The following is a 45,110-nucleotide window of genomic DNA, read 5'->3' as shown; positions in this document are numbered from 1 at the left end:
GGACCGGGTTGGCCGGGGAGGGGCCGTCCAGGTCGGCCACCGAGGTGTTCGGGCCGCTGAAGGTGAGCAGGACGGCGGCCACGGCGAAGCTCGCGATCCCGCCGCCCCGGATGCGGCGGGGTGGGGCCGGCGGGAAGACCGGGCCGAGCGTCGGCGACGAGCGGCGCTGCGCCGGGACGACGATCCACTGCTTGGGTGCTCCGGACCAGCTCGCGTAGGGGTCGGCCATCCCGCTGCTCTTTCCTCCGTGCGGACGGGCGGCGGCCACCACCCGATCCGTACTCGCGCCGAGCGACCCTGACGTAACGGACAGGTACCGAGCATCCCCCAAATGGAGCAGTGGTCAGGGCCGGCGGGCCCGGGCGTCGCACTCGACGCGCGGCTGGGCGCCCGTGGAGGGGGCCCGCAGCGCCACGGCGGGGCGGCCGCGCCAGCGGGCCGCCTCCCGCCCGGGGGCGCCGGCCCGGGACAGGGCGAACAGGGCCAGGTCCCGGTGGGCGGGATCCTCGACCCGCTGCAGGTAGCGCATGATCTCCTGGGCCGCCGCGCGTCCGCTGCGGGCCCGTACCCAGGCGGTCAGCTCGGCCTCGACGATCTCGGGGCGCAGGCCGCTGCAACGCACGCAGACGTACTCGATGTCCTCGTCGGCGAGCTCTCCGACCAGCGGCGCGTGGACACCCTGGTCGGTGAGCATCTCCTGCACGGCCCAGACCCCGAGCGGCGTGAGCGAGACCAGGGTGGGGTCGGGGTCGTCGCGGCCGGCGAGGGCGATCAGCTCTTCCTGGTTGTCGCCGTCGAGGCTCTCCGACAGGTGGACGGCGCCGAGCAGCTCCAGCGCGTCCAGCAGCGCGGTGACGTCGCGGCGCCACAGCCGGTGCTCGACGTCGCCGGCGAGGTCGTCGACGACGCAGCCCATCCGCTCGTTCACGGTGTCGCGCACGGCGCGGTGGAACAGCTCCACCGGGATCGGTTCGCCGCCTGCGGAGTAGAGCTGGAACAGCAGGATCGGGAAGGCCTCGCCGAGGCTCATCCCGAACAGCGACGGCGCGCCGAAGACGTTGCTGCCCCCGAAGTGCTCGCCGATGCCTCCGACCGCCTCGAACGCGCGCTTCCACAGCTCGATCGGCCGGCTCAGCAGCGGGGCCGCGCTCTTGACCTGCACCAGCCGCCCGTGGACGACACGCACGAGCCGGGCCTGCCGTGCCCAGTGCAGCAGCAGGGTGATCTCCGGGAGGTCGTCGCTGGTGCGCGCGCGGTCGCGGCTGAAGTGATCCAGGTCCAGAGCGTCCGCCACCGCGCGGGCGTCGGCGAGCAGCAGCCTGCCCTCGCGGGTGACCGCGCGCCCCGCCCGCACCCAGCGGGTGAAGGCGCGCAGGCGGGCGAGCGCGACGCTGGAGTCGGCGGCCGCGAGCATCTGGGCGGCTCCGGGCAGGAGCACGGGCGGCAGCTCGGGACGGGGCGGTTCGGTGGTCTCGTTCTCCTGGCGGCGCCGGATCTCGTCCAGCGCGGCCCGGTCGATCGCCAGCTCGCCCGCGTGCACCTGCGACAGGAAACGGGCGACGGCGGCGGGGTCGGCCGTCGCGACACCGTGGCGCAGCATCTGCACGGCCCAGAACGTGCCGAGGTCGTGGTTGCGCTCGTCGTCGAGGGCGTCGTACAGGGCCGGCGTGGAGTCGGTGACCTGTGCGTGCAGCTCGTCGGCGGGGGCGGAGCGGGAGTCGAGCCAGTCGTGGTCGGCGAGGAATCCGATCAGGGCGTGCAGGGCGGTGGGGACGGCGTCCCGGTCGTCCTCCAGGAGCGCGACCGTGCGGGGGAACCACACGGCCAGCGCGTCGGCCACGTGCTCGCGGGTCCAGTGGCCGAGGCGGCCGTCGACGCTGTGCTTGTGGTCGAGTGCCGCGGCGACGAGTGACGGTTCCGCCTCGATGCCGCGCCGTCGAGCCCAGGCGACGATGTGCAGTCGCAGGCGATCGCGGACGGCGGAGTACTCCTCATGATCGTCGGAGCGGAAGACGAGACGCACTCGGGTCACATTGGCAGCCCCACCTGAACGGCCTACAGGCGGGGCGGCACAAACACCGTCCGCAGTGGTCACAGCGTTGGCCTTGCCGCTGCCTCAACGTCCGGCCTATTCTCGGAAAGCGCTTACTCCTCGTTCCGACCACGCCGGACGGTTCGCAGCCGAACCCGGAGAGAGCAGGTAGACCCATGTCAGGACCCACCGTTCGCATCGTGATGAACGGCGTGACGGGGCGGATGGGGTACCGCCAGCACCTCCTACGCTCCGTGCTCGCGATCCGCGACGACGGCGGGGTCCTGCGACCCGACGGCACCCGGCTGCAGATCGAGCCGGTGTTGGTGGGACGCAGCCGCGACAAGCTGGCCGACATCGCCCGCCGCCACGACATCGAGCTGTTCCACACCGACCTCGACGCCGCGCTGGCCGAGGACGGGGCGTCGGTCTACTTCGACTCCCAGGTCACCAGCGAGCGCAAGAAGGCGATCCTGCGGGCGATCGCCGCCGGCAAGCACGTCTACACGGAGAAGCCCCTCGCCGAGTCGGTCGAGGAGGGGATGGAGCTCGTCGAGGCGGCCCGGGCCGCGGGGATCGTCGACGGGGTGGTGCACGACAAGATCTACCTGCCCGGCCTGATCAAGCTGAAGCGGCTGATCGACTCGGGGTTCTTCGGCCGGATCCTGTCGGTGCGTGGTGAGTTCGGCTACTGGGTCTTCGAGGGTGACCTGCTGCCCGCGCAGCGGCCGAGCTGGAACTACCGCGCCGAGGACGGCGGCGGGATCACGCTCGACATGTACTGCCACTGGAACTACGTGCTGGAGCACCTCTTCGGCGGCGTCGAGGCGGTGATGACCAGGTCCGTCACGCACATCCCCCAGCGCTGGGACGAGCAGGGCAACACCTACGAGGCCACCGCCGACGACGCGGCGTACGGGATCTTCGAGCTGGCCGGCGGCGTCATCGCCCAGATCAACTCGTCCTGGGCGGTGCGGGTGGACCGCAAGGAGCTCGTCGAGTTCCAGGTGGACGGCACGCACGGCTCGGCCGTCGCGGGCCTCTTCGGCTGCCGCATCCAGCCGCGGGTGCGCACCCCGAAGCCGGTGTGGAACCCCGACGTGCCCACCGACCAGGACTTCCGCGGGCAGTGGGAGGAGGCGCCTGACAACCAGGAGTTCACCAACGGCTTCCGCGCGCAGTGGGAGCGCTACCTGCTCGACGTCGACGCGGGACGGACGCACCCCTACGACTTCATGAGCGGGGTGCGCGGCCTGCGTCTGGTGGACGCGGCGCTGCGGTCGTCGGACGAGGGGGTCCGGGTGCAGCTCGCGGGCGGCCCGGCATGACCAGCCTGACCGAGCGGGAGGTGCCGCTCACCGGAGCGCGGATCGACCTGCCCGTCGCGGGGGGCGGGTGGCGCACCGTGGAGCTGGCCGAGCCCCGGGAGTGGGCCGAGCACCCCGGGCCGTACCGCAGCCGGGTGGCGTTCGCCGCCGCGCACGTCGCGGCCGACCCGTGGGGCGAGAACGTGCCCGGTGCCCCGGCGGCCGTCGACTGGGACGCCACGCTCGCGTTCCGCCGCCACCTGTTCTCCTACGGCCTGGGCGTCGCCGAGGCGATGGACACGGCGCAGCGGAACATGGGCCTCGACTGGGTGGCCGTCCAGGAACTGGTGACGCGCAGTAGCGAGCAGGCGAGGGCGCACGACGCCCGCATCGCGGCCGGGGCCGGCACCGACCACCGCACCGATCTGGTGTCGGTCGACGACGTGCTCGCCGCCTACGGCGAGCAGGTCGAGTTCGTGGAGGGCACGGGCGCCCAGGTGATCCTCATGGCGTCGCGCCAGCTCGCGGCCGTCGCGGCCGGACCGGACGACTACCTGCGCGTCTACGACGAGCTGCTGCGCCAGGTGCGGGAACCGGTGATCCTGCACTGGCTCGGCGAGGCGTTCGACCCGCAGCTGCGCGGCTACTGGGGCTCCACCGACATCCCAGCGGCCACCGAGACGTTCCTGCGGCTCGTGTCGGCGCACGCGGCGAAGGTCGACGGGGTCAAGGTGTCGCTGCTGTCGGCCGAACACGAGATCGGGTTGCGCGCCGCGCTCCCGGCCGGTGTGCGGCTCTACACGGGCGACGACTTCAACTACCCGGAGCTGATCCGCGGCGACGGCGACCAGCACTCGGACGCGCTGCTGGGGGCGTTCGCCGCCATCGCCCCGGCCGCGTCGGCGGCGCTGGCCGCGCTCGACGACGGCGACCTGGCCCGCTACGACGCCGAGCTCGCACCCACCCTGGCGCTGTCGCGTCACGTCTTCGCCGCGCCGACCTTCTACTACAAGACCGGCATCGCGTTCCTGGCCTGGCTCAGCGGCCACCAGCCCGGGTTCACGATGGTCGGTGGCCTGCAGTCGGCACGCTCGGTCGTGCACCTGAGCGAGGCCTTCGCGCTGGCCAACACGGCCCGGCTGCTGCCCGACCCGGAGCGTGCGGCGGAGCGGTTCCGGGGGCTGCTCGCGGTGGCAGGGGCGGCCCGGTGACGGCGGTTCTCGACGTCCCCAGCGGCGCCCCCGCCCGCGTCGGCACGCCGGGACCGGGCGACCGGCGGCTGGCCCGCCTGTCGCTCAACCAGCGCACCACGGCGCACTGGAGCCTCCGTGAGGCGGTCGACGGGGCCGTCGCCGCCGGTCTTCCCGCGATCGGGCTCTGGCGTGAACCGGTGGCGGAGGTCGGCGTCGGCGTCGCCCGCCGCTGGGTCGACGACGCCGGGTTGCGGGTCTCGTCGCTGTGCCGCGGCGGGTTCTTCACCGCGTCCGACCCGGCGGCCCGCATCGCCGCCCACGACGACAACCGGCGGGCCATCGACGAGGCCGCGGCGCTCGGCACCCGCGCGCTGGTCCTCGTCCCGGGTGGCCTGCCACCGGGTGACAAGGACCTCGCCGGGGCCAGGGCGCGGGCGGCCGAGGCGATCGCGGCGCTGGTGCCGCACGCCGCCGACCGCGGCGTCACCCTCGGCATCGAACCGATGAACCCGATCTACGCCGCCGACCGCGGGGTCGTCTCCACGCTGGCCCAGGCGCTCGACATCGCCGAGGCGTTCGCGCCCCACGAGGTGGGCGTCGTCGTCGACACCTTCCACCTGTGGTGGGAGCCGGGCGTGCACGCCCAGATCGCCCGGGCGGGGGAGCGGATCGTCAGCTACCAGGTCTGCGACTGGATCACCCCGCTGCCCGCCGACACGCTGTTGGCCCGCGGGATGATGGGCGACGGCCACGTCGACTTCCCCGCCTTCACCCGCGCGGTCGCGGCCGCCGGGTACGCGGGAGACGTCGAGGTGGAGATCTTCCACGCCGACGTGTGGGCGGCACCGGGGGAGCAGGTGGTCGCCACTCTCGCCCGCCGCTACGTCGAGCTGGTGCAGCCGCATCTCTGACCCGCTGCGGCGCCCACCCGCTCCCCGGTCAGCGGGAGGGCTGCCGCGGTCCGCGGGCCTCGTAGACCACGGCGGGCGGCAGGTTGCGCCACACCGCCGGGCTGATCACGACGTCGGCGAAGTGCGCGCGGAGGTCGGCGAGCTGGCGCCGGGCTGGCGGAGCCCAGCGCGTCCACGTGTAGCCGAACTGGGTGAAGACGCCGTCGGGGCCGAGCGCGTCGACGATCACCGAGTGCAGCCCGCGCCCGTCGGGGCCGGGTGCGTAGGCCACCCAGGGCAGCCCACTGACCACCGCGTCGACCGTGGTGATGCCGCGGTCGGCGAGCAGTGCGGGCAGCTCACGGGCGTCGGCGAGCACGACGTCGACGCCCGGATGGCGGTGTTCGAGCAGCTGCGCCCAGCCCGGGTTGAGCTCCACAGCGATGTGCCTGCCCCGCCCGCCGGTGTGTTCCTGGATCGCGCGGGTGAACGCGCCGGTGCCCGGACCGAGCTCCACCACCACGGGGTCCCCGGCGCGGGGCAGTGGCGCCGTCATCGCGGCGGCGAGCGCGGGTGAGCTGGGTGTCACCGACGCGGTGTTCAGGGGATGACGCACGAACTCGCGGAGGAAAAGAGCGGTATCGGCCCATCTCGACCGCGACATGATCGCACCGTAGCGGCCGGGACTACCGTCGCCGAGCCCTCCGCCGTACGGTCGAGGTGATGACCGTCACCTGAGGGGGACCTCGTGCACCCGCACCGCCTGCAACAGCTCGTCGCGTCCGTTCCCGAGAGCATCACCTCGGAGCAGCGGTCCCGCCTGCTCGCCCACGTCCAGACCTCGGACGGCTGCCGGGCGCGAGCCGACCGAGTCCGCCACGAGCTGGAGCTCGCCCTCGACGGCCCCGAGGGCTCAGAGCGCGCCCTCGAGCTGGCGTGCGAGCTCGACAGCCTCGAACGCGTCCAGGAACGGGTGGACGGCTGGCTCTGCGACCTCGTCGACAAGCTGAGCCACGTGCCCCGCGTCGTGCACTACGACGACGGCGTGCCGGCCTGACGGTCCGCCCTGCGCGAACGAGCGGGTCTGCGGGGGCCGCCCTCCCTACGGTCGCGGGATGGACCTCCTGGAGCTCACGCCCCGCCTGCACCTGCTGCGGTTCCCGGTGGGCCAGGCCTATCTGTGGCGAGACGGCGCCGACCTGACGCTGGTGGACACCGGACCGGCCGGTTCCGCACCCGCCGTCGCCGCGGCCGTGCAGCGGTTCGGGACGTTGCGGCGGGTGGTGCTCACCCACTTCCACGACGACCACACCGGTTCCGCCGCCGAGATCGGCTCGTGGCCCGGCGTCACCGTCCTGGCCCACCGCGCCGACGCGCCGATCATCCGGGGCGACCGGCCGGGGCCGCCACCCGACTTCACCGACGTCGAGCGCGAGCTGCACGCCCGCGTCGCGCACGGGCTGCCTCCCGCCCCGCCCGCACGCGTCGACGTCGAGCTGGAGGGCGGTGAGGAGCTCGACATCGGGGCCGGCGCCCGCGTGCTGCACGTGCCCGGTCACACCGACGGCAGCATCGCCCTGCACCTCGTCGCCGAGGGGGTGCTGTTTACCGGGGACGTGATCGCGGAGCACGGCGGCGAGCTGATGCTCGGCCCGTTCAACCTCGACCGCGAGCGCGCGGCCGCGTCGATGCGCCTGCTGGCCGCGCTGGACGTCGAGATCGCCTGCTTCGGGCACGGCGACGCGGTCGTCGGCGGGGCAGGGGAGCGGCTGCGCCACCTGCATGGGTGAGGATGGGGGCCGGTGACACTCGAGGGAGAGGGATCGGCGTGCGCGCTGTGCAGGTGGTGCGGTTGGACGGCCCGGCGGCGGTCGAGGTGCGGGACGTGCCGGAACCGGCGCGCCAGCCCGACCAGGTGCTGATCGAGGTCCGCGCCGCCGGCGTGAACTTCCCCGACGTGCTGCAGACCAAGGGCCTCTACCAGTACAAGCCCGACCTGCCGTTCACCCTCGGGTCCGAGGTCGCAGGCGTCGTGCGGGAGGCGCCCGACGGGTCCCCGTTCCGGGCGGGGGACCGGGTCGCCGCGTTCGCCGGCACCGGAGCGTTCGCCGAGCTGGTGGCGGCACCGGCCGAGAACGTCCTGCCGTTGCCCGACCAGGTGTCCTTCGCGGCTGGCGCGTGCCTGCCGATGAACTACCTCACCGCGCACTTCGCGCTCCTGGTCCGGGGCCACCTGCGGGCGGGACAGAAGGTGCTGGTGCACGGGGCCGCCGGCGGGGTCGGCACGGCGTGCGTCCAGCTCGCGGCGGCGCTGGGCGCCACGGTGGTGGCGGTGGTCTCCACCGAGGAGAAGGCCGAGGTGGCCCGCTCGGTGGGAGCGCACGAGACGGTGCTCGCCGACGGGTTCCGGGACGCGGTGAAGGAGCTCACCGGCGGGGCGGGCGTCGACCTCGTGGTCGACCCCGTGGGCGGTGACCGGTTCACCGACTCGCTGCGCAGCCTCGCGCCGGAGGGCCGGTTGCTGGTCGTCGGGTTCACCGCGGGCGACATCCCGACCGTGCGGGTGAACCGGCTGCTGCTCAACAACATCGACGTGGTCGGCGTCGGCTGGGGCGCCTTCGCGCTGGCGCGGCCCGGCTACCTGGGAGAGCAGTGGGCCGAGCTGGAGCCGCACCTGCGGTCCGGCGCGCTGGACCCGCTGATCTCCGCCACCTTCCCGCTGGAGCGGGCGCCCGAGGCGCTCGCCCGGATCGACGAGCGGCAGGTCACCGGCAAGGTGGTGCTGGAGACGTCCTCCTGAGTTGCAGCCCCGGGTTGCAGCCCCGAGTTGCAGCAAAGCCACTTTGCGGCAATCTCCTTGCGTGAAAGTGGCTTTGCTGCAACGGGTGGCTCAGGTGCGCGCGGTGGGAGATCCGTTGGTGCCGCCGGCCGGCTCGCTCCCGTTGCCGGGCTCGCCGGGATGCGGCTTCACCGCCACCACGAACCGGTCGCCGTAGGCCTTCCTCCCGTAGTCGACCGCCTGCTCGACGGCGGCGACGGAGCGCTGGTCGCGCAGCATGAGCGGGTCGTGGCGCAGGTCCCTGGCCAGCGCCACGCACAGCACCACCATCACCACGGCGAACGGCGCCGCCATGATGATCGTGATGTTCTGGATGCCGGTGAGCGCCTCGCCCTCGTCGCCCACGAGCAGCATGATGATCGCGATCGCGCCCATCACGACACCCCAGAAGACCACCACCCAGCGGGACGGGGTGATCGAGCCGCGCTGCGAGAGCGTGCCCATCACCACCGCCGCGGCGTCGGCGCCGGACACGAAGAAGATCGCGATCAGGACCATCGCGAGGATGCCCAGCACGCCGCCAAGCGGCAGCGTGTGCAGCAGCCCGAACAGCTGGGCCTCGGTGGGCTGCGAGGCGAGATCGGTGCCACTGCGCTGCAGGTTGATCGCCGCTCCACCGAAGACGGCGAACCAGATCAGGCTCACGAGGCTCGGGATCAGGATGACGCCCGTGACGAACTGCTTGATCGTGCGGCCCCGGCTGATCCGGGCGATGAACATGCCGACGAACGGGGTCCAGGAGATCCACCAGGCCCAGTAGAAGACCGTCCAGCTCGCCAGCCACTCGGCCGTGGCGTCGCCGCCGGTGGCCGCGGTGCGGGCCGCCATCGCCGACAGGTTGCCGAAGTAGTCGCCGATGGCCGTGGGGATCAGGTTGAGGATCAGCACCGTCGGGCCGCCGACGAACACGGCGAGGGCCAGCACCCCCGCCAGCACCATGTTGATGTTGGAGAGCCACTGGATGCCCTTGGCGATCCCGGTGACGGCCGAGCAGACGAACGCGATGGTCAGTACCGCGATGATCGACACGAGCAGCAGGTCACCGAGCGGCGGGAGCCCGTTGGCCTCCAGGCCACCGCCGATCTGCAGCGTTCCCAGGCCGAGCGAGGCCGCCGAGCCGAAGAGCGTGGCGAAGATCGCGAGGATGTCGATCGCCCTGCCGAAGGCGCCCTCGCTGCGCCGCTCGCCCAGCAGCGGGGCGAACGCCGAGCTGATGAGCTGCCTGCGGCCCTTCCGGAACGTGCTGTAGGCGATCGCGAGCCCGACCACCGCGTAGATCGCCCACGGGTGCAGCGTCCAGTGGAAGAGCGTGGTGGCCATGGCCACGTCGAGCGCCTGCGGGGTGCCGGCGGCGACGGTGCCCGGTGGCGGGCTGGTGAAATGCGCGAGCGGTTCGCTGACCCCGTAGAACATCAGCCCTATGCCCATCCCGGCGCTGAACATCATCGCGACCCACGAGACGGTGCGGAACTCCGGCTGCTCGCCGTCGCGCCCGAGCGGGATCTTGCCGTACCGGCTGAACGCCAGCCACAGTGCGAACACGACGAAGCCGCTCGCTGCCAGCACGAACGCCCAGCCGCCCGCGTTCATGATCCCGGCGAGCACTGCGGAGGCGACGGCGCTCAACGTGTCGGTGGACAGTGCACCCCACACGATGAACGCCACGACGAGCACCGCGGCGACGCCGAAGACCCACCGGTCCACGGGGTAGCGCCGGTCGGCCGACCCCGTGGCGGGCGGCGCCTGCACCGTGTCGGGCGGCGTGCCGCTGCTGGGTGTCTCGGAAGGTGTCTCGGAAACGGTCATCCTGTGCGGCCCCGGGTGGCCGGAGCCTCCCCCTTGTACGTCGTCATGGCCGGCGATCGACCGGCCCCGATGTCACGGTTGCGTGCACCCTGCGACGACCGGGGTGGTGGCGTCAATCGGACCGCCGGGACAGGAATGCGCTCGTTACCTGCTCCGAGCAGCAGCGATCGGCACGGTCGTGATCCGCGGCAGCGCCGGTCACCGGGGGCATGCCCGGCGGGCGTCAGGCGAAACGGCCCCACCCGTGCCACGTCTCGATGTCGAGCACCCCGGTGACCCGCGGCCGGTCGCGCTGGGGGTACGCCTGGCCGGTGTAGTGCCGGGCGATCTCGTCGATGTCCCGCAGGTCGTGGTCGTCGAGCAGGGTCAGCCGCCCCTGCATGCTGACGTGCGTGCCCCAGTCGTCCCGGTCGAGCACCGTCAGGGACACCCGGGGGTCCTGCCGGATGTGGTCGAGGCGCCGCCGCCCGGAGTCCATGTTCACGACGATCCGTTCGTAGCGGTACAGGTACCACGTGGCCACGGTGACCGGTGCCCCGTTCCGGCGGACCGTCCCGATCACGGCGGGGTTGGGGTTCCCCAGCATCTCGACGATCTCGGGTGGCAGACCAGGCGTCGACTCAGCGCTCATCCTCGGATCGTCACCCAGGACGGCCGCGTGCGCAGCGCCGGAGCACCGTCACCGGGGGTGGGCGAGGCGCTCCAGCAGGGGGGAGAGGCGGTGCTCCACGAGCCGGCGCATCACCAGTGAGGTGTTGGTGCGCTCGACGCCGTCGGTGGCGAGCAGTTGGCCGGCGATCCGGTACAGGTCGTCGGCGTCGCGCGCGACGACCTGGACCAGCAGGTCGGCGGGGCCGGACAGGCCGAGCACGTCCACCACCTCCGGCACCTCGGCGAGCGCGGCGGCCACCTCGTCGAGCCGGCGCTGCACGACCTGCACCGTGACGAAGGCGGTGAGCGGGTAGCCGAGCGCCGCCGGGTCGATCCTGCGCTGGAAGGACGTGACCACGCCGCGTGCCTCCAACCCGGCCAGCCGTGCCTGCACCGTGTTGCGCGAGAGCTTGAGCCGTTCGGCCAGCGCGAGCACCGATGCCCGGGGGCTCTCGGTGAGCGCGAGAAGGAGCCGCGCGTCGGTGGCATCGACGCTGGCGGGGTTGGGCATTCTGCGCCCTCCGTTCGGGTCGTGATCGCTGCCGATGCAGCAGTCTGCTCAGTGATAACGCCCGCAGTTGTTCATTCATCGTCGCGGTGGTGCAGTTGACCGACAACATGGGTCCAGGAGGGGCGTGATGACGAGCATCGAGGAGCGGCCGGACGCTGCCGGTGGCGCGGCCGGAGCCGATCCGTCGGCGGTGCTGCGCGAGATCGAGCAGCGGGTGCTCTGGGTGGCCACGGCGATCGTCCACCACGCCAACCGCGTGCGCCCGAACCCGAGCGGCCTGAAGGTGGGGGGCCACCAGGCGTCGAGCGCGTCGATCGCGACGATCATGACGGCGCTCTGGTTCGAGCACCTGCGCAGCGGGGACCGGGTGTCGGTGAAGCCGCACGCCTCGCCGGTGCTGCATGCGATCAACTACCTGCTCGGCGATCTCGACGAGCGCTACCTGACGACGCTGCGCGAGTTCGGCGGGCTGCAGAGCTATCCGAGCCGGGCCAAGGACCCCGACCCGGTGGACTACTCCACCGGCTCGGTGGGCATCGGCGCCACCGCCCCGATCTGGGGCGCGCTCGCCCGGCGGTACGTCAGCTCCCTGGGCGCCGACCCGGGAACGGGCCGCCAGTACTCCCTCGTGGGCGACGCCGAGCTGGACGAGGGTGCCTGCTGGGAGGCGATCCTCGACCCGATGGTGGGCGAGCTCGGCGAGGTGGTGTGGATCGTCGACCTCAACCGGCAGTCGCTCGACCGGGTGGTGCCGAACATCGGGGCCACCCGGCTGCAGGGGATGTTCGAGGCGGCGGGCTGGCAGGTGCTCACCGTGAAGTACGGCCGCCTGCTGGAGAAGCTGTTCACCCGCGACGGCGGGGCGGCCCTGCGCCGCCGGATCGACGAGATGCCCAACCCGGAGTACCAGCGGCTGCTGCGCTGCACCCCGGCCCAGCTGCGCGAGCGGCTCCCCGGAGACGACCGGGAGATCGCCGGCCTCGTGGCCGGGCTCGACGACGAGACCCTGCACGCCGCGATCCGCAACCTCGGTGGCCACGACCTCGCCGCGCTCGGCGACGCCTTCGCCGCGATCGACGACGCCCGCCCCACGGTGATCTTCGCCTACACCGTGAAGGGGTACGGGCTCGCCAGCGAGGGGCACCCGCAGAACCACTCCTCGCTGCTCACCCACGACCAGCTGGCCGAGCTGGCCTCGGCGGTCGGTGCCTCCGTGGACGAGCCGTGGGCACGGTTCCCCGCCGGCTCGCCCGCTGCCCAGCTCTGCGCGGCGGTGAGCGCCCGGCTGCACCGCGAACCGGCGGTGGCCCACCCGGTGGCGCCGATCCCGGCAGACATCGGCCGTACCCCCACCGGCACCGCCACCACCCAGGCGGCACTGGGCCGGGCGCTGCTCGACCTCACCCGCTCCGCGCCCGACGCCGCCCGCCGGGTGGTGACCCTGTGCCCGGACGTCAGCTCGTCGACCAACCTCGGCGGCTGGGTGAACAAGGTGGGGGTGTGGTCGGCCCGCGAGCGGGTGGACTGGTTCGCCGACGATCCCGAGACGATCCTGCACTGGCGGGAGCGGCCCACCGGCCAGCACCTGGAGCTGGGCATCGCCGAGACGAACCTGGTGGGCCTGCTCGGGGAGCTGGGCGCCACCTGGAGCCGGTGGGGTGAGCCGCTGCTGCCCATCGGGGTGCTCTACGACCCGTTCGTGGAGCGCGCGCTCGAGCCGTGGTCGTTCGGGATCTACGCGGGCGGGCAGTCGATCCTCGTCGGCACGCCGTCCGGGGTGTCGCTGGCCCCGGAGGGCGGGGCCCACCAGTCGATCAGCACGCCGTCGGTGGGGCTGGAGCAGCCCGGGTGCATCAGCTACGACCCGGCTTTCGCGATCGACGTGGAGTGGACGCTGCTGGCGTCGCTGGCCCGGCTCGGCCGCCCGGACGGGACCTCGGCCTACCTGCGGCTGTCGACCAGGCCGGTGGACCAGACCCTCGCCGCGGTGCCCACCGACCCGGCCGCCCGGGAACGCCGCCGCCGGCAGGTGGTGGCCGGGGCCTACCCGCTGCGCCGCGCAGCGGAGCCTGCGCTGACCATCGCCGCGATGGGTGCCGTGGTGCCCGAGGCACTCGCTGCGGCCGAGCGGCTCGAGGCGCTCGGCACGCCCACCGACGTGGTGTGCGTGACGAGCGCCGGACTGTTGTTCGACGCGTTGCAGGCACGCAGCGGCCGGGGGGACGCGGAGACCTGGGTTCTCGACGCCGCGTTCCCGGCCTTCCGCGCCACGCCGATGGTGACGGTGCTGGACGGCCACCCGCACACCTTGTCCTTCCTGGCGGGGATCAACCAGGTGCGGGCCGCCCACCTCGGGGTGTCGCGGTTCGGACAGTCCGGCGACCTCGACGACGTCTACCGCCACCACGGCCTGGACGCCGACAGCATCGTGCGGGCGGGCCTGGATCTGGCTCCGTGACCTGATCGCGCCGGCGGCGTTCGCGGCCGCCACCGGCGCCGGGGCCGTCATGTCGCCCGGGGGCCCAGCACCGGCTGGCCCCCGCGGCGGCTCCGAAAGCCGGGATGCCACGGCCAGTGGTCCCGGTCGTCGGCCCACACCACCTGCAGCGCGCGCACGGACGGCCCGTAGAGGGCGTGGGCCACGACGAGGTGGACCTCGGGGTGCTCGACCGCGACGAACTCGACCAGCACCCCGCTGACGAGCCGTACCTGCTCACCGGGCGGTGGCGCCGCGGCGTGCAGCAGGTGCGCCGCGACACCGTCGAGAAGCCGCGTGGCCCGGGCCACCGGCATGCCGGTGATCACGAGCTCCGGCCGGTGGTGGGCCGTGAGACCCACCGTGTAGGCCCACCCCGGGCGATCGCGCTCGGCCGCCACTCCCTGCACCACCCAGCAGCGCTCCGCGAGCTGCCGGGCCACGTGCTCCAGGTACTGCTCGGGGCCGACGGTGGGGTCGTCGCACATCCTGCACACCGGTTCCTCCTCGGTCGGTCGACATCGACCGGGCCACGGTCACCGTGACCACCGACAGCCACGACGGTGTGTGGTGCGCTGCCGAGGAGTTGTCCACAGGGCGGGTCAGCTGGGCTGCGCTCCTCCGCGCCCCTCGTCCCCGCTGTCGTCCCCGTTGTCCTCGCTGCTCCGGGGGGTGTCGGTACCGCTCTCGTCGTCCTGGTCGGCCAGGAACCGTTCGACCTCGGCGGCGAGCTCGTCGGCGCTGGGCAGCTCGCCGGACATGCCGAGGCTCGAGCGCTCCCCACGCCCGGTGGCGACCATGTCGTACTGCCGCTCCAGCGCCTGGACGACCTGGCTCACCTCGTCCGAGGCCGCCACCTGCTCGGCGATCTCCGCCTCGGCCCGCTCGGCGGCCTTCGACAGGCCCTCGGTGGGCAGGTAGAGGCCGGCGGCCAGCCCCACGTGGTCGAGCAGGACCCGCGCGGCCTGCGGGTACTCGGCGCGGGCCAGGTAGTGCGGAACGTGCACGGCGAAGCCCATCGCATCGAGCCCGGCCTCCCCGAGCCGGAACTCCATGAGCCCCACGGCGCTGCCCGGGACCTGCGCGGTGGCGAACCACGCCTCGTGCCCCTCGGTGAGGTCGGGACGCGTGCCGTGGACGGTGACCCCGATCGGACGGGTGTGCGGCACGGCCATCGGGATCGCGGTGAGATTGATCACCAGGCGGACGCCGAGGCGCCGCACGATCTGCTCGACCGCGGCGCAGAAGCGCTCCCACTGGGTGTCGGGTTCGGGGCCCGCGAGCAGCAGGTAGTCGGTGTCGCCCGTGTCGGAGAGGGCCACGACATCGAGCTGGGGTGGGTCGTAGGCGGCCCAGTGGTCGGACTCGAACCGCAGCGGTGGCCGCCGCGACCGGTAGTCCACGAGCTGGTCGACATCGAACCGGACCACGCTGCGTGCCTCGCGGTCCGCCAGCAGCGCGTCCACGGCCAGCCGCGCAGCGTTACCCGCGTCGACGAAGCCGTCGAGCGCCACCAGCAGCACGGGCTCGTCCAGCTGCGGCGCGTCCGCCGCCACCTCGTACAGCTCAGCCGGCTCCAGCACCGCACACCTCCGGTTCCTCGACGGGGCAGGCGCCCCGCCCGTCGCAGCGTCACACGGTCGGGGGTTCCCCCGGGCGACGTCAGTCTCCCCGATGCAACGTGAACTTCCCCGCACAGCATCCCGTTCGGGCGCCGCTGCCCGCACCATGGATCCGATATGAACGTGCATCATCGCGCCTGGGGGGTCTGGGCGGTCGGTCTGGCTGCCTATCTCGTCGGAGTCATGCACCGCACGTCCTTCGGAGTGGCGGGCCTCGACGCGGCCGCGCGGTTCCACGCGGGCCCGGCGGTGCTGTCCGGGTTCGTGGTGCTGCAGCTGCTGGTCTACGCGTCGCTGCAGATACCCGTCGGCGTGCTGCTCGACCGCTTCGGTGCACGCAGGCTGATCGTGGTCGGCGCGCTCACGATGGCCGCTGGCCAGCTCATGCTGGCGCTGGCCACCGGCCTCCCGCTCGCGATCCTGGCCAGGGTGCTGGTCGGGGCCGGTGACGCGCTGACGTTCATCAGCGTCCTGTCCGTCGTCAGCGCATGGTTCCCGCCGCGGCGCGTTCCGCTGATGACGCAGCTCACCGGGCTGATCGGGCAGCTCGGGCAGGTGCTCAGCGCCGTCCCGCTCGCCGTTCTGCTCCACGGACCGGGCTGGACCACCGCGTTCGTGTCCGCCGCGGTCCTCGGGGTGGCGGTCGCGCTCGCGGCGCTGGCGGTGCTGCGCGACCGGCCGCCCGGCGCCCCCGCGCCCCCGCGCGCGCCGTCGCCGCGCGAGGTGGTGGACGGGCTCGTCTCGTCGTGGCGGGAACCGGGCACGCGGCTCGGTCTCTGGACCCACATGGGCACCCAGTTCTCCGGCACGGTGTTCGCGCTGCTCTGGGGCGTGCCGTACCTGGTGGCGGGCCAGGGGTTCTCGCCCGGTGCGGCGAGCGCGATGCTCACGGTGCTCGTCGGCGTGGGGATCGTCGCCGGGCCGCTGTTCGGCGAGTTCACCGCGCGGCACCCCCTGCGGCGCTCGTGGCTGGTGCTGGCGGTGATCGGCACGACCGCCCTCATGTGGACGGTCGTGCTGGCGGTTCCGCCGCCCGCCCCGCGGTGGCTGCTGGTGCTGCTCGTGGTCGTGCTGGCGCTCGGCGGCCCGGCGTCCATGGTGGGCTTCGACTACGCCCGCACCTTCAACCCCGGGCACCGCCAGGGCACGGCGATCGGCATCGTCAACGTCGGCGGGTTCTTCGCGTCGCTGCTCGTGGCGCTCACGGTGGGCGTCGTGCTCGGCCTCATCGGGCCTGCCGACGGCTACAGCCCGGAGGCGTTCCGGGGAGCGTGGACCGTGCAGTACGTCATCTGGGTGCTCGCGCTCGTCGGCGTGCTGGTCGCCCGGCGCCGGGCGCGCCGCAAGATGGCGATCGAGGGCGTGGTGGTGCCCCCGCTGCGTGAGCTCCTCGCCGAGCGTCGCCGCCCGCGCTGATCTCGTTCTCCGCTTCCGTTCGTTCCACACCGGGCCGGTGGCGTCACCCGTTAGTGGAAACGCTTATCGTTATCGGGTCTCACAGGATCGATCATCGGAGGACCGGGTGCGGATCGCGTTCGTCGGCAAGGGCGGCAGTGGGAAGACGACGTCCGCGGCGATGTTCAGCCGCTATCTCGCCGAGCTCGGCCACCCGGTCCTCGCGATCGACGCCGACATCAACCAGCACCTCGGCGCGGCGCTGGGGCACGACGGGCCGCCGCCCCGCGCGCTCGGCACCGACCTCACCTGGCTGAAGGACCACCTGCGCGCCGCCAACCCGCGCATCTCCTCGGCCGAGACGATGATCAAGACCACTCCGCCGGGCGCCGGGTCCCGACTGCTCGATCTCGCTCCGGACGGTGAGCTGCTGCTGCGGTACTCGGCCGTCGCGGGTGGCGTGCGCTACCTCGTCACGGGCGAGTTCGACGAGGCGGACGTCGGCGTCTCCTGCTACCACTCCAAGACCGGCGCGGTGGAGCTCTACCTCAACCATCTCGTCGACGGCCCCGGCGAGTACGTGGTGGTGGACATGACGGCGGGCGCCGACGCCTTCGCGTCCGGCCTGTTCACCCGCTTCGACCTGACCGTGCTCGTCAGCGAGCCCACCCGGCGTGGCGTCGGTGTCTACCGGCAGTACGCCGAGCACGCCGCGGGCCACGGCGTGGCGCTGCGGGTGCTGGGCAACAAGGTGAGCGAGCCGGACGACGTCACCTACCTGCGCGAGCAGGTGGGCGACGCCCTGCTCGGATGGTTCGGTCAGTCCGCCTGGGTGCGGGCCGCCGAGCGCGGTGGCGTCGCCCCCATCAGCGCGCTGGAACCGGCCAACCTCGCGGTGCTCGACGCCGTGCTGGGTGCGCTGGACGACCGGCAGCGCGACTGGGCCGCCTACCACCGCGGCACCGTCGAGTTCCACCTCCGCAACGCTGCGGCCTGGGCCAACCGGGCCGTGGGTGCCGACCTCGCCGACCAGGTCGACCCCGCATTCGTGCCGGGGCCCGGCACCGTCCGCGCCGCGCGTGCGTGACCGACCCGAACCCGTCACCCCGAGCTCGTCCGTTCGTCCGGCAAACCCAGGAGGTTCCGTGTCCCTCGACGTCCCCACCCACGTGCTCACCGCCGCTGAACGCGGCGAGCTCGACGACGCGCAGTTCCTCGCCGTCGTCCGGGACTCGCTGCCCTACGCGTGGCAGGTGGTCACCGCGGCCGCCGACGACAGGGTCGAGCACCCCGAGGCCCCGTTCGGCGAGCACGAGGTGCCCCCGCCGTCGGAGCAGGAGCGCGGCCAGCTGCTCCGGGCGCTGGCCAGCAACGCCATCCGCGGTGCGCTGGAGCGGCACTTCGGCGTGGTGCTCGCCTTCCAGAACTGCCACCGCGTGGCCGCCTTCGCCCCCGCGGACGTCGACGGGCCGACCTATCGCGAGTTCATCAGTCCCCGCGGCCAGGTCCTGAACCAGAGCCCGGAGCTGCGCGACTGCTGAGGCGCCCCCCGCATTGCAGCAAAGCCACTTTCCTGCCATCAGATGGCGTGAAAGTGGCTTTGCTGCAAGCAGGGTGCCGGTTACTCCGCGAGCAGCCGGTAGAGCGTGCGGCGGGCCTCGGTCAGAGCCGCGGTGGCCGCGGTGATCTGCTCCGGGTTGCCCGCGGCCATCACCTGCTGGGCGGCGGCGTGCAGCTGGCCGAGCTGCTCCCACAGCTCGCCCGCCCCGTCGTCGTCGGCGTCCCGGCCGACCGACGCCCAGACGGCGTCCAGCTCCTCGCGGTGCTCCTCGACGTACCGGGTGCCCTCCTCGGTGAGGTGGACGACCCGGCGACCCTCGGCCTGCTCCACGCGGACCAGTTGCTCGTCCTCGAGCTGGGAGAGCGTGGGGTAGACCGAGCCGGGGCTGGGCCGCCACGCTCCGCCGGAGCGTTCGGCGATCTCCTGGATGATCTCGTAGCCGTGCCGCGGCTGCTCCGCGACGAGGGCCAGTACGGCGGCGCGGATGTCGCCGCGTGCGGTCCGCCGGCCGCGCCTGCCCCGGTGACCGGGGAAGCCGCCGTGGCCACCCGGGCCGAAGCCCGGACGGAACGGGGGACCGCCCCGCCAGCCGCGCCTGCCCGGGCCGCCGTGCCGGCCGTGTCGCTCGTGCTCCCCGTCGTCCGCGTCGTCGAACGGCGGCATGGGAGGCACGGGGCCACCCATCGCCGCGGTCATCGGCCCGGCCGCCGGGTGGGAGTGCCCGTGGCCGCGCCGGCGACCGAAGGGGGTGGATCGGAAGCCTGGCCAACCAGGGGTCCAGGCGGGGTTCATGGCGTTCATCGTCGTCTCCTCGGACGTTGCGAGCCTCCTGCTCTCATGGCATCGAGTAGCTCGTGTGCCATCACGATATATCGCGATAGCGCACCGAGCTAGCGGCGAAGTATCTTTCACCCGGTCGGACCAGGCGATGGGAACGGCATCCGGTCAGCCGGGTCGGTTTCGGACCGGGGCTGGTAGGAACAGGGGACGCGTCGTCGACGCGGCAGGCCCCGAGGAGGTCCGTTCAGATGCTGCTGAAGATCCTGGGCATCGCAGTGGTCATCTGGCTCGCACTGGCGGTGCTGGGGGCGGTCTTCGAGTTCCTCACCACGGCGCTGGTGATCGGCGCCGTGGTGGCGCTGGGAGTGGTGACCTACTCCGCGGTGAAGCATCGCCGGTCGATCGGGCGCTGAGAGCGCGCCGGCGTCACCGGGTGGCGGCGGGCACCGGGCCGCAGTTGTCGTCCACGTACGCCTGCACGCGCTCGCGCGCGCCGGTGAACTCCGCTGACCCGAGCCGCGCGTTGAGCTCCGGATCACGCGCCAGTGCCGCGCCGTCGCCCCCGTTGGCCTGCAGGGCGTCCAGCTGCAGGTTGGCCGCCTGCACCGTCAGGTCGACGTCGGAGCGGATGGCGTCCGGTGCCGAGTCGCGCATCGCGGCACCGGCGCGCCGCACGCCGTCGATCGAGGCAGAGAGCTCCTGGGGGGACGCGCCGCCGCGGGTGATCAGGGCGGACAACGGCCGGACCGCCGCGACGTTGGCCTGCGCGGCGGTACAGAACGGGCTGGGCGGGGGAGCCTGCTGACGAGTCGGCTCGCGGTTGTCGGAGTCGGCGACGGAGCCGCCGCAGCCTGCGGTGATGGCACCGGCGACCAGCGCGGCGGCAAGTTTTGCGCCACGCGAAACGAGACCCATCGACACTTCCCCCGCGAGCGATCAGTGGAGCTGCCGACGATAGCGCCCGCCCGGCACGGCCGCGGTGTGGTGCCCGCTCGCCGATCGGGCGAGGCGTCCGGAACGTTCCGACTGTCGAGATCGTTGTGAGAGTGTGCCCAAGATCGGACCACGCCGGATCGCCGCGTTCCGCGCCCTGTGGCGCGCCCTGTCCGATGGACGCAGGCCGGGCGCACCCGGGTTCGGCGACCGGCTCCGGTCGCTGCCCCGGATGCTCGCCGGTGCGCTCTCGGGCCGCTACCCGGAGCTGAGCCGGGGGCGGCTCGGGCTACTGGTGCTCGCCCTGGCCTACCTCGTGTCACCGGTCGACCTCGTCCCGGAGGCGTTCCTGGCGTTGCTCGGTCTGGGCGACGACGTGATCGTCGCGCTGTGGCTCGGGGGCGCCGTCCTCGTCGAGACCGACCGTTACCTCGAGTGGGAGCGCACCCAGCCGAAGGTGGTCGAGCAGCCGCACGACTGAGCCGTCCGCACGCCGAGGCCGATCGCGGGCGAGCCGGCAGGGCTCCTTACGGTATGCGCCATGCCGATCCTCGAAGTCCATCTCGTCGAGGGGATGCACACCCCCGCCCAGCACTCCGAGCTGCTCTCGGCGATGAGCACCCGCTACGCCGAGCTCCTGGGATGGCCCCTCGACGGGGTGCGGGCGTGGGTCACCCTGCACCGGCCGGAGCTCTGGGCCACCGCGGGCACGCCGGCGTCGAGCCGGTCGGCTCCGTACTTCACGGCGATGGTGCTCGAGGGCAGGCCGGTGGAGCAGCGCCGGCGGCTGCTGGGCGACTTCACCGACATCGTCGTCGACGTGCTCGGGGTGGACCGGAGGCTGGTCCACGGCCGGATCATCCCGGTGCACCCGGACGACTGGGCCACCGGCGGGGTGTCGGGCGGCGCTCGGCGCGGCGACCCCCGGACCCGCCTCGCCACGTCGGGCTGAGCCGTCCGCCGCCCGCCCGGGAGCCGCTCAGTGCTCCGTCCAGGGGCCGACCCCACCCACCCGCTCGACGGCGATGCGCACCACGTAGCCGGCCGGCGCGTCGGGCGGCAACGGGAACTCGGCACCCGGCCCGGCGTAGACCTTCACGAGCCGTTGCAGCAGTTCGGGCGCTCCGCCCTCGGTGACGGTGGCCGTGCCGTACACCACCAGGTTGTGCTGCATCCCGAGGGCATTGCGCTCCTCGGCGTCCAGGGACAGCACGACGCGGGGATCACGACGGAGGTTGCGGACCTTCCGGTGCTCCGGCAGGTGCGCCATGACGATCTCGTCGCCGTCGAGCCCGACCCACACGGCACTGAGCTGAGGACTCCCGTCCGGGTTGATCGTCGCGCAGTGGGCGAGCCTTCCGGACTCGATGAGGGCGCGCGCACTCTCGGGAAGGGGGCTCACGGTCGCACCGTAACGGGTGCACTTGCCCGATGCCGGAGTGTCGTCCGCCGACCCGGGCCGGTATTCCTGGTCTTCTGATGGTAGGTATCGGACGTGGGAACGATGCGCGTCATCACGCAACTCTCGACCGGCGGTCCCGAGGTACTCGAGATCGGTGAGGCGGAGGTGCCCGAACCGTTGCCCACCGAGATACGTGTGCGCGTGGCCGCCGCCGGGGTGAATCCCGTGGACTGGAAGACGCGCGCAGGCTCGGGGATGGCGGCGGTGATCGGGCCGCCCCCGTTCACCGTCGGATGGGACGTCGCGGGCACCGTCGACGCGGTCGGCCTCGGCGTCACCCGGTTCTCGGTGGGCGACTCGGTGTTCGGGATGCCATGGTTCCCGCGCCAGGCCGGCGCCTACGCCGAGTTCGTCATCGCCCCGTCGCGGCACTTCGCGCACCGCCCCGCCGGGCTGTCGGAGGTGGAGGCGGCGGCGCTCCCGCTGGCCGGGCTCACCGCGTGGCAGAGCCTGGTGGACATCGCCGGCGTGCAGGCGGGCCAGCGGGTGCTCGTGCACGCCGCCGCGGGCGGGGTCGGGCACCTGGCCGTCCAGATCGCGAAAGCCAGGGGCGCCTACGTGATCGGCACAGCGTCGATCGGCAAGCACCACCTGCTCAACGACCTCGGCATCGACGAGGCGGTGGACTACCGGGCCGAGGCGTTCGAGAAGGTGATCGACCCCGTCGACCTCGTGCTGGACATGTTCGGTGGGGAGATCGCCGTGCGCTCGCTCGACGTGCTGCACCCCGACGGTCGCCTGATCTGCCTGCCGTCCGGCGCTGCCGCCGAGGCCGTGGCCGCCGCGGCGGACCGTGGGCTGCGTGCCACCGGCATGCTCGTGGAGCCCGACGGGGACGGCCTCGACGAGCTCGCACGGCTGGTCGACGACCGGCGGCTGCGGGTGCTGGTGGCCGAGACCTTTCCCCTGGAACGGGCGTCGCACGCCCACCGGGCAGGCGAGCTCGGGCGCACCACGGGAAAGATGGTGCTGACCACGTAGCCGGAGTGCCCGGCCCGTCAGCGGCGCGGTGGCGTGCTCCTGGCCCGGGCGACGACGTCCTTCACCCGTTCCCGGACACCACGCAGCTCGGTCAGGTAGAGCCAGTAGTCGGGGTGCACCCCGGTGAGCCGCTCCTCGGCGTTCGCGAGCCGCACCGACTGGGCGTCGAGGATCGCGCCGAACTCGGTGACCAGCCCGCGGTCCACCACGAGCCGCTGCGCGTCGCGCAGCACGAACCGGGCGTCGGAGGCCTGGCGGGTGGGGTCGGTCCGGGCCTCGCGCAGCTGGGACAACCGGTCGGTGACCACGTCGTACCGTTCCTCGGCACGACCGAGCGCCGATCGGGCTGCCGTGATCCGGTCCAATGCCTCGTCCCAGTCGCCGTCCCCGGCCAGCTGTCGAGCCTGGGTGATCGCCCGGTCGGCGTCGGCGATGGCCTCGCGGGCGAGGGTCTCGGCCCCGGTGAGATCCCGGGAGCAGGGCTCGGAGAACTCGCGGCGCAACGCCGACATCGACGGCTCGATCCGGTCGGCCTTGGTCTCGGCGGCCGAGCGGCGGGTGCCGATGCTGGTCAGCGCCGTGCGCACCGCCTCGGCCGTGCGTGGTGCCTCGGCGGCGAGCGCGGCGGCTGATCGGGCCAGGTCGAGCGTGTGCTGGGCCGACCGGCGCTGGTCGCGCAGGCGCGCGCCGGGGGTGTCGAGCTGAGCGGCGGCCCGCTCGGCCTCCGCCAGGCGCTCCGCCGCCCGGCGGGACCGGACGCCGGCCGCGTCGGCCTGCTCCACCGCGGTGCGCGCCTCGCGCAGCGCCGTGTGCGCCTGCTGGACCGTGCGGGGCAGGTTGCTCACTGCGAACGCCGCCTCGTCGAGCGCCCGGGAGTTCGAGGCACGGAAGCGGCGGATCATCTCCCGCGCCCGCTCGATCTCCCGCAGCGCCCGCTCGTCGGCCGCGCGGGTGTCCGCCGCCCGCGCACCGCCCGGCGGCTGGTCGCCGGTTGCGGCCAGGTAGGCCTCGGTGGCCGCATCCCCGACGGCCGCGACCTCCGCCCACGCCCGGGTCAGCCCGTGGCTGCCGCCGAGCTCGTCGGCAGCCCGCACGGCGTCGGCGACGGCGCGCTGCTCGTCGTCCAGGGCGAGAAAGCCTTGTGTGGCGGCGTGGCGGGCGACGAGCGCGCGCTCGTCGGCGGGCTCGTCCCTCCGGTCGGACCTGCGGAACAATTCGCTCCCCTCGCGCGCTGGGATGGTCGAAACCGTACCCGGAAGGGTGCTCTGTGTGCGTATGCGTAGATCACCAGGGAGCGGGAACATCGGGGCACCGAGGGCTTGACGGCTGACCGGTCCGGCGTTCCCGATCAGCACCCCGCCTCCGTTCGGCGCGGATCCTGCGGCCACCGGCACCGCGGACTACTCCGTTCGCTGGTACCGCACCCGCCGTGATCGCCTCCCGGATACGGGACTACGGCTGCCGGCGGGGGACCGGAGGCAACTCTGCGCTGAACGGGAGGCGCCACATCGGCGTGTTGGGCCCGACATGCCGGTCCGGCCGCTCGCCGCGCCGTTCCGTCCGGCGATCTCAGTTCTGGCGGTGCGGGGGTCAACGTCGAGTCAACCGCGATTAACGTTTCCCCCGGATCGATAACGCCCCGGTCACAGACCGGACACGGACCGCACCCCCGGCGGTCCGCCCGCACCCCCGAGCGGGATGTCCGGCCGGAGCGCCCGATCCGGAAGGAAAGGTCGTGGCACGGCACCGCTCCCCCCAGGGCCGGCGCGCACACCTCGGGCCCCCGCTGCCGGCCGTCATGGCGGCAGCGGGGGTCGGTGGCGGCGCCCACCGGTCGATCTCGCTTCCCCAGCTCACTCCCTCGCTCCCCGTCCGCTTCGTCGCGACGGTTGTCGCCGGTGGCGCAGTGGCCGCTGCAGGTCAGCACGCGCTCGCCGAGGCTCTGCCGGCGGCGGCCGACGGCGCCAACGTGCTGCGCATCGGAGTCAACGAGCTCCTCAGCTCCGCTCCGGACGTGCAGGCCGCTGCGCTCTCCGCGCCGCTCGTCGCCGATCCCCCCGTCGTCGCCGCGGTCGCCGCGGCGGTCGGGCCGGTCACGCCCGAGCCCGTTGTCGCCGACGCCGCCTCGCTCGTCAAGGCCGCCGACCTCCAGCAGGCCGCTGCCGATGCCGCTGCTCGCGCCGCCGAGCAGGCGAAGGTGGCCGAAGCCGCCCGTGTGGCCGAGGCCGCCAAGAAGGCCGCGGCGTCCACCGTCGAGATGATCATCGGACGGGTCACGTCCGGGTTCGGTGCCCGCTGGGGCTCGTCTCACCAGGGCCTCGACATCGCCGCCCCGATCGGCACCCCGATCCGCGTCCCGCTCGCCGGCACCGTGATCGACTCGGGTCCCGCGAGCGGGTTCGGCCTGTGGGTGCGCGTCCGGCACGCCGACGGCACGATCACCGTCTACGGCCACATCAACCGGTCACTGGTGCGCGTGGGCCAGAAGGTGACAGCCGGTCAGGAGATCGCCGAGGTCGGCAACCGCGGCCAGTCGACCGGCCCGCACCTGCACATCGAGGTCATCACCCCGGGCGGCACGAAGATCAACCCGCGCCCGTGGCTCGACCAGCACGGCATTCGCTACTAGCTCCCGTTCGCGAACACGTCCAGCGCGCGCATCTTGTTGGTGACGTCCAGCGCCGCCACCTTGTACGCCTCCGACAGCGTGGGGTAGTTGAGCACCGTGTCGACGAGATAGTCGACCGTGCCGCCGCACCCCATGATCGCCTGTCCGATGTGGACGAGGTCGGTGGCGTTGGTGCCGAACACGTGCACGCCGAGCAGCTTGTGGTCGACGGTGGACACCAGCAGCTTCAGCATGCCGTAGGAGTCGCCGACGATCGCGCCGCGCGCGAGCTCCCGGTAGCGCGACATCCCCACCTCGTACGGCACCGACGACTGCGTCAGCTCCGCCTCCGTCTTCCCGCAGTAGGAGATCTCGGGAACGGTGTAGATGCCGATCGGCTGCAGCTCCTGCAGCTCCCGCACCGGCTCGTCGAAGGCGTGGTAGGCCGCGAGCCGCCCCTGGTCCATGCTCGTGGCGGCCAGCGCGGGGAAACCGATCACGTCGCCCACCGCGAAGATGTGGGGGACCTCCGTGCGGTACTGCTTGTCCACCGAGATCCGGCCCCGCTTGTCGGCCGAGAGCCCCGCCTTCTCCAGGTCGAGCTCGTCGGTGACACCCTGGCGCCCCGCCGAGTACATCACCATGTCCGCGGCGATCCGCTTGCCGCTCGCGAGGCTCGTGACGGTGCCCTTGGGGGTGATCTCGACCTTCTCGACCTCCTCGCCGAACCGGAACGTCACGGCCTGGTCGCGCAGGTGGAACTTGAGCGACTCGACCACCTCGGGATCGCAGAACTCCAGCATCTGCGGGCGCTTCTCCACCACCGTGACGCGGGTGCCGAGAGCGGCGAACATCGACGCGTACTCGATGCCGATCACACCGGCGCCGACCACGACCATCGAGCCGGGTACCCGCTGCAGCGTCAGCACGGCGTCGGAGTCGATCACGTGGTTCTCGTCGAACTCGACCGCGTTCGGCCGGGCCGGCTTCGTCCCGGTGGCGATGACGATGTTCTCGGCCGTGACGGTGTTGTGGTCACCACGCGAGTCGCCCTCGACGACGACCGTGTGCGCGTCCTCGAACCGGGCGGTACCGGCGAGGATGTCGACGTGGTTGCGCAGCAGCTGGTTGCGGATCACCTCCACCTCACGGCCCACGACGTGCGCCGTGCGCGCCAGCAGGTCGGTGATCGTGATCTCCGACTTGACGCGGTAGCTGGCGCCGTACATGTCCCGCTGGGCGAAACCCGTCAGGTAGAGCACCGCCTCGCGCAGCGTCTTCGACGGGATCGTGCCCGTGTTGACGCAGACGCCCCCCATCATGTTGCGCCGCTCCGCCACGCAGACGCGTTTGCCCAGCTTGGCGGCCGCGATCGCGGCCTTCTGGCCACCGGGACCAGAGCCGATCACCAGCAGGTCGTAGTCGTACACGGGATGTCCTCCCACTCGCTCGCTCGGCGGGCGCCACCGGATCAGCGCCGGTGGCCGTCCTGCCACGGGGAAAGGGTCGCGGGCGGAGGCGTCCCCCGGCAAGCGGGGGAGGTTAACAGTCGGCGACGACACTTCGGCCGTCCGTGCCGCGGCCATCCCCATATGCCCGTCCGGACGGCGATCTCCAGCGGGGCCCCGCAGGTGGTCCACAGCCGAACGGCGCAACGGATGGCGCACCGCACCGGAGGCGCCCGACGCTGCGCACATGGCAACTCCCGACATCCCCCGCTCCTCCTCCGCCCTGCCGCCCCTGCCGGGCGACCCGTCCACCCTCCGGGTCCGCGAGCCGGGGGAGCTGCTGGCGGCCGTCCCGATCCTGCTCGGTTTCCATCCGCGTGAGTCGCTCGTGCTCGTGGCCACCGGCGGCGAGTCCGGCCGCAGGCTGGGCCTCACCCTCCGCGTCGACCTCCCTCCGCCCGAGCACGACGCCGCCGTCGCGGCCGACGCCGTCCAGAACCTGCTCCTCGACAGCCCCACCGGCGCGGCGGTGATCGTCGTCGCCGGGAGCGCCGAGGCCGTGCGGCCGCGCGAGGATCTGGTCGGCCTCGTGGTCCACGCCCTGGAGGCCCGCGGCATCGACGTCCACACCGTGCTCAGCACGCCGAGCACGGCGGCGGGCGCCCGGTGGACCTGTTACGACCCCTGCGGATGCACCGGTCTCGTGCCGGAGGGCTCCGCCACCCCGTTCGCAGCAGCCTCGGTGGCTGCCGGCCGGGTCGTGCGGGCCGATCGGAACGAGCTGGAGCAGCTCCTCGCCCCGGCCCACCCCGAGCGCATCCGCAGGCGGGAGGCGCTGCTGATCCAGGCCGCTGACGAGGCGCTGTACCAACCCGATCCGGGAGCGTCCCGCCGGGCCGCAGCCGACCGCGAGGGCCTGGACGCCGAACTCACGCTCGTCGACGCCGCGATCGCCGACGCGGCGGCCGACCGGCTGGTCCTCGACGACACCAGGGTCGTCGCGCTCGCCGGGGCGCTCGCGGTCCCGGACGTCCGCGACGCCGCCCTGCTGCGGTGCGTCGGTCCCGCCGCGGCCGCGGCGGAACAGCTGTGGACGGCGCTGGTGCGGGAGACGCCGGACCCCGAGGCCGCGGAGCCCGCCGCGCTGCTGGCGGTGTCGGCCATGGTGCGGGGCGACGGAGCGCTCGCCAACATCGCGCTCGACCGGGCGGAGCAGGCCTGGCCGGGGCACCGGCTGACCGCGATCCTGCGCTCGGTGCTGCTCGGGATGCGGCCCGAGGAGATCAGGGAGTGGGTGCGTGGGGGCGGGGAGCAGGGCGGCGTGTCAGCCGTGCCGTTCCCCACCTCGCGCCGCACCATCCGCAGAAACCGGCCCGGCGCATGAGCACGCGGTGCCGGCGGGGGTCAGACGGGCTGCCTGCTCTGGGTGAACCGCCAGGCGTCGCCCACGATCCTGGTGATGTCGGTGTACTGGGGGCGCCAGCCCAGGTCGGCCACGGCCGCCTCGCTGGAGGCGATCAGCACGGCGGGGTCGCCACTGCGGCGGGGCGCCACGGTCGTGGGGATCGGGTGTCCGGTCACGGTCCGGCAGGCCTCGATCACCTCGCGCACGGAGAAGCCGGTGCCGCTGCCCAGGTTGTAGATCGCGTGCTCGCCCGGCTTCGCGTGCTCCAGCGCCAACAGGTGCGCGGCGGCGAGGTCGTCCACGTGGATGTAGTCGCGCACGCAGGTGCCGTCGGGGGTGGGCCAGTCGTCGCCGAACACCTGCACCACGTCACGCGTGCCCGACGCCACCTGCAGCACGAGCGGGATGAGGTGCGTCTCCACCGTGTGCCGCTCGCCGAAACGGCCGTGCGCGCCGGCCACGTTGAAGTAGCGCAGGCTCACCGCCGCCAGGCCGTGGGCGATCGAGTACGACCGGATCGCGTGGTCGATCGCGAGCTTGCTGGCGCCGTAGGGGTTGGTGGGCCGGGTGGGGGAGTCCTCACGGATCGGCACCTGCTCCGGCTCGCCGTAGGTGGCCGCGGTGGAGGAGAACACCAGCCGGGGTGTCTCGTGCCGCCGGATGGCTTCGAGCAGGCGGAAGGTGGTCACCACGTTGCCCGACCAGTACAGCTCCGGGCGCTGCACCGACTCGCCCACCAGGGAGCGCGCGGCGAAGTGGAGCACCCCGTCGAAGCCCTCGGCCAGCAGGTCGTCGGCCGCCTCGGCCAGATCGGCCTGCACGAAGCGGGCGCCGTCGGGCACCGCGTCCTGGTGACCGGTGGACAGGTCGTCGAGCACCGTCACGTCATGGCCCGCGTCCACCAGGTGCGCGGCACAGACACTGCCGACGTAGCCGGCTCCACCGGTGACGAGCAGCTTCACGAAGATCCTCCTGGTGCGGGGTGGCTGACGGGGCGTCGCGCCGACCGGGCGCCTGCCGGCGCCACGCGCCGCGGCGGAGCGGAGCGCGTCGGCGGCGCACACCGTCTCATGCTGCTCCGGCCCACCGGACGAGGGGGATCAGCGCGCCCGCACCAGCACGGCGTGGGCGATGAGCGGGGCCACGCTGGCGTCGGCGCCGTCGGCCGCCACGGGCACGGGATCCCCGAAGCGGGTGATCGGCCGCACCTGCACGTCGCGCCCCGGCACGATGCCCGCACCCTTGAGCTCCGCCATCAGGTCGGCGTCCACCTGCACGTGCTCGGCGATCCGGCGCACCTCCACGCGGCCGCCACCACGCCGGGCGAACTCGTCGAGCCGCTGCAGCCCCACCTCGAGCGTCGGCGGGGCCGACACGCCCCCCTGCACGGGGTCGTGGAGCTGCGAGAGCTCGTCGAGACCCGGGATCGGGTTGCCGTAGGGGGAGATCGTCGGGTTGTCGAGCAACTGCACGAGCTTGCGCTCCACGGCGTCGCTCATCACGTGTTCCCAGCGGCACGCCTCGGCGTGCACGAACTCCCACTCGAGCCCGATCACGTCGGAGAGCAGGCGCTCGGCGAGGCGGTGCTTGCGCATCACCGACACTGCCCGGGACCGACCGGAGTCGGTGAGCTCGAGGTGCCGGTCACCGGCCACCACCACGAGGCCGTCGCGCTCCATGCGGGCCACGGTCTGGCTCACGGTCGGCCCACTCTGACCGAGGCGTTCCGCGATCCGGGCGCGCAGCGGTACGACGCCCTCCTCTTCGAGTTCGTAGATCGTGCGGAGGTACATCTCGGTCGTGTCGATGAGCTCGTTCACGCGCTCAGCCCTTTCGTCAAGACCCCATCCTATCTGTGTCAGGCCTCATGGAGGTCCGCCATCCCCGGCAGAATTGGCCGGGTGACCGCCCCACTGCCTCCGCTGATCACCTCATCCGACCTTGCCGCACTGCTGGACACGTCGAGCAGCGCCGAGCGACCCGTGGTCCTGGACGTGCGCTGGCGGCTCGGTGGACCACCCGGACGGGCCGACCACGACCGCGCCCACCTCCCCGGTGCGGTGTTCCTCGACCTCGACACGGAGCTGGCCGATCCGCCCGGTCCGGCGGGCCGGCACCCGTTGCCCACGCCCCAGCGGCTGCAGGACGCGCTGCGGCGAGCCGGGGTCCACGACGACTCGCGCGTGGTCGCCCACGACGACGGTGACGGGGTGGTGGCTGCGCGCGCCTGGTGGCTGCTGCGGTGGGCGGGGCTGCCCGCCGGCCGGGTGGCCGTGCTCGACGGCGGTTTCGCCGCATGGGTGGCCGCCGGCCTGCCCACCACGGCGGAGCCGTCGCGGCCCGAACCGGGCGACGTCACCGTCCGCCCGGGCGGCATGCCGGTGCTGGACGCCGACGGTGCCGCTGCCCTGGCTCGGGACGGTGTGCTGCTCGACGCCCGTGCGGCGCCCCGCTACCGGGGGGAGACCGAGCCGGTCGACCCGCGAGCCGGGCACATCCCGGGCGCGCTCAACGCACCCGCCGCCGACCTCGTCGGCCCCGACGGGCGCTGGCTCGCCCCCGAGGTGGTGGCGCAGCGGCTGGCGGCGCTGGGGGTCGCCGCGGAGGGCGGTGCGGATGTCGCCGCCTACTGCGGCTCCGGGGTCACCGCCGCGGCGTTGGTGCTCGCGGCCGAGCACGCCCGGCTGCGGCCGCCGGAACAGCCGATCGCGCTCTACTCCGGCTCCTGGTCCAACTGGTCCGCCGACCCGGAGCGGCCGGTGGCCACCGGCGCCGCGCCCTGACACGCGGCGGGCCCGGCGATCCTTTACGGTCGCGGCCATGAGTCCCCGAGCTGCGGTGGTGTGGACGCCCGAGTTCCTCCACTACGACCTGGGTGATGGCCACCCGCTCGATCCGGTTCGCCTCGACCTGACCATGCGCCTCGCCACGGGGCTGGGTGTGCTCGAGGGCGTCGAGCCCCTGGTTCCCACGCAGGCGCCGGACGACGAGGTGCAACGGGTGCACGTGCCGTCCTACCTCACGGCGGTGAAGTCGGCGCCCGAGGCCCCGTTCGGGGTGGGGCACGGGCTCGGCACGGAGGACAACCCGGTCTTCTTCGGGATGCACGACGCCAGCGCACTGGTGTGCGGCGGGTCGCTGCTCGGCGCGAAGGAGATCGCCGAGGGCCGGGCCGACCGCGCCGTCAACATCGCGGGCGGGCTGCACCACGCGATGCCCGACCGGGCCTCCGGGTTCTGCGTCTACAACGACTGCGCCGTCGCGATCTCCTGGCTGCTCGACCACGGGTTCGACCGGATCGCCTACATCGACGTCGACGTGCACCACGGCGACGGGGTGCAGGCCGCGTTCTACGGCGACCCGCGGGTCCTCACCGTCTCGCTGCACCAGCACCCGATGACGTTGTGGCCGGGCACCGGGTGGCCCGGTGAGTACGGCGACGGCGACGGCGCCGGGTACGCCGTCAACCTGCCGCTGCCGCCGGGCACGTCCGACAGCGGCTGGCTGCGCGCGTTCCACGCGGTGGTGCCGTCGCTGGTCAGCGAGTTCCGGCCGCAGATCCTCGTCACGCAGTGCGGGGTCGACACCCATGCCGAGGACCCGCTCGCCAACCTCGGGCTGTCCGTCGACGGCCACCGCACGATCTACCGGGCCCTGCGCGAGCTGGCCGAGCACGCCGCGGGCGGCAAGTGGCTGGCCGTCGGCGGCGGCGGGTACGGGCTGTTCCGGGTGGTCCCGCGGTCGTGGACGCATCTCGTCGCCACGGTGCTCGACCGCGACGTCGAGCCGCACCGGCCGCTCCCGGCCGGATGGGTGGCCCACGTAGCCGGGCTCACCGGGCAGCAGCTGCCCACCTCGATGACCGACGGTCGCGACAGCGGCTACGAACCGTGGGGCGAGGGCTCCGACCGCGTCGACACCGCCGTGCTGGAGACCAGGCGTGCGGTGTTCCCGCTGCACGGCCTCGACCCCGACGATCCCCGTGACTGACGTGGATCCCGCGTCCACGCCGGCGTCGGCGGGCGGCGGGCCGTCCCCGTCAGCGGCCGACCCCGCCGACGCGGGGCCCGGGTACCCGCGCCACTGGGAAGCCGATGTCGTCGCCTCCGACGGCGGCATCGTGCACCTGCGTCCGATCCTGCCCAGCGACGCCGACGCGCTGCTGCGGTTCCACGCGAGCCTCTCCGAACGCACCCGTTACCTGCGGTTCTTCGGCCCGTACCCGCGGATCTCGGAGCGCGACCTCGCCCGCTTCACCCACGTCGACCACCACTCGCGCGTGGCGTTCATCTGTCTGCTGGGCGACGAGATCATCGCCGTGGGCCGCTACGAGGGGCTGCCGGGTGACGGCGGTCCCGGCGGTACCACCGGCACGGCGGGCCCCGACTCGGCGGAGGTCGCGTTCGTGGTCCGCGACTCCCACCAGGGGCGCGGCCTCGGCTCGATCCTGCTGGAGCACCTGGCCGCGGCCGCCCGCGAGAACGGGCTGCGCCGGTTCGAGGCCGAGGTGCTCATGGAGAACCACCAGATGGTGCGCGTGTTCCGGCAGGCCGGTTACCAGGTCAGCCGCGAGTTCGCCGAGGGGGTGCTCCACCTCGAGTTCGACATCGACCCCACCGAGCGGTCGCTGGCGGTCCGCGACGCCCGGGAGCAGCGGGCCGAGGCCCGCAGCGTGCACAACGTCCTGCACCCGACGTCGGTCGCGGTGATCGGCGCGTCCACCGACCCCGCCAAGATCGGGCACGCCGTACTGGCCAACCTGCTGCGCGGCAACTTCACCGGGCCGGTGTACCCGGTCAACCCGGAGGCCCGCTCGGTGCGCGGGGTACGGGCCTACGGCTCGGTCACCGACATCCCCGACGAGGTCGACCTCGCGGTCGTCGCCGTCCCGGCCGCCGGGATCGACGAGGTCATGGACTCCTGTCTGGCCAAGGGGGTGAAGGCGCTGGTGCTGATCAGCGCGGGCTTCGCCGACGCGGGGGCGGGCGGCCTGGTCGCCGAGCGGCGACTGGTCACGGAGGCGCGCGTCCACGGGATGCGGGTGATCGGGCCCAACGCGCTCGGGGTGGCCAACACCGACGCCGACGTGCGGCTCAACGCCACCCTCGCCCCCGACCTGCCGGGCCGGGGCCAGGTCGGCTTCTTCTCCCAGTCCGGCGCGCTGGGCATCGCGATCCTCGCCGCGGCCAAGGAGCGCGGGCTGGGGCTGTCCACGTTCGTGTCGGCCGGCAACCGGGCCGACCTGTCGGGCAACGACATGCTGCAGTACTGGCAGACCGACCCGGCCACCGACGTCGTGCTGCTGTACCTGGAGACCTTCGGCAACCCCCGCAAGTTCGCCCGGCTCGCCCGCCGGCTGGCCCGCACCAAGCCGATCGTCGCGGTGAAGAGCGGCCGGCATTCGGCGCCGGCGGCGGCACTGGCCGCGAGCGCGGTGCCGATCGACGACGCGAGCGTGCAGGCCCTGTTCGAACAGGCCGGCGTGATCCGGGTCGAGACGTTGTCGCAGCTGTTCGACACCGCGCTCCTGCTGGCGTACCAGCCGCTGCCCGCCGGGCCGCGGGTTGCGGTCGTGGGCAACTCCACCGCGCTGGGGCTGCTGGTCAGCGACGCCCTGCTCGACGAGGGGATGGAGCTCGCGGGCCCGCCCGTCGACGTCGGCACGGCCGCCCCGCCCGAGGAGTTCGCCGCGGCGGTGGCCGCGGCCCTCGGCGGTGGCGGCGCCGCCCGGACCGATGACGCCGGGGCCGAGGCGGACGAGGGTGGGGCGCACGCGCTCGTCGTCGTGTTCGTGCCCCCCATCGCCGTCCCGGGCGCTGCGTACGCACGGGCGCTGCGGGAGGCCGTCGCGGGTGCCGACAAACCCGTGGTCGCGGTCTTCCTCGCAGCGGAGGGGGTGCCGGCTGAGCTGGCCGTGCCATGTGCGGACGGCTCGCCGGGCAAGGGTTCGGTGCCCAGCTACCCGAGTCCGGAGCGAGCGACGGCCGCGCTGGCCCGGGTCAGCCGCTACGCCCGCTGGCGCGCGCGGCCGGTGGGGGAGTTCGTCACTCCGCCCGGGATCGACACCGAGCGGGCCCGGAAGCTGGTCGCGCGGTTCGGCGCCACCGAACGGCACGACCTCGGCGACGGGGACGCGCTCGAGCTCCTCGGCTGCTACGGGATCACGGTCAACGACTTCCAGCGTGTCTCCGGGGCCGATGCCGCGGTCGCCGCGGCGGAGGAGATCGGCTACCCGGTCGCGCTGAAGGCCACCGGCGACCGCTGGCGCCACCGCACCGACCAGGTGGGGGTGCGACTGGACGTCACCACGAGCGCCGGGGTGCGGCAGGCACACACCGACCTGGCGCGGCTCACCGGCCAGGACGAGGTCTACGTGCAGCGGATGGCGCCCAAGGGGGTGTCGTGCGTGCTGGAGGTGGTGGACGACCCGTCGTTCGGTTCCCTGCTGTCGTTCGGGCTGTCCGGGATGGCGACCGAACTGCTGGGCGACCGGGCCTTCCGGGTGGTGCCCGTGTCCGACCAGGATGCGGCGGCGCTGGTCCGGGCCCCCCGGGCCGCCCCCCTGCTGGCGGGATACCGCGGCACCGAGCCGGTGCGGCTGGACGCGCTGGAGGACCTGGTGCTGCGGGTCGGCAAGATCGCCGAGGACCTGCCCGAGGTGCGCTCGCTGAGCCTCGACCCGGTGCTCGCCTCACCCGATGGCGTGTTCGTCACCGGGGCGAGGGTGCTGCTCGGGCCGCCGCCCACACGGCACGACGGCGGCCCGCGCCGCCTGCGTTGAGAGACGCCGGCGTCAGCGCCGGAACGTCACCTGCAGCGTGGGCGTGCTGACGTCGGCGAAGAAGTCGTTGCCCTTGTCGTCCACCACGACGAACGCCGGGAAGTCCTCCACCTCGATCTTCCACACGGCTTCCATGCCGAGCTCGGGGTACTCGAGCACGTCGACCTTGCGGATGCAGTCCTGCGCCAGCCGGGCCGCGGGGCCGCCGATGGACCCGAGGTAGAACCCGCCGTAGGTGGCACACGAGGTGGTCACCTGCTTGGACCGGTTGCCCTTCGCGAGCATCACCAGCGACCCGCCCGCCGCCTGGAACTGCTCCACGTAGGAGTCCATGCGTCCCGCGGTGGTGGGCCCGAACGAGCCGGAGGCGTAGCCCTCGGGCGTCTTCGCCGGTCCGGCGTAGTAGACGGGGTGGTCGCGCAGGTACTGCGGGATGGGCTCACCGGCGTCGAGCCGCTCGGCGATCTTCGCGTGGGCGATGTCGCGGGCGACGACGAGCGGCCCGGTCAGCGACACCCGCGTCTTCACCGGCAGCGCGGAGAGCTGCGCCCGGATCTCGCTCATCGGGCGGTTCAGGTCGACGCGCACGACCTCCTCGGAGAGGTCCTCGGTGGAGGCGTCGGGCAGGAACCGTGCGGGGTCGCGCTCGAGCTGCTCGAGGAACACACCCTCCGGGGTGATCTTCGCCCTGGCCTGCCGGTCGGCCGAGCACGACACCGCGATGCCGACGGGCAGGGAGGCACCGTGGCGGGGCAGCCGCACGACGCGCACGTCGTGGCAGAAGTACTTGCCGCCGAACTGGGCGCCGATGCCGAACTCGCGGGTGAGCGCGAGGACCTGCTGTTCCAGGTCGCGGTCGCGGAACGCGTGCCCCCCGGCCGAGCCGGCCTCGGGGAGGGCGTCGAGGTAGCGGGCCGAGGCGAGCTTCGCGACCTTGAGGGTGTACTCGGCCGACATCCCGCCGACGACGACCGCGAGGTGGTACGGCGGGCAGGCCGAGGTGCCGAGCGAACGCAGCTTCTCGTCGAGGAACCCGGCGAGCTTCTTCGGGTTCAGCAGCGCCTTGGTCTCCTGGTAGAGGAACGTCTTGTTGGCCGAGCCGCCGCCCTTGGCCATCACCAGGAACTCGTACTTGGGCGCCTGGCCCGGCGCGCTGTAGAGCTCGACCTGCGCCGGGAGGTTGGTGCCGGTGTTCTTCTCGTCCCAGAACGACGTGGGTGCCATCTGCGAGTAGCGCAGATTGAGCTCGTCGTAGGCCTCGAAGATGCCGCGCGAGACGGCCTCCTCGTCGTTGCCGCCGGTCAGCACCGTCTCGGTGCGCTTGCCGACGACGATCGCCGTGCCGGTGTCCTGGCACATCGGGAGCACGCCGCCCGCTGAGACGCACGCGTTGCGCAGCAGGTCGGTGGCCACGAACCGGTCGTTCGGCGACGCCTCGGGGTCGTCGACGATCGACCGCAGCTGGGCGAGGTGCGACGGGCGCAGCATGTGCTGGATGTCGTGCACGGCCTCGCGCATCAGCGCGGTGATGGTGGCCGGGTCGATCTCGAGGAAGGTCCGGCCCGGTAGTGCCGGAACCTCGACGACCCGCCCCGGTGGCAGATCGAGCCGGCGGTATTCGGTGTCGTCCGGACCGAGAGGAAGCACGTCGATGTGGCGGAACTCGGGCACCCGAGGAACCTAACAGCGCCGGCGGCACACATGGATCGGGAGGCCGGACCGGCCCCCGACCAGTCCGACCTCCCGGAGGACGCGCGGGCGGAGGAACCGACCGCGCAAGGTCTCGACATGACCTTCTCCCGTGCGCCGCGGCACGTCAACTGCTGAGCGTTGCGAAGCATCGTTCCGTAGTGTCAGCACCATGGCTGGATCGATTCTCGGCACCTCCGTCCGCCGAGTGGAAGACTTCGAACTGATCACCGGGGCCAGTACGTATGTCGGGAATCTCGCCCTCGACGGCGTGCTGCACCTCGCCTTCGTTCGCTCCCCACTGGCTCATGCCCGCATCGTCGGCATCGACAAGTCCGAGGCGGAGGCCGCTCCCGGCGTCGTCGCGGTCTTCACCGCGGCCGACCTCGATCTCCCGGCACACCACGGCCTGATGGTCGTCAACCCCCAGGTCCCGCGCCCGCCGCTGGCCACCGATCGCGTCCGCTTCGTCGGTGAGCCCGTGGTGGTCGTGGTCGGCGAGACGAAGGCCGCCGCCGTCGACGCGGTCGAGCTCGTGGAGATCGACTACGACCCGCTGCCCGCCGTGGTCGATCCGGAGGCCGCGCTGGAGCCCGGCTCGGAGCTGCAGTTCCCCGAGCTCGGCACCAACCTCGCGGCCGGGATCCGCTCCGACACCGATCCGCTCGAGGACGCGGAGGTGGTCGTCCGGGCCCGCATGGTCAACCAGCGGCTGGCGGTGATGCCCATGGAGGGCAACGCCATCGCCGTGCTCCCCGGCCCGTACGGCGAGGACCGCGCCGGGGACGATCTGACGATCTGGGTGTCCACCCAGATGCCGCACGCCTTCCGCAACGTGATCGCCGGCCTTCTCGGCATCGAGGCGGAGCACGTCCGCGTGATCACGCCGCACGTGGGCGGCGGGTTCGGCGGCAAGGCCGGTCCGCTGGCCGAGCACACGGCGTCCATCTGGACGGCGCGGGCGCTGAACCGCCCGGTCACCTGGGTGGAGACCCGCTCCGAGAACCTCGTCTCGATGCCGCACGGCCGGGCGCAGGTCGGCTACTACGAGCTGGGCCTCACCCGCGACGGGGTCATCACCGGCATGCGGGCGCGGGTGGTGGCCGACAGTGGTGCCTACGCGGGGTTCGGCGGTGCGCTGGCGCTGGGCCCGACCTACATGCTGAGCCAGGGCGTCTACCGCATCCCGCAGATCGGCTACGACGCCGCGGTGGCCCTCACCAACACCACGCCGGTCGGAGCCTTCCGGGGGGCGGGACGGCCGGAGGCGGCCGCCTACCTCGAGCGGATGATGGACCTGGCCGCGGCCGAGCTGGACCTCGACCCGGTGGAGATCCGCCGCCGCAACTTCATCCAGCCTGCGGACTTCCCGTACACGACGGTCACCGGCATGCACTACGACATCGGTGACTACGACCTCCCGCTGCGGGAGGCGCTGCGGCTCGTCGACTACGAGAAGGTCCGCGAGGAGCAGGCCACCCGCCGCGAGGCGGGCGACCCGGTGCAGGTCGGCATCGGGGTGTGCGTCTACGTCGAGATCACCGCGGGCGGTGGCGGCACCGAGTTCGGCTCGGTCACCGTGCACGCCGACGGGTCGGCCACGATCTCCGCGGGCACGTCCGGCCACGGTCAGGGCCACCCCACCGCGTTCGCCATGCTCGCCAGCGACCGCCTCGGCATCCCGATGGACAAGATCACGTTCGTGCAGTCCGACACCGCGGTGGTGCCGCGTGGTGGCGGCACGGGCGGCTCCCGGTCGCTGCAGATGGGTGGCAACGCCGTCCGCGCGGCGGCGGAGGACGTGCTCGAACAGGCCAGGAAGCGGGCGGCGGCCATGCTCGAGGCGAGCGTGGACGACGTGGAGCTCACCGAGAACGGTGAGTTCGGCGTGGCCGGAGTGCCCTCGGTGACGCTGACGTGGGCCCAGGTGGCCGGGGCCGCGGCGGCCGATGGCGGCGAGCTCGCGGCTGCGCTCGACTTCAAGCAGGAGGGCGCGACGTTCCCGTTCGGCGCCCACGTGTCGGTGGTCGAGGTCGACACGGAGACCGGCCGGGTGACGCCGCGCCGGCACGTCGCGGTGGACGACTGCGGCCGCATCCTCAACCCGCTGATCGTCAACGGGCAGCAGCACGGCGGCCTGGCCCAGGGCATCGCCCAGGCGCTGTACGAGGAGGTCGTCTACGACTCCGAGGGCCAGCCGCTCACCGGCACACTGGCCGACTACCGGATGCCGAGCGCGGCCGACCTGTTCACGTTCGAGACGGCCAACACCGAGACGCCCACACCGATGAACCCGCTGGGTGCCAAGGGGATCGGCGAGTCCGCGACGGTGGGCGCGACGCCCGCCGTGCAGAACGCGGTGGTCGACGCGCTGCGTCCGATCGGAGTGCGGCACGTCGACCTCCCGTGCACGCCGGAGCGGGTGTGGCGGGCCGTCCAGGACGCTCGTTCCGGCAGCCCCACCGACCCGTGGCGCGAGCCGCCCGCCGTCTTCGCGACCCTGCCGGTCCGCTCGGCCGCGACGGCCGCGGTGGAGGGCGGCGAGATCTGACGGCACCGGCAGCTCCTCTCCGTCGGGACAGGTCGTCCACCGCCGACGCGTGACGGCATCGCCGGTTCGCGCGACAGTGATGGTGGACACATTCTCGACGGCGAGGAGCTGCCGGTGAGCTCGACCATCGACGCGGTGCTGCGCACGGCGGTCGACAGCGGAGCCCTGCCCCACGTGGTGGCGGTCGCGGCCGATCGCAACGGCGTGATCTACGAGGGCGCGGCGGGCTCCACCGTCGCCGGGGGCGACGACCCCGTGTCGCCCGGCACCCACTTCCGGATCATGTCGATGACGAAGATCGTCACCACCGTGGCGGCGCTGCAGCAGGTGGAGAAGGGCACGCTCGACCTCGACGCCCCCGTCGACACCTACCGGCCCGAGTTCGCCGACGTCCAGGTACTGGAGGGCTTCGACGGCGACACCCCCCGGCTGCGGCCGCCGGCGAGCCGCGCCACCGTGAAGCAGCTCGTCACCCACACCGCCGGGCTCAGCTACTGGTTCTGGAACGAGGACATCACGCGCTGGCAGTCCGTGACCGGAACTCCCAACGTGCTCTCCGGCTCCACCGTGATCTTCACAGCGCCGATGGTGGCCGACCCGGGCACGACGTTCGAGTACGGGATCAACACCGACTGGCTCGGCAGGGTCGTCGAGGCCGCCGCCGGCGTGCCGCTCGACGTCGCGGTCAGGGACGGCATCACCGATCCGCTCGGGATGTCCGAGACGTCCTTCGCACCCACGGACGAACAGCGGGCGAACCTCGTGGCGCTGCACGTCACGGGCGACGACGGCAGGTGGACCGGCATCGGGGAGGTACTGCCCGCCTCGCCGGAGTACTACGCGGGCGGGCACGGCCTGCACTCCACACCGCGGGACTTCCTGACGTTCCAGCAGGCGCTCCTGCACGGCGGCACGTTCGAGGGCACCACGATCCTCCGGCGGTCCACGGTGGACGCGGCCTTCACGAACCAGATCGGTGATCTCGACTTCCCGGCGGCGATCGAGACGGCGGACCCCGCGTCGAGCTTCGGTTTCCACGCAGGTCCCGGCAACAAGTGGGGCTACGGGCTGCTGCTCAACACCGCGGACGTCCCCGGTGGCCGCCGGGCCGGGAGCGGCGCGTGGGCCGGGTTGATGAACACCCACTTCTGGGTCGACCCCGCGGCCGGTGTCACGGGTGCGATCTACAGCCAGTTCCTGCCATTCGTGCCCGAGGAGGCGCTGGGCGTGTATGCCGCCTTCGAGCATGCCCTCTACGCAAGCCTCTGAGCTGTGATATCCCGGTTCGTGGAGTCCTGCGCCGGTGAAGGCCGCCCCCGATCGTGTGCCCGGCCCGGCGCTCGGCGAGACTCGCACCGTGACGACTGGTGAGGAGACGCGATGAGGCTGGCGACGATCCGGACGGCCACCGGGAACCGTGCGGTCCGGGTGGATGCGGATGCGGCTGTCGAGACGGGCGACGCCGACGTGCGTGCGCTGCTGGAACGGCCCGACTGGGCAGACCACGCGGCGGCTGCGGCCGGGCCGACGCACCCCCTTGACGGCCTGGACTACGCACCGTTGGTGCCGTCCCCCGAGAAGATCATCTGCGTCGGGCTGAACTACCGCGACCACGTGCGGGAGATGGGCCACGACATGCCCGAGTACCCCACGCTGTTCGCGAAGTACGCCCCGTCGCTGGTCGGTGCGTACGACGACATCGTGCTGCCCCGGGTGTCGGAGAAGATCGACTACGAGGTCGAGCTGACCATCGTGATCGGCCGGTCGGTGCGGCACGCCACCCCGGAGCAGGCGGAGGCGGCGATCGCCGGCTACACCGTGCTCAACGACGTGAGTGTGCGCGACTACCAGAACCGCACGTCGCAGTTCCTGCAGGGCAAGATGTTCGACCGGACCACGCCGCTGGGCCCGTGGCTCGTCACCTCCGACGAGGTTCCCGACGGCGGCCTCGCGGTCAGCACCGTGCTCGACGGCGAGACGCTGCAGAGCTCCACCACGGACGAGCTGGTGTTCTCCGCGGTCGACCTGGTCGTCTACCTGTCCGAGATCATCACGCTCAACCCCGGCGACGTGATCGCCACCGGCACCCCGGGTGGCGTGGGCCATGCCCGTAAGCCGCCGCGCTACCTCACCGACGGCGCCGAGCTCGTCACCACCGTCGCCGGGGTCGGGGAGTGCCGGAACACGTGTCGGCTCGAAAAGTCATGAGCAAGGTGATGAGCGCGGACACGGGCAACCGTGCGCTGACCAACAACCTGGCGTGGGCGGGCGACGGGGCAGCGCACCTGCGCGGGCTGATGACCCGGATGGGCGACGACGCCTTCGCGGCGCCGTCGGCCCTGCCGGGCTGGAGCCGGGCGCACGTGCTCACGCACATCGCACGCAACGCCGACGGGCTGATCAACCTGCTGACGTGGGCGCGCACCGGCGTCCCCACGCCGGCCTACGCGAGCCCGGAACAGCGCGACGCCGACATCGACGCCGGCGCGCGCCGACCGCCGTCGGAGATCCGCGAGGACGTCCTCGCCTCGTCGGACCGGCTGGCCCAGGTCGTGCGGAAGATGCCGCGTGACGCCTGGTCGGCTCGCGTGAAGGACGTGCGGGGCCGGGAGCTCCCCGCGTCGGACATCCCCTGGCTGCGGGCGCGTGAGATGTGGATCCACGCCGTCGACCTCGACGTCGGGGCGTCGTTCGCCGACCTCCCGGCACCGATGCTCGCCGAGCTGATCACCGAGGTGACGGCGACGATGGGGGACAAGGACGAGTGTCCAGGCCTGCACCTGGTGGCTCCGGAGTGCACCTGGACCACCCGCGACCGGCCCGACGCGATCACCGTCTCCGGCCCGGCCACGGAGTTGATCGCGTGGCTGCTCGGCCGTAGCCGGGGACGGCTGCTGCGCTGCTCGAACGGCGGGAAGCCGCCCACCCTGCCGCGCTGGCTCTGACGGGCAGCGGCCGGGCAGGTCGCGTGGCACGCTCCTGGGCGTGCCCGTGTCCTCGACGCGACCGCTGCGCGCCTCGCCCCTCTTCGCCGCCGTCCGTGCGGAGTTCGCGCTGCCGGTCGGGTTCCCGGCCGCGGTCCTCGCCGAGGCGGCCGCGGCCGCGGACCGCCCTCCCGTCGACGGGCCGGGCCGGGTGGACGCCACCGACCTGGAACTGGTGACGATCGACCCGCCCGGCTCGAAGGATCTCGACCAGGCGCTCGGTGTCGTGCGGCGGGACCACGGTTTCCGCGTGCACTACGCGATCGCCGACCTCGGCCGGGTGGTGGTCCCGGGTGGGGCCCTCGACGAGGAGGCGCGCCGGCGGGGACAGACGATCTACCTCCCCGACGGGTCGGTGCCGCTGCACCCGCCGGTGCTGTCAGAGGCGGCGGCGAGCCTGCTCCCGGACGGCCCGCGTGCCGCGGTGCTGTGGACGATCGACCTCGACGACACGGCCGAGCCGGTGAGTGTCGACGTCCGTCGCGCCGTCGTCCGGTCGCGGGCCCGGCTGGACTACGCCGGTGTTCAGGCCGACGTCGACGCGGGCCGGGTGCACCCCGCCGTGGCCGCGCTGCCCGAGCTCGGCCCGCTGCGGCGGGCCCACGCGGTGCGGCGCGGGGCCGTCGAGCTGGAGCTGCCCGAGCAGGAGGTCGTGCCGGACGGCGCGGGGGGTTGGACGCTGCGGGCCCGGCGGCGGCTGGACGTCGAGGCGTGGAACGCGGAGATCTCGCTGCTGACGGGAATGGCGGCCGGGCGGATCATGCTGGATGCGGGGATCGGGCTGCTGCGCACCCTGCCCGCGCCGGAGCCACCGGCTCTCGAGACGTTTCGGCGTGCGACCCGGGAGCTGGGGTTCGCGTGGGCGCCGGGCGCGAGCGCGGCCGAGGTGCTGGCCGGCCTGCCCGCCGACGACCCGGCCGCGCTGGCGGTGCGCCGGGCCGCGACCACGTTGCTGCGCGGTGCGGGCTACGCGGCCTTCGACCGGGAGGCCGGCGTGCCGCCGCCCGACGACGCCGGTCACGGTGGGATCGGAGCCCCCTACGCCCACGTGACGGCGCCGCTGCGGCGGCTGGCCGACCGGTTCTGCACGGAGCTCTGCCTCGCGGTGACCGCGGGCGCGGAGCCACCGGCGTGGGTGCGGGAGGCACTGCCCCTGCTCCCGGACGTGATGGCGGAGTCCGACGCGTTCGCGGCGAAGGTCGACCGGGCCTGTCTCGACCGCGCCGAGGCCGCCCTGCTCGCCGGGTGCCTGGGGGAGGAGTTCGAGGCCGTGGCGCTGCGCCCGGGTGGCGCGGAAGGCGAGCCCGGTGAGATCTACGTGCCCGACCCACCGGTGCTGGCCCGCTGCACGGGGGCGCTGACAGCGGGTGCCGTGGTGCGGGTGCGGTTGGTGGCTGCCGAGGCCGCCACGGGTCGGATCGAGTTCGTCGCCGTGAGCTGAGCCGCCCCGACCGCGGCGGCTACCCGAGCCAGGTGATGGGCGGGTCGACGGGCGGGCGAGGAGCGGGTTCGGGCCCCACCGGGGTGCCCAGGTACACCCAGCCCGTCACCTCCTCGCCGTCGACGAGCCCCAGGTGGGCCCGCACCTTCGGCGCCTCCCCGTACCAGCCGGTGCGCCACATCGCGCCGTGCCCGCGGACGTGCGCGGCGAGCACCACGCCGTACGCGGCACACGCCGCAGAGGCTCGCTGCTCCCAGACCGGAACCTTCGGGTGCGGGCGCGGCGTCCCGACCACCACGACGATCAACGGCGCACGCAGCGCCTTCGTCCGGGTGCGGCGCAGATCGGCGGGAGTGGCGTCCGGTTCGCGCTCGGCCTGGGCCGCGGCGAACGCGTCGCCGAGCGCCTCGCGCGCCGTCTCCTCGATGACGATGAACCGCCAGGGGCGCAGGCGAGCGTGGTCGGGGGCCGCGCAGGCCGCGGTGAGGATCTCCTGTAGCTCGCTGCGTGGCGGGGCGGGCGCGGCCAGAGCAGCTCGCGAACGTCGATCACGCAGCACCGCCAGCGGGTCCGCACCGCTCACCGCCACCTCCGCTCCTCGTCCTCCAGATAAGGCTAGCCTCATCTTCACCAGATGTGGATCCGAAAGATCCGAGGGAGGACGATTGGTGCAGCCCACCACAGGCCCGACGACCAGGGTTTTCCGCTACGGCATCGAGCACGAATGTGCGCTGCTTCACACCGACGGCAGCTTCGCCGACTACACCGACACCGCGTTCGACGAACTGCAGGTCGTCATCGACGCGCTCCCCGAGGACCCGGACGACTACCCCGATCTGCGCATCGGCGACCAGGGGATCAAGCGCAAGCGCTGGTACGTCGAGGGCTACGAGCGGTTCGACACCGACGGCCGGCTGGTGCGCTGCGACCCCAAGGGCATCGAGATCCGCACCCGCATCCACGACTCCGTGGACGGCGCCGTCGACGCCATCAGGGCGGACGTCGCCACGCTCGACGGTGCCCTCGCCGCGTCGCAGCTGCGCAGCACCGTGATCGGCTTCAACCCGCTGCGCTCCGAGTACGTCATCGAGCCCCCGCTCAACGAGTGGGAGCGGCGCCACCGCCTCGACTCGCCGGAGGAACGCACCGCCCACCTGCACATGTCGACCTACGGGCCCGACCTGAACCTCTCCTGCGCCGACCTCGACCCCGCCGCCGTCGTCGACCTCGGGCGCAAGCTCACCCACTACAGCCCCTGGCTGGTGCCGCTGTCGTTCTCCTCGCCGTTCCGCGACGGGGCGCCGTGGGGCGGCCTGTCGGCCCGCACCGCCATCCGTACCGGGCTGCGTCCGGCGGTGCTGGTGTTCCTGGGGGAGGACGACGAGCAGGTGGAGGCCGACCCCTCGCTCACGCAGGTGGCCCGGATCCCGGCCGAGGTCGGGCGGATCGAGTTCAAGGCCTTCGACGCCTGCCCCGACCCTGGCCTCTACGGGGAGCTGCTCAGCCTGCTCACCGGCCTCGTCCTGGACGAGACGCTGCCCGGACGGCGCACCACCCCGGACGCCGCGCTGCACCAGCACGTCGCGGTCGCCGGGCTCGGCGACGACGAGGTGCACGCCGGCGCCGGTGCCCTCCTCGACGCCGCGGGGGCCGCCCTCACCGGCCGCGCCGACGACCTGGCTCGCCTGGAGCGGTTGCGGCAGCGCTGGGCGCGCCGGGAGAGCCCCGCCACGGCCATGCTCGCCAGGTACGAGGCCGGGGAAC

General features: G+C 73.2%; 43 protein-coding genes. 26 read left to right on the top strand and 17 right to left on the bottom strand.

Features of this window, described 5'->3' with window-relative positions:
• Positions 1-229: hypothetical protein (locus HF577_RS16560; RefSeq protein WP_211174382.1), on the bottom strand; the 229-nt coding region annotated here is incomplete at its 3' end.
• 114 nt (positions 230-343) lie between these two features.
• Positions 344-2,032 (bottom strand): hypothetical protein, encoded by a 1,689-nt coding sequence (locus HF577_RS16555; protein WP_169396752.1) that lies wholly within the window; start codon positions 2,030-2,032, stop codon positions 344-346.
• Between the two features lie 176 nt (positions 2,033-2,208).
• On the opposite strand from HF577_RS16555, the gene HF577_RS16550 reads away from it, so the two are divergent.
• The 3 genes from HF577_RS16550 (at position 2,209) to HF577_RS16540 (ending at position 5,443) form a co-directional block, all read left to right on the top strand.
• Positions 2,209-3,360 (top strand): Gfo/Idh/MocA family protein, encoded by a 1,152-nt coding sequence (locus HF577_RS16550; RefSeq protein ID WP_211174381.1) that lies wholly within the window; start codon positions 2,209-2,211, stop codon positions 3,358-3,360.
• Positions 3,357-4,550 carry a dihydrodipicolinate synthase family protein gene (locus HF577_RS16545; protein ID WP_169396751.1) on the top strand — a complete coding sequence of 398 codons (1,194 nt, stop codon included), beginning with the start codon at positions 3,357-3,359 and terminating at the stop codon, positions 4,548-4,550. Before HF577_RS16550 ends, HF577_RS16545 begins: the two co-directional genes overlap by 4 nt.
• A 68-nt stretch (positions 4,551-4,618) precedes the next feature.
• Positions 4,619-5,443, top strand: a complete 825-nt coding sequence (locus HF577_RS16540; protein ID WP_169396761.1) for a sugar phosphate isomerase/epimerase family protein — start codon at positions 4,619-4,621, stop codon at positions 5,441-5,443.
• Positions 5,444-5,471: 28 nt separating this feature from the next.
• Here the strand turns inward: HF577_RS16540 and HF577_RS16535 are convergent, their stop codons facing one another.
• Positions 5,472-6,086 carry a class I SAM-dependent methyltransferase gene (locus HF577_RS16535; protein WP_169396750.1) on the bottom strand — a complete coding sequence of 205 codons (615 nt, stop codon included), beginning with the start codon at positions 6,084-6,086 and terminating at the stop codon, positions 5,472-5,474.
• 84 nt (positions 6,087-6,170) lie between these two features.
• Between HF577_RS16535 and HF577_RS16530 the strand changes: the two genes are divergently transcribed.
• From HF577_RS16530 to HF577_RS16520, 3 genes are read left to right on the top strand one after another with little or no spacing between them, the layout of a single operon-like run.
• Positions 6,171-6,479, top strand: coding sequence for a hypothetical protein (locus HF577_RS16530; RefSeq protein WP_169396749.1), 309 nt, complete (start codon positions 6,171-6,173; stop codon positions 6,477-6,479).
• A 58-nt stretch (positions 6,480-6,537) separates the two neighbouring features.
• Positions 6,538-7,212, top strand: coding sequence for an MBL fold metallo-hydrolase (locus HF577_RS16525; protein WP_169396748.1), 675 nt, complete (start codon positions 6,538-6,540; stop codon positions 7,210-7,212).
• Positions 7,213-7,250: 38 nt separating this feature from the next.
• Positions 7,251-8,222, top strand: a complete 972-nt coding sequence (locus HF577_RS16520) for an NADPH:quinone oxidoreductase family protein (RefSeq protein WP_169396747.1) — start codon at positions 7,251-7,253, stop codon at positions 8,220-8,222.
• A 90-nt stretch (positions 8,223-8,312) separates the two neighbouring features.
• Here the strand turns inward: HF577_RS16520 and HF577_RS16515 are convergent, their stop codons facing one another.
• From HF577_RS16515 to HF577_RS16505, 3 genes are all read right to left on the bottom strand, one after another.
• Complete coding sequence (locus HF577_RS16515; RefSeq protein ID WP_169396746.1) at positions 8,313-10,067, bottom strand: BCCT family transporter; 1,755 nt, start codon at positions 10,065-10,067, stop codon at positions 8,313-8,315.
• A gap of 223 nt (positions 10,068-10,290) precedes the next feature.
• On the bottom strand, positions 10,291-10,698 hold the full coding sequence (locus HF577_RS16510; protein WP_169396745.1) for a TIGR03618 family F420-dependent PPOX class oxidoreductase: 408 nt from the start codon (positions 10,696-10,698) through the stop codon (positions 10,291-10,293).
• A 48-nt stretch (positions 10,699-10,746) separates the two neighbouring features.
• Positions 10,747-11,229 (bottom strand): Lrp/AsnC family transcriptional regulator, encoded by a 483-nt coding sequence (locus HF577_RS16505; RefSeq protein ID WP_169396744.1) that lies wholly within the window; start codon positions 11,227-11,229, stop codon positions 10,747-10,749.
• Between the two features lie 127 nt (positions 11,230-11,356).
• Between HF577_RS16505 and HF577_RS16500 the strand changes: the two genes are divergently transcribed.
• Positions 11,357-13,687, top strand: a complete 2,331-nt coding sequence (locus HF577_RS16500; protein WP_169396743.1) for a transketolase-like TK C-terminal-containing protein — start codon at positions 11,357-11,359, stop codon at positions 13,685-13,687.
• Positions 13,688-13,734: 47 nt separating this feature from the next.
• Here the strand turns inward: HF577_RS16500 and HF577_RS16495 are convergent, their stop codons facing one another.
• The gene (locus HF577_RS16495; RefSeq protein WP_169396760.1) at positions 13,735-14,193 is read right to left on the bottom strand and encodes a DUF4262 domain-containing protein; all 459 of its coding nucleotides are present in this window, start codon (positions 14,191-14,193) and stop codon (positions 13,735-13,737) included.
• Between the two features lie 114 nt (positions 14,194-14,307).
• Positions 14,308-15,288, bottom strand: coding sequence for a PAC2 family protein (locus HF577_RS16490; protein WP_169396742.1), 981 nt, complete (start codon positions 15,286-15,288; stop codon positions 14,308-14,310).
• Positions 15,289-15,444: 156 nt separating this feature from the next.
• Between HF577_RS16490 and HF577_RS16485 the strand changes: the two genes are divergently transcribed.
• From HF577_RS16485 to HF577_RS16475, 3 genes are all read left to right on the top strand, one after another.
• Positions 15,445-16,743 carry an MFS transporter gene (locus HF577_RS16485; protein ID WP_169396741.1) on the top strand — a complete coding sequence of 433 codons (1,299 nt, stop codon included), beginning with the start codon at positions 15,445-15,447 and terminating at the stop codon, positions 16,741-16,743.
• A gap of 106 nt (positions 16,744-16,849) precedes the next feature.
• Positions 16,850-17,809 (top strand): ATP-binding protein, encoded by a 960-nt coding sequence (locus HF577_RS16480; RefSeq protein WP_169396740.1) that lies wholly within the window; start codon positions 16,850-16,852, stop codon positions 17,807-17,809.
• Positions 17,810-17,867: 58 nt separating this feature from the next.
• Positions 17,868-18,263, top strand: a complete 396-nt coding sequence (locus HF577_RS16475; protein WP_169396739.1) for an SCO5389 family protein — start codon at positions 17,868-17,870, stop codon at positions 18,261-18,263.
• 80 nt (positions 18,264-18,343) lie between these two features.
• Here the strand turns inward: HF577_RS16475 and HF577_RS16470 are convergent, their stop codons facing one another.
• Positions 18,344-19,084 carry a PadR family transcriptional regulator gene (locus HF577_RS16470; protein ID WP_169396738.1) on the bottom strand — a complete coding sequence of 247 codons (741 nt, stop codon included), beginning with the start codon at positions 19,082-19,084 and terminating at the stop codon, positions 18,344-18,346.
• Positions 19,085-19,311: 227 nt separating this feature from the next.
• Here HF577_RS16470 and HF577_RS16465 point away from each other — a divergent pair, with 227 nt between their 5' ends.
• Positions 19,312-19,476 (top strand): hypothetical protein, encoded by a 165-nt coding sequence (locus HF577_RS16465; protein ID WP_169396737.1) that lies wholly within the window; start codon positions 19,312-19,314, stop codon positions 19,474-19,476.
• A 13-nt stretch (positions 19,477-19,489) separates the two neighbouring features.
• Here the strand turns inward: HF577_RS16465 and HF577_RS16460 are convergent, their stop codons facing one another.
• Entirely contained in the window at positions 19,490-19,978 is a 489-nt protein-coding gene (locus HF577_RS16460; protein ID WP_169396736.1) for a hypothetical protein, read from the bottom strand.
• Between the two features lie 133 nt (positions 19,979-20,111).
• On the opposite strand from HF577_RS16460, the gene HF577_RS16455 reads away from it, so the two are divergent.
• Complete coding sequence (locus HF577_RS16455; RefSeq protein WP_312859176.1) at positions 20,112-20,477, top strand: YkvA family protein; 366 nt, start codon at positions 20,112-20,114, stop codon at positions 20,475-20,477.
• Between the two features lie 60 nt (positions 20,478-20,537).
• The gene (locus tag HF577_RS16450; RefSeq protein ID WP_169396735.1) at positions 20,538-20,948 is read left to right on the top strand and encodes a tautomerase family protein; all 411 of its coding nucleotides are present in this window, start codon (positions 20,538-20,540) and stop codon (positions 20,946-20,948) included.
• A 27-nt stretch (positions 20,949-20,975) separates the two neighbouring features.
• On the opposite strand, the gene HF577_RS16445 is transcribed toward HF577_RS16450, so the two are convergent.
• Positions 20,976-21,398 carry a PPOX class F420-dependent oxidoreductase gene (locus HF577_RS16445; protein ID WP_169396734.1) on the bottom strand — a complete coding sequence of 141 codons (423 nt, stop codon included), beginning with the start codon at positions 21,396-21,398 and terminating at the stop codon, positions 20,976-20,978.
• 102 nt (positions 21,399-21,500) lie between these two features.
• Between HF577_RS16445 and HF577_RS16440 the strand changes: the two genes are divergently transcribed.
• Entirely contained in the window at positions 21,501-22,439 is a 939-nt protein-coding gene (locus HF577_RS16440; RefSeq protein WP_169396733.1) for an NADP-dependent oxidoreductase, read from the top strand.
• A 17-nt stretch (positions 22,440-22,456) separates the two neighbouring features.
• Here the strand turns inward: HF577_RS16440 and HF577_RS16435 are convergent, their stop codons facing one another.
• Entirely contained in the window at positions 22,457-23,653 is a 1,197-nt protein-coding gene (locus tag HF577_RS16435) for a hypothetical protein (RefSeq protein ID WP_169396732.1), read from the bottom strand.
• A 521-nt stretch (positions 23,654-24,174) separates the two neighbouring features.
• Here HF577_RS16435 and HF577_RS16430 point away from each other — a divergent pair.
• Positions 24,175-25,068, top strand: a complete 894-nt coding sequence (locus HF577_RS16430) for a M23 family metallopeptidase (RefSeq protein ID WP_312859175.1) — start codon at positions 24,175-24,177, stop codon at positions 25,066-25,068.
• Here HF577_RS16430 and sthA read toward each other — a convergent pair.
• Positions 25,065-26,477, bottom strand: a complete 1,413-nt coding sequence (gene sthA, locus HF577_RS16425) for a Si-specific NAD(P)(+) transhydrogenase (RefSeq protein WP_312859174.1) — start codon at positions 26,475-26,477, stop codon at positions 25,065-25,067. The genes HF577_RS16430 and sthA overlap by 4 nt on opposite strands.
• A 265-nt stretch (positions 26,478-26,742) precedes the next feature.
• On the opposite strand from sthA, the gene HF577_RS16420 reads away from it, so the two are divergent.
• Entirely contained in the window at positions 26,743-27,879 is a 1,137-nt protein-coding gene (locus tag HF577_RS16420) for a DUF4192 domain-containing protein (protein WP_169396730.1), read from the top strand.
• 20 nt (positions 27,880-27,899) lie between these two features.
• Here the strand turns inward: HF577_RS16420 and galE are convergent, their stop codons facing one another.
• Complete coding sequence (gene galE, locus HF577_RS16415; protein ID WP_169396757.1) at positions 27,900-28,862, bottom strand: UDP-glucose 4-epimerase GalE; 963 nt, start codon at positions 28,860-28,862, stop codon at positions 27,900-27,902.
• A 138-nt stretch (positions 28,863-29,000) separates the two neighbouring features.
• Positions 29,001-29,720: a metal-dependent transcriptional regulator gene (locus HF577_RS16410; RefSeq protein ID WP_169396729.1), complete on the bottom strand. Its 720-nt coding sequence runs from the start codon at positions 29,718-29,720 to the stop codon at positions 29,001-29,003.
• A gap of 93 nt (positions 29,721-29,813) precedes the next feature.
• Here HF577_RS16410 and HF577_RS16405 point away from each other — a divergent pair, with 93 nt between their 5' ends.
• Genes HF577_RS16405 through HF577_RS16395 form a run of 3 tightly spaced genes read left to right on the top strand, consistent with a single transcriptional unit; the run spans position 29,814 to position 34,681 of the window.
• The gene (locus HF577_RS16405) at positions 29,814-30,683 is read left to right on the top strand and encodes a sulfurtransferase (protein ID WP_169396756.1); all 870 of its coding nucleotides are present in this window, start codon (positions 29,814-29,816) and stop codon (positions 30,681-30,683) included.
• Between the two features lie 37 nt (positions 30,684-30,720).
• Positions 30,721-31,890 carry an acetoin utilization protein AcuC gene (locus tag HF577_RS16400; protein WP_169396728.1) on the top strand — a complete coding sequence of 390 codons (1,170 nt, stop codon included), beginning with the start codon at positions 30,721-30,723 and terminating at the stop codon, positions 31,888-31,890.
• A gap of 1 nt (position 31,891) precedes the next feature.
• Entirely contained in the window at positions 31,892-34,681 is a 2,790-nt protein-coding gene (locus tag HF577_RS16395; protein ID WP_169396755.1) for a bifunctional acetate--CoA ligase family protein/GNAT family N-acetyltransferase, read from the top strand.
• A gap of 12 nt (positions 34,682-34,693) precedes the next feature.
• Here HF577_RS16395 and HF577_RS16390 read toward each other — a convergent pair whose 3' ends face one another.
• Positions 34,694-36,352: a fumarate hydratase gene (locus tag HF577_RS16390; protein WP_169396727.1), complete on the bottom strand. Its 1,659-nt coding sequence runs from the start codon at positions 36,350-36,352 to the stop codon at positions 34,694-34,696.
• Between the two features lie 30 nt (positions 36,353-36,382).
• Between HF577_RS16390 and HF577_RS39280 the strand changes: the two genes are divergently transcribed.
• From HF577_RS39280 to HF577_RS16365, 6 genes are all read left to right on the top strand, one after another.
• Positions 36,383-36,508, top strand: a complete 126-nt coding sequence (locus tag HF577_RS39280; RefSeq protein ID WP_281359775.1) for a hypothetical protein — start codon at positions 36,383-36,385, stop codon at positions 36,506-36,508.
• Between the two features lie 34 nt (positions 36,509-36,542).
• Entirely contained in the window at positions 36,543-38,921 is a 2,379-nt protein-coding gene (locus HF577_RS16385; RefSeq protein ID WP_169396726.1) for a xanthine dehydrogenase family protein molybdopterin-binding subunit, read from the top strand.
• Between the two features lie 114 nt (positions 38,922-39,035).
• A complete protein-coding gene (locus tag HF577_RS16380; RefSeq protein ID WP_312859173.1) occupies positions 39,036-40,190 on the top strand; it encodes a serine hydrolase domain-containing protein in 1,155 nt (384 codons plus the stop codon).
• Between the two features lie 111 nt (positions 40,191-40,301).
• The gene (locus tag HF577_RS16375; protein WP_169396725.1) at positions 40,302-41,129 is read left to right on the top strand and encodes a fumarylacetoacetate hydrolase family protein; all 828 of its coding nucleotides are present in this window, start codon (positions 40,302-40,304) and stop codon (positions 41,127-41,129) included.
• Positions 41,130-41,137: 8 nt separating this feature from the next.
• On the top strand, positions 41,138-41,866 hold the full coding sequence (locus HF577_RS16370) for a maleylpyruvate isomerase family mycothiol-dependent enzyme (RefSeq protein WP_169396724.1): 729 nt from the start codon (positions 41,138-41,140) through the stop codon (positions 41,864-41,866).
• Positions 41,867-41,906: 40 nt separating this feature from the next.
• Positions 41,907-43,346 (top strand): RNB domain-containing ribonuclease, encoded by a 1,440-nt coding sequence (locus HF577_RS16365; RefSeq protein ID WP_312859172.1) that lies wholly within the window; start codon positions 41,907-41,909, stop codon positions 43,344-43,346.
• 19 nt (positions 43,347-43,365) lie between these two features.
• Here the strand turns inward: HF577_RS16365 and HF577_RS16360 are convergent, their stop codons facing one another.
• Positions 43,366-43,929: a nitroreductase family protein gene (locus HF577_RS16360; RefSeq protein ID WP_211174377.1), complete on the bottom strand. Its 564-nt coding sequence runs from the start codon at positions 43,927-43,929 to the stop codon at positions 43,366-43,368.
• Positions 43,930-44,014: 85 nt separating this feature from the next.
• On the opposite strand from HF577_RS16360, the gene HF577_RS16355 reads away from it, so the two are divergent.
• Positions 44,015-45,110: glutamate-cysteine ligase family protein (locus HF577_RS16355; RefSeq protein WP_169396722.1), on the top strand; the 1,096-nt coding region annotated here is incomplete at its 3' end.

The organism is Pseudonocardia xinjiangensis (assembly GCF_012911925.1).
GTDB lineage: Bacteria > Actinomycetota > Actinomycetes > Mycobacteriales > Pseudonocardiaceae > Pseudonocardia > Pseudonocardia xinjiangensis.
Note: the sequence above shows the minus strand (reverse complement) of the source record. Positions and strands in the feature narration are given on the sequence as shown.

Bases quoted from the DNA above. Each gene is read 5' to 3' on its own strand.
- HF577_RS16550 (WP_211174381.1), top strand. From the start codon at position 2,209: ATGTCAGGACCCACCGTTCGCATCGTGATGAACGGCGTGACGGGGCGG.
- HF577_RS16370 (WP_169396724.1), top strand. From the start codon at position 41,138: ATGAGCGCGGACACGGGCAACCGTGCGCTGACCAACAACCTGGCGTGG.
- HF577_RS16495 (WP_169396760.1), bottom strand. From the start codon at position 14,193: ATGTGCGACGACCCCACCGTCGGCCCCGAGCAGTACCTGGAGCACGTG.
- HF577_RS16440 (WP_169396733.1), top strand. From the start codon at position 21,501: ATGCGCGTCATCACGCAACTCTCGACCGGCGGTCCCGAGGTACTCGAG.
- HF577_RS16470 (WP_169396738.1), bottom strand. From the start codon at position 19,084: ATGAACGCCATGAACCCCGCCTGGACCCCTGGTTGGCCAGGCTTCCGA.
- HF577_RS16535 (WP_169396750.1), bottom strand. From the start codon at position 6,086: ATGTCGCGGTCGAGATGGGCCGATACCGCTCTTTTCCTCCGCGAGTTC.
- HF577_RS16420 (WP_169396730.1), top strand. From the start codon at position 26,743: ATGGCAACTCCCGACATCCCCCGCTCCTCCTCCGCCCTGCCGCCCCTG.
- HF577_RS16385 (WP_169396726.1), top strand. From the start codon at position 36,543: ATGGCTGGATCGATTCTCGGCACCTCCGTCCGCCGAGTGGAAGACTTC.
- HF577_RS16545 (WP_169396751.1), top strand. From the start codon at position 3,357: ATGACCAGCCTGACCGAGCGGGAGGTGCCGCTCACCGGAGCGCGGATC.
- HF577_RS16515 (WP_169396746.1), bottom strand. From the start codon at position 10,067: ATGACCGTTTCCGAGACACCTTCCGAGACACCCAGCAGCGGCACGCCG.
- HF577_RS16465 (WP_169396737.1), top strand. From the start codon at position 19,312: ATGCTGCTGAAGATCCTGGGCATCGCAGTGGTCATCTGGCTCGCACTG.
- HF577_RS16400 (WP_169396728.1), top strand. From the start codon at position 30,721: ATGAGTCCCCGAGCTGCGGTGGTGTGGACGCCCGAGTTCCTCCACTAC.
- HF577_RS16375 (WP_169396725.1), top strand. From the start codon at position 40,302: ATGAGGCTGGCGACGATCCGGACGGCCACCGGGAACCGTGCGGTCCGG.
- HF577_RS16505 (WP_169396744.1), bottom strand. From the start codon at position 11,229: ATGCCCAACCCCGCCAGCGTCGATGCCACCGACGCGCGGCTCCTTCTC.
- HF577_RS16460 (WP_169396736.1), bottom strand. From the start codon at position 19,978: ATGGGTCTCGTTTCGCGTGGCGCAAAACTTGCCGCCGCGCTGGTCGCC.
- HF577_RS16485 (WP_169396741.1), top strand. From the start codon at position 15,445: ATGAACGTGCATCATCGCGCCTGGGGGGTCTGGGCGGTCGGTCTGGCT.
- HF577_RS16510 (WP_169396745.1), bottom strand. From the start codon at position 10,698: ATGAGCGCTGAGTCGACGCCTGGTCTGCCACCCGAGATCGTCGAGATG.
- HF577_RS16450 (WP_169396735.1), top strand. From the start codon at position 20,538: ATGCCGATCCTCGAAGTCCATCTCGTCGAGGGGATGCACACCCCCGCC.
- HF577_RS16500 (WP_169396743.1), top strand. From the start codon at position 11,357: ATGACGAGCATCGAGGAGCGGCCGGACGCTGCCGGTGGCGCGGCCGGA.
- HF577_RS16525 (WP_169396748.1), top strand. From the start codon at position 6,538: ATGGACCTCCTGGAGCTCACGCCCCGCCTGCACCTGCTGCGGTTCCCG.
- HF577_RS39280 (WP_281359775.1), top strand. From the start codon at position 36,383: ATGGATCGGGAGGCCGGACCGGCCCCCGACCAGTCCGACCTCCCGGAG.